The sequence below is a fragment of the Caballeronia glathei genome (genome assembly GCF_000698595.1).
Lineage (GTDB): Bacteria > Pseudomonadota > Gammaproteobacteria > Burkholderiales > Burkholderiaceae > Caballeronia > Caballeronia glathei.
Window position 1 is genome coordinate 1 of sequence record NZ_JFHC01000038.1, and the last position, 57396, is coordinate 57396.

The 57396-nt window shown below is 66.0% G+C and carries 51 protein-coding genes and 1 riboswitch (1 of these 52 only partly in view); of the genes, 18 read left to right on the forward strand and 33 right to left on the reverse strand.

What is annotated here, in order from left to right:
* On the forward strand, positions 1-1999 hold a 1999-nt coding region (locus BG61_RS39350), incomplete at its 5' end, for a YadA family autotransporter adhesin (RefSeq protein ID WP_174479738.1).
* A gap of 575 nt (positions 2000-2574) precedes the next feature.
* Here the strand turns inward: BG61_RS39350 and BG61_RS22370 are convergent.
* Positions 2575-3414, reverse strand: coding sequence for a MurR/RpiR family transcriptional regulator (locus BG61_RS22370; RefSeq protein ID WP_035927668.1), 840 nt, complete (start codon positions 3412-3414; stop codon positions 2575-2577).
* Between the two features lie 302 nt (positions 3415-3716).
* Here BG61_RS22370 and edd point away from each other — a divergent pair, with 302 nt between their 5' ends.
* From edd to BG61_RS22390, 4 genes are all read left to right on the forward strand, one after another.
* Positions 3717-5621, forward strand: a complete 1905-nt coding sequence (edd, locus tag BG61_RS22375; protein ID WP_035927671.1) for a phosphogluconate dehydratase — start codon at positions 3717-3719, stop codon at positions 5619-5621.
* An 89-nt stretch (positions 5622-5710) separates the two neighbouring features.
* Positions 5711-6343, forward strand: a complete 633-nt coding sequence (gene eda, locus BG61_RS22380) for a bifunctional 4-hydroxy-2-oxoglutarate aldolase/2-dehydro-3-deoxy-phosphogluconate aldolase (protein ID WP_035927672.1) — start codon at positions 5711-5713, stop codon at positions 6341-6343.
* A gap of 235 nt (positions 6344-6578) precedes the next feature.
* Complete coding sequence (locus BG61_RS22385) at positions 6579-7940, forward strand: GntP family permease (RefSeq protein ID WP_035927675.1); 1362 nt, start codon at positions 6579-6581, stop codon at positions 7938-7940.
* A 114-nt stretch (positions 7941-8054) separates the two neighbouring features.
* Entirely contained in the window at positions 8055-8549 is a 495-nt protein-coding gene (locus BG61_RS22390; protein WP_035927677.1) for a gluconokinase, read from the forward strand.
* 76 nt (positions 8550-8625) lie between these two features.
* Here BG61_RS22390 and purB read toward each other — a convergent pair whose 3' ends face one another.
* From purB to BG61_RS22405, 3 genes are all read right to left on the reverse strand, one after another.
* Positions 8626-10014 carry an adenylosuccinate lyase gene (purB, locus tag BG61_RS22395; protein ID WP_035927678.1) on the reverse strand — a complete coding sequence of 463 codons (1389 nt, stop codon included), beginning with the start codon at positions 10012-10014 and terminating at the stop codon, positions 8626-8628.
* Positions 10015-10252: 238 nt separating this feature from the next.
* Positions 10253-10966: an N-acetylmuramate alpha-1-phosphate uridylyltransferase MurU gene (gene murU, locus BG61_RS22400; protein ID WP_075584205.1), complete on the reverse strand. Its 714-nt coding sequence runs from the start codon at positions 10964-10966 to the stop codon at positions 10253-10255.
* A 10-nt stretch (positions 10967-10976) separates the two neighbouring features.
* The gene (locus tag BG61_RS22405; protein WP_035927682.1) at positions 10977-12002 is read right to left on the reverse strand and encodes an aminoglycoside phosphotransferase family protein; all 1026 of its coding nucleotides are present in this window, start codon (positions 12000-12002) and stop codon (positions 10977-10979) included.
* Between the two features lie 254 nt (positions 12003-12256).
* On the opposite strand from BG61_RS22405, the gene BG61_RS22410 reads away from it, so the two are divergent.
* The 4 genes from BG61_RS22410 to rsmA all read left to right on the forward strand — a co-directional run bounded on the left by BG61_RS22410 (position 12257) and on the right by rsmA (position 17988).
* Positions 12257-14650, forward strand: a complete 2394-nt coding sequence (locus BG61_RS22410) for an LPS-assembly protein LptD (protein ID WP_035927685.1) — start codon at positions 12257-12259, stop codon at positions 14648-14650.
* Between the two features lie 125 nt (positions 14651-14775).
* Positions 14776-16122 carry a peptidylprolyl isomerase gene (locus BG61_RS22415; RefSeq protein WP_129572061.1) on the forward strand — a complete coding sequence of 449 codons (1347 nt, stop codon included), beginning with the start codon at positions 14776-14778 and terminating at the stop codon, positions 16120-16122.
* A gap of 2 nt (positions 16123-16124) precedes the next feature.
* Positions 16125-17123 (forward strand): 4-hydroxythreonine-4-phosphate dehydrogenase PdxA, encoded by a 999-nt coding sequence (gene pdxA / locus BG61_RS22420; RefSeq protein ID WP_035927686.1) that lies wholly within the window; start codon positions 16125-16127, stop codon positions 17121-17123.
* A gap of 49 nt (positions 17124-17172) precedes the next feature.
* Positions 17173-17988, forward strand: coding sequence for a 16S rRNA (adenine(1518)-N(6)/adenine(1519)-N(6))-dimethyltransferase RsmA (rsmA, locus tag BG61_RS22425; RefSeq protein ID WP_035927689.1), 816 nt, complete (start codon positions 17173-17175; stop codon positions 17986-17988).
* A gap of 5 nt (positions 17989-17993) precedes the next feature.
* On the opposite strand, the gene BG61_RS22430 is transcribed toward rsmA, so the two are convergent.
* From BG61_RS22430 to BG61_RS22495, 14 genes are all read right to left on the reverse strand, one after another.
* A complete protein-coding gene (locus BG61_RS22430; RefSeq protein WP_035927693.1) occupies positions 17994-18932 on the reverse strand; it encodes a DMT family transporter in 939 nt (312 codons plus the stop codon).
* 169 nt (positions 18933-19101) lie between these two features.
* Entirely contained in the window at positions 19102-19488 is a 387-nt protein-coding gene (gloA, locus tag BG61_RS22435) for a lactoylglutathione lyase (protein ID WP_035927696.1), read from the reverse strand.
* 172 nt (positions 19489-19660) lie between these two features.
* Entirely contained in the window at positions 19661-20587 is a 927-nt protein-coding gene (locus BG61_RS22440; protein ID WP_035927997.1) for a M48 family metallopeptidase, read from the reverse strand.
* Positions 20588-20669: 82 nt separating this feature from the next.
* Positions 20670-21443, reverse strand: a complete 774-nt coding sequence (locus BG61_RS22445) for a lysophospholipid acyltransferase family protein (protein ID WP_035927698.1) — start codon at positions 21441-21443, stop codon at positions 20670-20672.
* A 36-nt stretch (positions 21444-21479) separates the two neighbouring features.
* Positions 21480-22037 carry a D-glycero-beta-D-manno-heptose 1,7-bisphosphate 7-phosphatase gene (gmhB, locus tag BG61_RS22450; RefSeq protein WP_035927699.1) on the reverse strand — a complete coding sequence of 186 codons (558 nt, stop codon included), beginning with the start codon at positions 22035-22037 and terminating at the stop codon, positions 21480-21482.
* A gap of 16 nt (positions 22038-22053) precedes the next feature.
* A complete protein-coding gene (gene glyS, locus BG61_RS22455; protein WP_035927702.1) occupies positions 22054-24153 on the reverse strand; it encodes a glycine--tRNA ligase subunit beta in 2100 nt (699 codons plus the stop codon).
* A gap of 17 nt (positions 24154-24170) precedes the next feature.
* A complete protein-coding gene (gene glyQ / locus BG61_RS22460; RefSeq protein ID WP_075584206.1) occupies positions 24171-25178 on the reverse strand; it encodes a glycine--tRNA ligase subunit alpha in 1008 nt (335 codons plus the stop codon).
* A 274-nt stretch (positions 25179-25452) separates the two neighbouring features.
* Complete coding sequence (gene lnt / locus BG61_RS22465) at positions 25453-27117, reverse strand: apolipoprotein N-acyltransferase (RefSeq protein WP_035927704.1); 1665 nt, start codon at positions 27115-27117, stop codon at positions 25453-25455.
* A gap of 120 nt (positions 27118-27237) precedes the next feature.
* Positions 27238-28137 carry an HlyC/CorC family transporter gene (locus BG61_RS22470; RefSeq protein WP_035927707.1) on the reverse strand — a complete coding sequence of 300 codons (900 nt, stop codon included), beginning with the start codon at positions 28135-28137 and terminating at the stop codon, positions 27238-27240.
* A gap of 190 nt (positions 28138-28327) precedes the next feature.
* Complete coding sequence (locus BG61_RS22475) at positions 28328-28930, reverse strand: gamma-glutamylcyclotransferase (RefSeq protein WP_051672712.1); 603 nt, start codon at positions 28928-28930, stop codon at positions 28328-28330.
* 60 nt (positions 28931-28990) lie between these two features.
* The gene (gene ybeY, locus BG61_RS22480; RefSeq protein WP_035927711.1) at positions 28991-29461 is read right to left on the reverse strand and encodes an rRNA maturation RNase YbeY; all 471 of its coding nucleotides are present in this window, start codon (positions 29459-29461) and stop codon (positions 28991-28993) included.
* A gap of 25 nt (positions 29462-29486) precedes the next feature.
* Positions 29487-30593, reverse strand: coding sequence for a PhoH family protein (locus BG61_RS22485; protein WP_035927714.1), 1107 nt, complete (start codon positions 30591-30593; stop codon positions 29487-29489).
* Between the two features lie 40 nt (positions 30594-30633).
* Positions 30634-31995, reverse strand: a complete 1362-nt coding sequence (miaB, locus tag BG61_RS22490) for a tRNA (N6-isopentenyl adenosine(37)-C2)-methylthiotransferase MiaB (RefSeq protein ID WP_035927717.1) — start codon at positions 31993-31995, stop codon at positions 30634-30636.
* Positions 31996-32145: 150 nt separating this feature from the next.
* On the reverse strand, positions 32146-33111 hold the full coding sequence (locus BG61_RS22495) for a LysR family transcriptional regulator (protein ID WP_035927720.1): 966 nt from the start codon (positions 33109-33111) through the stop codon (positions 32146-32148).
* Positions 33112-33253: 142 nt separating this feature from the next.
* Between BG61_RS22495 and BG61_RS22500 the strand changes: the two genes are divergently transcribed.
* From BG61_RS22500 to BG61_RS22510, 3 genes are all read left to right on the forward strand, one after another.
* Positions 33254-33631, forward strand: a complete 378-nt coding sequence (locus BG61_RS22500; protein WP_035927723.1) for a VOC family protein — start codon at positions 33254-33256, stop codon at positions 33629-33631.
* Positions 33632-33653: 22 nt separating this feature from the next.
* Entirely contained in the window at positions 33654-34829 is a 1176-nt protein-coding gene (locus BG61_RS22505) for an MFS transporter (protein WP_035927726.1), read from the forward strand.
* A 105-nt stretch (positions 34830-34934) separates the two neighbouring features.
* Entirely contained in the window at positions 34935-35621 is a 687-nt protein-coding gene (locus BG61_RS22510; RefSeq protein ID WP_035927728.1) for an HAD family hydrolase, read from the forward strand.
* A 15-nt stretch (positions 35622-35636) separates the two neighbouring features.
* Here BG61_RS22510 and ribB read toward each other — a convergent pair whose 3' ends face one another.
* From ribB to glpD, 4 genes are all read right to left on the reverse strand, one after another.
* On the reverse strand, positions 35637-36368 hold the full coding sequence (gene ribB / locus BG61_RS22515; protein WP_035927731.1) for a 3,4-dihydroxy-2-butanone-4-phosphate synthase: 732 nt from the start codon (positions 36366-36368) through the stop codon (positions 35637-35639).
* 147 nt (positions 36369-36515) lie between these two features.
* A riboswitch (FMN riboswitch) is annotated at positions 36516-36677 on the reverse strand.
* A 102-nt stretch (positions 36678-36779) separates the two neighbouring features.
* Positions 36780-37499, reverse strand: coding sequence for a helix-turn-helix domain-containing protein (locus BG61_RS22520; RefSeq protein ID WP_035927733.1), 720 nt, complete (start codon positions 37497-37499; stop codon positions 36780-36782).
* A 245-nt stretch (positions 37500-37744) separates the two neighbouring features.
* On the reverse strand, positions 37745-39241 hold the full coding sequence (glpK, locus tag BG61_RS22525) for a glycerol kinase GlpK (RefSeq protein ID WP_035927736.1): 1497 nt from the start codon (positions 39239-39241) through the stop codon (positions 37745-37747).
* A gap of 110 nt (positions 39242-39351) precedes the next feature.
* A complete protein-coding gene (gene glpD, locus BG61_RS22530) occupies positions 39352-40908 on the reverse strand; it encodes a glycerol-3-phosphate dehydrogenase (RefSeq protein ID WP_051672713.1) in 1557 nt (518 codons plus the stop codon).
* 215 nt (positions 40909-41123) lie between these two features.
* Here glpD and BG61_RS22535 point away from each other — a divergent pair, with 215 nt between their 5' ends.
* On the forward strand, positions 41124-41504 hold the full coding sequence (locus BG61_RS22535) for a hypothetical protein (protein ID WP_035927737.1): 381 nt from the start codon (positions 41124-41126) through the stop codon (positions 41502-41504).
* Positions 41505-41564: 60 nt separating this feature from the next.
* Here the strand turns inward: BG61_RS22535 and BG61_RS22540 are convergent, their stop codons facing one another.
* Positions 41565-41762, reverse strand: coding sequence for a hypothetical protein (locus BG61_RS22540; RefSeq protein WP_035941975.1), 198 nt, complete (start codon positions 41760-41762; stop codon positions 41565-41567).
* Between the two features lie 329 nt (positions 41763-42091).
* Positions 42092-42871: a DeoR/GlpR family DNA-binding transcription regulator gene (locus BG61_RS22545; RefSeq protein ID WP_035927740.1), complete on the reverse strand. Its 780-nt coding sequence runs from the start codon at positions 42869-42871 to the stop codon at positions 42092-42094.
* A gap of 576 nt (positions 42872-43447) precedes the next feature.
* Between BG61_RS22545 and BG61_RS22550 the strand changes: the two genes are divergently transcribed.
* Together BG61_RS22550 and BG61_RS22555 are read left to right on the forward strand one after the other, a co-directional pair.
* On the forward strand, positions 43448-44275 hold the full coding sequence (locus tag BG61_RS22550) for a ferritin-like domain-containing protein (RefSeq protein WP_035927742.1): 828 nt from the start codon (positions 43448-43450) through the stop codon (positions 44273-44275).
* A 78-nt stretch (positions 44276-44353) separates the two neighbouring features.
* Positions 44354-44866: a PNPOx family protein gene (locus BG61_RS22555; RefSeq protein ID WP_035927745.1), complete on the forward strand. Its 513-nt coding sequence runs from the start codon at positions 44354-44356 to the stop codon at positions 44864-44866.
* A gap of 106 nt (positions 44867-44972) precedes the next feature.
* On the opposite strand, the gene BG61_RS22560 is transcribed toward BG61_RS22555, so the two are convergent.
* The 4 genes from BG61_RS22560 to BG61_RS22575 form a co-directional block, all read right to left on the reverse strand.
* Complete coding sequence (locus BG61_RS22560) at positions 44973-46469, reverse strand: DEAD/DEAH box helicase (RefSeq protein WP_035927748.1); 1497 nt, start codon at positions 46467-46469, stop codon at positions 44973-44975.
* 248 nt (positions 46470-46717) lie between these two features.
* Positions 46718-47338: a PAQR family membrane homeostasis protein TrhA gene (trhA, locus tag BG61_RS22565; RefSeq protein WP_035927751.1), complete on the reverse strand. Its 621-nt coding sequence runs from the start codon at positions 47336-47338 to the stop codon at positions 46718-46720.
* A gap of 145 nt (positions 47339-47483) precedes the next feature.
* Positions 47484-48779 carry a c-type cytochrome gene (locus tag BG61_RS22570; RefSeq protein ID WP_035927754.1) on the reverse strand — a complete coding sequence of 432 codons (1296 nt, stop codon included), beginning with the start codon at positions 48777-48779 and terminating at the stop codon, positions 47484-47486.
* A gap of 21 nt (positions 48780-48800) precedes the next feature.
* Positions 48801-49544, reverse strand: coding sequence for a c-type cytochrome (locus BG61_RS22575; RefSeq protein WP_035927755.1), 744 nt, complete (start codon positions 49542-49544; stop codon positions 48801-48803).
* 453 nt (positions 49545-49997) lie between these two features.
* On the opposite strand from BG61_RS22575, the gene BG61_RS22580 reads away from it, so the two are divergent.
* On the forward strand, positions 49998-50933 hold the full coding sequence (locus BG61_RS22580; protein ID WP_035927758.1) for a CopD family protein: 936 nt from the start codon (positions 49998-50000) through the stop codon (positions 50931-50933).
* Positions 50934-50990: 57 nt separating this feature from the next.
* On the opposite strand, the gene BG61_RS22585 is transcribed toward BG61_RS22580, so the two are convergent.
* Entirely contained in the window at positions 50991-51293 is a 303-nt protein-coding gene (locus tag BG61_RS22585; protein ID WP_035927761.1) for a hypothetical protein, read from the reverse strand.
* Positions 51294-51513: 220 nt separating this feature from the next.
* Positions 51514-52662, reverse strand: coding sequence for a galactonate dehydratase (gene dgoD, locus BG61_RS22590; RefSeq protein WP_035927763.1), 1149 nt, complete (start codon positions 52660-52662; stop codon positions 51514-51516).
* A gap of 105 nt (positions 52663-52767) precedes the next feature.
* Here dgoD and BG61_RS22595 point away from each other — a divergent pair, with 105 nt between their 5' ends.
* Positions 52768-53472 carry a FadR/GntR family transcriptional regulator gene (locus BG61_RS22595; protein ID WP_035927766.1) on the forward strand — a complete coding sequence of 235 codons (705 nt, stop codon included), beginning with the start codon at positions 52768-52770 and terminating at the stop codon, positions 53470-53472.
* 43 nt (positions 53473-53515) lie between these two features.
* Here the strand turns inward: BG61_RS22595 and BG61_RS22600 are convergent, their stop codons facing one another.
* Entirely contained in the window at positions 53516-54376 is an 861-nt protein-coding gene (locus BG61_RS22600; protein ID WP_035927769.1) for an MBL fold metallo-hydrolase, read from the reverse strand.
* Positions 54377-54610: 234 nt separating this feature from the next.
* Here BG61_RS22600 and BG61_RS22605 point away from each other — a divergent pair, with 234 nt between their 5' ends.
* Positions 54611-55483, forward strand: coding sequence for an alpha/beta fold hydrolase (locus BG61_RS22605; RefSeq protein ID WP_081868154.1), 873 nt, complete (start codon positions 54611-54613; stop codon positions 55481-55483).
* A 121-nt stretch (positions 55484-55604) separates the two neighbouring features.
* On the opposite strand, the gene BG61_RS22610 is transcribed toward BG61_RS22605, so the two are convergent.
* Both BG61_RS22610 and BG61_RS22615 read right to left on the reverse strand, forming a co-directional pair.
* Positions 55605-56618, reverse strand: coding sequence for a nitrilase-related carbon-nitrogen hydrolase (locus BG61_RS22610; protein ID WP_051672715.1), 1014 nt, complete (start codon positions 56616-56618; stop codon positions 55605-55607).
* A gap of 17 nt (positions 56619-56635) precedes the next feature.
* Positions 56636-57396, reverse strand: partial view of an MFS transporter gene (locus BG61_RS22615; RefSeq protein ID WP_035927771.1) — the final stretch only. The gene runs 859 nt beyond the window's last position; 761 of the gene's 1620 nt are visible here — the last part of the coding sequence; its start codon lies off the right edge, out of view; it ends in the stop codon at positions 56636-56638.

Genomic DNA, 57396 nt, shown 5'->3' on the forward strand with positions numbered 1-57396 from the left:
GAACGTGGTGGCTGACCGCGGTCTGGCACTGGGCTATCTGGCGACCGTCAACACGAGCGGCGTGGATGCGATCGCCATCGGTTCGGAATCGCAGGCGAACAGCGACAGCTCGATCGCCATCGGCCGCCAGAGCATCGCCGACGGCAAGTTGAGCGCCGCACTCGGTAACGAGACCACGGTTTCCGGCGACGGTTCGTTCTCGCTCGGTAACAAGAACTCGGTGACGGCGGCGAACACGTTCGTTCTCGGCAACAACGTCACGAAAACGACCGGCACGAACACGGTCGTTCTCGGCTCCGGCAGCGACGGCTCGCAAAGCAACGTGATCTCGGTCGGCGCGAAGGGCTCCGAGCGCAAGATCGTGAACGTGGCATCGGGCACGGATGACACCGACGCGGTGAACGTCAAGCAGTTGAACGACAAGGTTGCGTCGATCGGAGGTGGCGGATCGGGCCTCGTTACGCAGGATGCGGGTTCGAAGAACATCCTCGTGGCCAGTGCGCTCGACGGCGCAAAGGTTGACTTCAAGGGCACGGCGGGTGAGCGTGAGCTGATCAACGTAGCGAAGGGCACGGGCACGAACTCGGCGGCGACGGTTGGTCAGTTGCAGCCGGTGGTCGCGGCTCTCGGCGGCGGCGCGAGCGTGAATCCGGATGGTTCGATCACGGGCCCGTCGTACACGGTTCAGGGCCAGACGAAGGGCGATGTCGGTTCGGCAATCACTTCGCTGGATACCGGTCTTACCGACGTGAAGAACCAGATCAACGGTGCAGGCCTGGGTCTGGTCTCGCAGGATGCGACCTCGCGTGAAATCACCATCGGTGCCAAGACGGACGGTACGGTGATCAACGCGGCGAACCAGGACGGCGTTGCTCGCACCATCAAGGGCGTGGCAGCCGGCGAACTGAGCGCTTCGAGCTTCGACGCGGTCAACGGTTCGCAGCTTCACTCGGTTGGTAGCGGCCTGGCAACGGCGATCGGTGGCGGTGCGGCACTCAACCCGGATGGCTCGATCACGCAGCCGACGTTCGTCGTCGGCGGCACGTCGGTGCACAACGTGGGTGATGCAGTATCGAACATCGATGGTCGCGTGACGTCGAACACGAACGAGATCGCGAAGATCAACCAGACGATCATCAACGGCGGCGCCGGCGGTGGTGGTGCTGCGGTCGCGAACGCAGTGAAGTACGACTCGGACGCGCACGACAAGGTCACGTTCGGCAAGGAAGGCACGACGGCCTCGCTGACCAACCTGACGGACGCGAAGCTTGCGTCGGATAGCACCGACGCAGTGACGGGCAAGCAGTTGTTTGCGACGAACGCCAAGATCGACGATCTGGGCACCGCGATCAAGAACGTCAGCACGACCGGCAGTTCGGTGATTTCCGTTGGCCCGGTCGATGGCGGCGGTGTCGGGCCGGCGGCATCGGCCACTGGCTCGGGTTCGCTCGCGCTCGGCGGCGGTTCCAGCGCCGGCGGCACGGGCTCGATCGCAATCGGCAACGGCTCCAACGCCGGCGGTAACGGCGCGGTCGCAGTCGGCAAGGATTCGGGAGCCGGCGGCACGGACTCGCTCGCACTCGGAAACGGCGCGCAAGCTCCGGCTGACAACTCGGTCGCACTCGGTGCGCACTCCGTTGCTGATCAACCGAACACGATCTCGGTCGGTTCGGAAGGCAACGAGCGTCGCGTGACGAACGTCGCCCCCGGCATCGCCGGTACGGACGCAGTCAACGTAAACCAGTTGAAGTCGGGACTGGGTGAAGTGTCGCGCAATGCCTACAGCGGCGTTGCGGCAGCCACCGCGCTGACGATGATTCCGGACGTCGACGCCAACAAGACGTTGTCGGTCGGTGTCGGCTACGGCACGTACAAGGGCTATTCGGCAGCGGCGCTCGGCGGCACGGCGCGTATCACGCAGAACATCAAGGTCCGCGTGGGTGCGGGCTGGAGTTCTTCGGGCACGACGGTCGGCGCGGGCGCTGCATACCAGTGGTAAGCCGGTAGTCACGAGCCAGTCGGCGGCGCGCTTCAGTGCGCTGCTTCTGGCGGCCGGTCCGGCCTAAAGAACGATTCGCGAGAGTCGCCCTTGACGGACGGATCGGCATCTACGGTCACGTTTCAAGACAAAAGCGGGCTCTTCTTCGGAAGAGCCCGCTTTTTTTTTGTGCACCGCGTTCCGTTATACGACGTTCATCCAGTTCGCGCTTCACGGCGCGCAGCGGCGCACTCGGACGTCCCTTGTCCGGCGTCGAATCGAGTCGCCTGCGTCACATCCCGGCTTCACATCCGCACGCCAGACGAGCCGGCCGCGGCATCACGCTCCCGGCGACGCCTCGCGGCAGTCGAAGGCACCGACCGGCGCGCCTCGTCGCTCAAGCTCCGCATCCCCACGCCAGGCGAGCCTGCCGCGGCATCACGCTCCCGGCGACGCGTCGCGGCAGTCGGAGGGCAAGGAACCGGCGCGCCACGTCGCTCAAGCTCCGCATCCCCACGCCAGACGAGCCTGCTGCGGCATTACGCCCCGGCGACGCGTCGCGGCAGTCGAAGGAACGGACCGGCGAGCCTCGTCGCTCAAGCCCCCACGCGGCGCCGCTCCAGCACGTCCTTTGCTTCCGCCAGTTTCTCCGCCAGCTGCGGCCCGCGCGCCAGCGCCACGCCGACAGCAAGAATGTCGCCGATCGCCAGATGCGATACGCGCGAGGTCATCGGCGAGAAGATGTCGGTGTCCTCGTCGACGTTCGCGAAGAGGCCCACGCTCGCCATGCGCGCGAGCGGCGAATTGCCGTGCGTGATCGCGATTACCCGCGCGCCGCCGTCGAGCGCCGATTTGCACGCGTCGAGAATGTCCTTCGTGCGCCCGGTGTTCGAGATCGCGACGACGACGTCGCCCGCGCCGAGCAGCGCCGCCGACGTCGTGTACGTGTGCGGATCGGAATAGGCCACCGACGGCACGCCGAGCCGGAAGAACTTGTGCTGCACGTCGAGCGCGGCGATGCCCGAGCCTCCGGCGCCGTAGAACTCGATGCGCCGTGCACCGGCAAGAAGCGCAATCGCCGCCGCGACGCTGTCCGACGACAGGCTATTGCGCACCTGAATCAGCGCGCCGATCGTCCGGTCGAGCACTTTCGCGGCGACGCCCGACGCCGGTTCGTCCGTGCGCACGTCGCGATACACGGTGGGCACGTCTCCTGCGACGCTCTGCGCGAGCCGAATCTTGAACTCCCGGAAACCCGAGAAGCCGAGCGCGCGGCAGAACCGGGCGATGGTCGGCTGGCTCACGCCCGCGCGCGCGGCGAAGTCGGTCATGGCGAGATCGAGGACTTCGCGCGGCGCTTCGAGAACGTAGTCCGCGAGCTTGCGCTCGGACGGCCGCAATTGTTCGCGCATCGCTTCGACTTGGGACAGCAACATCGGGAATCTCGCCTATGCTGGAAATTGCGTGGACTATAGCCGATGATCGGACATGTACAAATACTACATAATTAGGCCGAATGCAGATCAGGGATTTCCCTGATACGTATATGCCATAAGCGACTCGGACATAAGTGTCCGCTTAACGAATTGGGTAAAAATCGCGTTGCGATCGTGTAGTTTTTCTACTAACATCGGTAACTCGGCACGGAGACACATCGAACACCAACTGCCGAATCCCCGCGACATTCAACCCAAGCCCTCGACGGCGCATTCAACTGAGACGAGGCGAAGGAGTTTCGATGGTTTCCCCGCATCCGCAATTGAAGAAGGTCACCGACCGCGTGATCGAACGCAGCAAGCCGACGCGCTCGGCCTACCTGGCGCGCATCGACCAGGCGCACGGCCAGTTCCCGGCGCGTGGCGCGCTCTCGTGCGCGAATCTCGCGCACGGTTTCGCCGGTCTCGAGGGCCAGGAAAAATTTGCGATCAAGTCGGTGCGCGAGCCGAACATCGGAATCGTGTCGTCGTACAACGAGATGCTCTCCGCGCATGCGCCGTACAGGAATTTCCCCGACATCATCAAGCAGGCGGCCCGCGAAAGCGGCGGGGTCGCGCAATTCGCGGGCGGCGTGCCGGCGATGTGCGACGGCATCACGCAGGGCAATGCGGGCATGGAACTGTCGCTGTTCTCGCGCGAGGTGATCGCGATGAGCACGGCGGTCGCGCTCACGCACAACATGTTCGACGCGGCGCTGTGCCTCGGCATCTGCGACAAGATCGTGCCGGGACTTTTGATAGGTGCGTTGCAGTTCGGCCATCTGCCGACCATTTTCGTGCCGGCCGGCCCGATGACGAGCGGCCTCACCAACGACGACAAGGCGAAGGTCCGCCAGCAGTTCGCCACCGGCCAGTGCGACCGCGGCGCGCTGCTCGAGGCGGAATCGGCGGCGTATCACAGCCACGGCACCTGCACGTTCTACGGCACGGCGAACAGCAACCAGATGCTAATGGAGGTCATGGGCCTGCATCTGCCGAGCTCGGCCTTCGTCCACCCGCACACGCCGCTGCGCGACGCGCTGACCGGCGAGGCCGCGAAGCGCGTGCTGGAGCTGACCGTCGAGCGCGGCAACTACACGCCGGTCGGCCATGTGGTCGATGAAAAGGCGATCGTGAACGGCATCGTCGCGTTGCTCGCGACGGGCGGCTCGACGAATCACACGCTGCATCTGGTCGCGATCGCGCGGGCGGCGGGCATCGTGATCGACTGGAACGACTTCGACGAGCTCTCGCAGGTCGTGCCGCTTCTCGCCAAGATCTATCCGAACGGCAAGGCCGACGTGAACCATTTCCATGCGGCGGGCGGCGTGGCGTTCCTGGTGCGCAACCTGCTGGAAGCCGGGCTGTTGCACGAAGACGTGAAAACCGTCGCGGGTCCGGGGCTTTCGCACTACACGCAGGAGCCCAAGCTCATCGACGGCAAGCTGCAATGGGTGCCGGGCACCGAGGCTAGCCACGACACGAAGGTGCTGCGCGGCATCGAGGAGCCGTTCGCGCCGGACGGCGGCCTGCGCCTGATGCAGGGCAAGCTCGGACGCGGCGTGATCAAGATTTCCGCCGTGGCGCCGGAGCATCGCGTGGTGAAGGCGCCGGCCATCGTGTTCAATTCGCAGGAAGAAGTGCAGGAAGCATTCGACAAGGGCGAGCTCAAGCGCGATTTCGTCGCCGTGGTGCGGTTCCAGGGCGCGCGGGCGAACGGCATGCCGGAATTGCATCGATTGACGCCGCTTCTCGGTGTGTTGCAGGATCAGGGCTTCCATGTGGCGCTCGTCACCGACGGCCGGATGTCGGGCGCGTCGGGCAAGGTGCCCGCGGTGATCCACGTGTCGCCGGAAGCGCTGCTGCACGGACCGCTCGGCAAGGTGCGCACGGGCGACATGATCGTCATCGACGCGCAGGCGGGCGTCCTCGACATCGAGATCGATTCGAAGCAGTGGGCGGCGCGCGTCGTCGAGGCGCCGCTCAACCAGGCAGAAAACGAAGCGGGCTTCGGCCGCGAGCTGTTCGGCGTGTTCCGCAGCGCGGCATTGCCGGCGGAGCAGGGCGCGTCGGTGTTCGGCGCGATGATCGGCGAGGCGAACGGAGCGCACGCTTCGCACGCCCCTCATCACCCGCATGCGACGCACGCGTCGCATGCCACGCACTGAGCGCCAGGGCATATTCGCAACGTGCAGGACCTGAGAGACAATTCGCGGACAAAAAAACCACGCGCCGCACAAAACAGGAGTCGCATCACATGAAAACGGTAAGCGAAATCGTGCGTCTGGGCCCGGTGATTCCGGTGCTGGCCTTCGATTCGGCCGAACAGGGCGAGCACGTGTCGCGCGCATTGCACGCGGGCGGCGTCAAGGTGCTCGAAATCACGCTGCGCACGGCAGCGGGCCTCGAAGCGATCGAGCGTGCGAGCCGTCTCGCGGACGACATCGTCGTCGGCGTCGGCACGATCACGAAGCCCGAGCATTGCGCGCAGGCGAAGAAGGCGGGCGCGCAGTTCGGCGTTTCGCCGGGACTCACGCGGGACATGCACAAGGCCGCGCAGGACGCGGGGCTGCCGCTGCTGCCCGGCGTGATGACGCCGAGCGACATCATCCAGGCGCTCGAGCTCGGCTACGAGATCGTCAAGTTCTTCCCGGCGCAGCAGGCCGGCGGCATTCCGATGCTGCAGGCGTTCCACGGCCCGTTCCCGACGCTCAAGTTCTGCCCGACGGGCGGCATCACGGCCGAAACCGCGTCGACTTTCCTTGCGCAGCCGAACGTGGTGTGCGTCGGCGGATCGTGGCTGACGCCGAAGGCGGCGCTTGCCGCGCAAAACTGGGAGGAAGTCACGCGGCTCGCCCGCGCGGCGAGCGAACTGGCCGCTCACGCCTGATCGCCCCCGACCGGCGCGGCAGCGTTCGGCACATGCAAAAGCCTCTGCGACCTCGAGTCACGGAGGCTTTTTTCATATTTATGGAAGCGTGCTCTCTCGACGCTCGCTGCCAGCAAGTAAAATCCGCAATCCTCGGCGCCGCGTGTACGCTTGCCGGACGCCGCTGTAGGCAGTAACGCAGCGACGGCAAACGCACCCGTAGCGATAAACGTCAACAAAACAAAGGAGGCGCTTCATGGAGCCCGTCCACGGCAGCATGCTGCTCGTCTACGCGGTCATTGCGATCGCAGTGCTGATCCTGATGATCACGCGCTACAAGGTCTACCCGTTCCTCGTTCTGCTCATCGTGTCGCTGCTGCTGGGTCTTGCCGTCGGCATGCCGATGGACAAGATCGTCAAGGCGTTCGAAACCGGCAACGGCAATACGCTCGGCCACATTGCGGTGGTGGTCGGCCTCGGCACGATGCTCGGCAAGATGATGGCCGAATCGGGCGGTGCGGAGCGGATTGCGAATACGCTCATCCACCTCTTCGGCGAAAAGAACATTCACTGGGCGATGATGTTCGTCGCGATCATCGTCGGCCTGCCGGTGTTCTTCGAAGTCGGCTTCGTGCTGCTGATTCCGATCGCGTTCAACGTCGCGAAGCGCACCGGCAAGTCGCTGCTCCTGATCGGCCTGCCAATGGTTGCGGGTCTGTCGGTCGTGCACGGCCTGATTCCGCCGCACCCTGCCGCGCTCCTCGCCGTGCAGGCGTATCACGCGGATATCGGCAAGACGATCGCCTATGGTCTGATCGTCGGTGTGCCGACGGCCGTCGTCGCCGGCCCGCTGTTCGCGCTGCTGATTCACAAGTACATCAAGCTGCCGGAGAACAATCCGCTCGCCGAACAGTTCGTGGAGTCCCACACGGAAGGCCAGCGCCGCGACCTGCCGGGCTTCGGCGTGACGCTCTTCACGATCCTGCTGCCCGTGATCCTGATGCTCGTCGGCAGCTGGGCGGATCTCGTGTTCACGCCGAAGACGTTGCCGAACGACCTGCTGCGCTTCATCGGCTCGTCGGATATCGCGCTCCTGATCGCCGTGCTCGTCAGCTTCTGGACGTTCGGCGCGGCGCGCGGCTTCAATCGCGAGCAGATCCAGAAGTTCTGCGGCGAATGTCTCGCGCCGATCGCGGGGATCACGCTGATCGTGGGCGCGGGCGGCGGTTTCGGGAACATTCTGCGCGAAAGCGGCATTTCGCAGCAGATCGTGGCGTCGGCGTCGCAGGCGCATCTGTCGCCGCTCCTGCTCGGCTGGTTCGTGGCCGCGCTGATCCGTCTGGCAACGGGCTCCGCGACGGTCGCGATGACCACCGCGTGCGGCATCGTCGCGCCGATCGCGGCTGCCGCGGGCGGCAACGTGAGCCCCGAATTGCTGGTGCTCGCAACGGGTTCCGGCTCGCTCATCTTCTCGCACGTGAACGATGGCGGCTTCTGGCTGATCAAAGAGTATTTCGGGATGACGGTGGGCCAGACGTTCAAGACCTGGTCGCTGTGCGAGACGATCATCTCGGTATTGGGTTTGGGACTGACTTTCGCGCTCGCGACGGTCGTGTAGGCAACAAGCTTGCGTGGGACGAGAGTAAGCGCTAAAGCGCTAACTCGGGCCGACAGCTTTGCATGGGACGAGAGTAGGCGCTAAAGCGCCAACTCTCGTCGACAGGAGACTTCGATGATACTGATCGCGATGGGTGTTTCGGGCTGCGGCAAGTCGCTGATTGGCGAAATGCTGGCAGAGCGCCTGAAATGCGCCTTCACCGACGGCGACGCGTTTCACAGCGCCGCCAACAAGGAAAAGATGCACAAGGGCATCCCGCTGACGGACGACGACCGATGGCCGTGGCTGCGCACGATCCGCGCGGCGATCGAGGAAAAGCAGGGCGCGAAGGAGACGGCGGTGTTCACGTGCTCGTCGCTCAAGCGCTCGTACCGCGACATCCTGCGGGCCGGCGACCGCGACGTGACGTTCGTGTTTCTGCACGGCACGCAGGAATTGCTGCAGAAGCGCCTGAGCGAGCGCAAGGGCCATTTCTTCGATCCGTCGCTGCTGCAGAGCCAGCTCGACACGCTCGAGCCGCCCGGTGCGGACGAGGCGATCGAGGCGGATATCGCGATGACGCCCGATCAGATCGTCGAGAAAGTGCTGAAAGAGGTAAAGGAGCGCTGATCCGCACAGCGCGGCCAGCCAGACAAAATGGGCGTCCCGCGGGACGCCCATTTTCTTGCTCCATGCCGCAAGCGCGTTACCTGATCCGCTTCGCCAGTTCGACCGCCTTGCCCACGTACGACGCCGGCGTCATGTCGAGCAGCAGCTTTTTCGCGTCGGCGGGAATGGCGAGGCCGTTGATGAACGCCTGCAGGCCCTCGCGCGTGATGCCCTTGCCGCGCGTCAGTTCCTTCAGCTGTTCATACGGATTCTCGATGCCGTAGCGGCGCATCACCGTCTGCACCGGCTCGGCCAGCACTTCCCACGTGTTGTCGAGGTCTTCGTTCAGCCGCGCCGCGTTCACTTCGAGCTTGTCGAGCCCGCGAATCAGCGAATCGTAGGACAGCAGCGAATACCCGAGCGCCACGCCGATATTGCGCAGCACCGTCGAATCGGTCAGGTCGCGCTGCCAGCGCGAGACGGGCAGCTTGTCGGAGAGGTGGCGCAGGGTCGCGTTCGCGAGGCCCAGATTGCCTTCAGAATTTTCGAAGTCGATCGGATTGACCTTGTGCGGCATGGTCGACGAACCGATTTCCCCCGCTTTCGTCTTCTGCTTGAAATAGCCGACGGAGATGTAGCCCCACACGTCGCGGTCGAGGTCGAGCAGGATCGTGTTGGCCCGCGCGATGGCGTCGAAAAGCTCGGCCATGTAGTCGTGCGGCTCGATCTGGATCGTGTACGGATTGAACGTGAGCTTGAGCCGCTGTTCGACGACTTCCTTCGAAAACGCTTCCCAGTCGAACTCCGGATACGCCGACAGGTGCGCGTTGTAGTTGCCGACCGCACCGTTCATCTTGCCGAGGAGCGGCACGGCGGCGATGCGCTCGATCGCGCGCGAAAGGCGCGCCGCGACGTTCGCGATTTCCTTGCCGAGCGTCGTCGGGCTGGCGGGCTGGCCGTGGGTGCGCGAGAGCATCGGCTGCGCGGCGTGTTCGTGCGCGAGCCTGACGAGCCGTTCGTGCACCGAGCGCAGCGCGGGCAGGATCACATGCTCGCGGGCGCCGGCGAGCATCAGCCCGTGCGACGTGTTGTTGATGTCCTCCGACGTGCACGCGAAATGGATGAATTCGCTCGCGCGCTCCAGTTCCGGCTGGCCCTTCACCGATTCCTTCAGCCAGTATTCGACCGCCTTCACGTCGTGATTCGTCACGCGCTCGATATCCTTGATGCGCGCGGCATCGTGCGCCGTGAAGCGCTCGACGAGCTGCAGCAGGAATTGCTCGGAGGCGTCGGAGAAACGCGGGACTTCGGCGAAACCGGCGCGCGAGAGCGCGATCAGCCAGTGGATTTCGACCATCACGCGATGTCGCATGAAGGCGGCTTCGGAGAGCCAGTCGCGCAGGGCTTCGGTCTTGGCGGCGTAACGGCCGTCGAGCGGCGACAGCGCGGTGAGCGCGAAGAGGGTATCGGGACGGGTATCGGACATGGTGGCAGCCGCGGCTTCGAGACGGGGAGAACCGGGGATTTTACCATCGGACGGAGCCGAAACCGGCGCGGGGCTGCTCCGGTGTGCCGACATTCTCCCGGCAGCCTTGGTGACGCCCGCCGCCAGCGCGCCCAGGTGCGGGCGGCCCTTCCCTGTGCGCCGCTGTGCCGCCCGCGGCATGCGCGTCCGCAATCGGGCGGTATCCGGCGTTGCTTTCCTTGCTGGTGAGCGGTCCCGCTCAGCCCGTGCGCAGCGCCAGATCGAGCGCCTGAAGCTGCGCCGGCGTGCCGACGTTCTCCCAGCGGCCTTCGTACAGCTCGCCGCTCGCGCGCCCCGCCGCGATCGTCTCGCGGTAATAGGGCGTGAGCGCGCGCCGCGTGCCGGGCGCGAGATCGCGGAACATGCGCGTGTCGTAGAGCCCGATGTTGCCGAACGTGTAGCGCGGCATGCCGTCGAGCGACAGGCGGCCGTCGTTCAGCGCGAAGTCGCCGGCGGGGTGAAAGCGCGGGTTCGGCACCATCACGAGGTGCATGCCGGGCCGGTCTGCCGCGGCGAGGGCGGCGGCATGCGCGGCGAGCGCGGCGTAGTCGAAGTCGCAGAACACGTCGCCGCTCACCGCTGCGAACACCTGCGGTTCGCCGCGTTCTTCCAGCAGCGGCAGCGCCTGCGCGATGCCGCCCGCGGTTTCCAGCGCCTCGGCTTCCGCCGAGAAGCGCAATTGCACGCCCCAGCGCGAGCCGTCGCCGAGCGCCGCTTCGATCCGGTCGCCGAGCCAGGCGTGATTGATCACGATGATCTCGACGCCCGCCGCGGCCAGCCGCTCGATCTGCCAGACGATCAGCGGCTTGCCTCCGGCTTCGAGAAGCGGTTTCGGGCAGGTATCGGTGAGCGGACGCATGCGCTCGCCGCGTCCGGCGGCGAAGATCATCGCCTTTCTGAGAGATGCGCTCATTCAGGCGCGCTCAGAACGTGTAGCCGACGTCGGCCGCGCGGCCTTCGAGCGTATCGAGCAGGCGGGCGAAGGGCCGCAGCGGCCTGTAGCGTTCCGCCACCTTGCGCGCATAGCCGATGAAGCGCGGCAGGTCGGCGAGATATTGCGGCTTGCCGTCGCGGTAATAAATGCGCGAGAAGAGCCCCAGCACCTTGATGTGGCGCTGCAGGCCGATCCATTCGAGCTGCCGGTAGAACTCGCCGAAGTCCGCGTCGGCGGGCAGCCCCGCCTTGCGGGCGCGCTCCCAGTAATACGCGATGCAGTCGAGCTGGAACTCCTCGTCCCAGCTCATGAACGCGTCGCGCAAAAGCGACGCCAGGTCGTACGTGATCGGGCCGTATACCGCGTCCTGGAAGTCGAGCACGCCGGGATTGGGCTCGCACACCATCAGGTTGCGCGGCATGAAATCGCGCAGCATGAAGGTTTGCGGCTGGGCGAGCGCGCTTTGCACGAGGACGGCGAAGGTATCGTCGAGCACCTTGCGCTCGGCGCCGGTCAGCGTATGCGACAGATGCCGCCCGACGAACCACTCCGGCATCAGTTCCATTTCGCGGCGCAGGAACGCTTCGTCGAAGGGCGGCAGCACGCCCTCGCGCGAGGCGAGCTGGAAGCGGATCAGCGCGTCGATCGCGGCGCGCATCAGCTCCCGCGCGTTCTTCTCGTCGAGCACGGAAAGATACGACGTCGTGCCGAGATCGGTCACGAGCATGAAGCCGGCGTCGAAATCGGTTTCGAGAACCGTCGGCACGTGCACGCCCGCCTCGGCGAGCAGGCCCGCGACCTGCACGAACTCGCGGCACTTCTCGGGCGGCGGCGCATCGACCGCGATCAGGGTCTTGCCGAACGCAGCGGCGCTTCCCAGCCGGAAATAGCGGCGGAAACTGGCGTCGGTCGAAGCGGGGGCGAGTGTCGGAAGGTCCAGCCGATAGCGCGCGGTGTGCGCTTCGAGCCAGGCGTAAAGCTGTGTAAGGCGGGCGTCGGAGGGAATGTGCGTCATAAATTCGAGAGGCAAAACATCTTGCCATATAATACCCCACGACTTTTTTACGCGATCCATTTTCACCCGGCGCGAAGCCCCGACGACCGCCCGCCTCAATATTCGATCGAGTGTCATCTTTCGTTCGCAGCCGGAGTGTCAGATTCGACTGCGCAGCACGGGCGCGCACCCGGGCGCGATTTGCATGCAACTCAGCGTCCGTGACGCGTAACGGGAGCGAACGGGATCGAACGGGATCGAACCGCCACCCATACATGCCGCCACGACAGTTTCCAATACCGATTACCAAGCGTCATGCTCTGCCACGTAGACGGCGGCTCGTCGCGGCGCTCCTGGCGGCGCCGGGCATCTTGCCCGCGCTCTCGCACGCCCAGCTCGTCGGCGCGGCCGCGGAGCCGCAGCCGCTGGACGGCCCCGGCAACCTGCGGCTTGCGCCCCAGCTCGAGGAGCGGCCGCTGCGTTCCGGCGAACAGCCTGCCACCTTCCTGCTGGGCGACAAGGCGACCGGCACCACCGACGAGGACATGGCCGCGAAGGGCGCGGCGGAAGTGCGGCGCAACGTGTCGGTGATCAAGTCGGATGCACTGCACTACGACCAGGACACTGACATGGCCGACGCGTACGGCAATGTCAGGATCATCGGCAACGGCAACACGTTCGCCGGCCCGGAAGCGCACCTGAAGATCGAAGCCAACGAAGGCTTCATGACGAACCCGAAGTACCGCTTCAATCTGACGGGCGGATCGGGAAGCGCCGAGCGCGTCGACCTCATCGACAACGAGCAGGCGCGCGTCGACCACGGCACCTACACGGCGTGCCAGTGCGAGACCGATCCGGCGTGGTACATCAAGGGCACGTCGTTCGACTTCGACACCGGCGCGCAGGAGGGCATCGCGCACAACGGCGTGCTGTTCTTCCAGGGCGTGCCGGTGTTCGCGAGCCCGTGGCTGTCGTTTCCGCTCACGAGCGACCGGCGCAGCGGCCTGTTGCCGCCGACGTTCTCGCTCAGCTCGACGACGGGTTTCGAAGCGACGATCCCGTATTACTTCAACATCGCGCCGAACCGCGACCTGACCCTGACGCCGCGCCTCATGACGCGCCGCGGCGTGCAGATGGCGGGGACATACCGTTATCTGTCGCCCACGTATTCGGGCACGATCACGGGTGAATTCCTGCCGAACGACCGGCAGACGCACACGAACCGGTACGCGATCTATCTGCAGCACCAGCAGAACCTCGGCAACGGGTTCGGTGCATACGTCAATTACAACAAGGTTTCCGACGATCAGTATCCGGAAGACCTGGGGAGCGCGTCGAACCAGTTCGTGAACGGCACGCAGCTCCTGTACCAGCAGGAAGCGGGGCTGACGTACAACAACGGGCCGTGGACCGTGCTCGCGCGCGAGCAGCGCTGGCAGACGCTGCAGCCGTCCGTTCCGCCGTACGCGCGAGAGCCGCAGTTGAACGTGCAGTACAACAAGTACAACGTCGGCGGCTTCGACTACGGCGCGGAAGCGGACTACACGCGCTTCACGATCACCCAGACAGGCGCGACCGACGGCCAGCGCGCCGTCTTCAATCCGTACCTGAGCTACGGGGTCAACGGGCCGGGCTACTTCGTCACGCCGAAGGTGCAGTGGCACTTCGCGTCGTACGACCTGTCGCATATCCAGACAGGGCTGGCGCCGGGCCAGCCGGGCTTCCTGCCGGCGAACGAGCCGAAGAACTTCACCGAATCGATCCCGACGATCTCGTTCGACACCGGTCTCGTGTTCGACCGCTCGGTGCGGCTCTTCGGGCGCGACTACATCCAGACGCTGGAGCCGCGCCTCTATTACGTCTACACGCCGTATCACAATCAGGACTTCGCGCCGATCTTCGATACCGCCGAAGCCGACTTCGGCCTCGCGGAGATCTATACGCCGAACACGTTCGTCGGCAATGACCGCATCGCGGATGCGAACCGCCTGACAGCCGGCCTCACGACGCGTTTCATCAACCCGGCGACGGGCGACGAGCGCGCGCGCTTCGTGATCGCGCAGCAGTATTACTTCCAGAGCCAGCGCGTCACGATCACGCCGGGCACGTCGCCCGACCAGGCCAAGCACTCGGACCTGATCGCGGGCGCGGCAATCAAGCTGGGCGCGGGTTTCGCCTCGGAAACCGCGTTCCAATATAATGCCGACAACAACCAGCTCGTGCGATCGAGCATCGGTTTCTCGTTCAGCCCCGCCGACCGCAAGGTGATCAACGTCGGCTACCGCTACACGCGTTCCAACCAGACCACGCTGTCGGACGAGCCGATCAACCAGATCCTGTTCTCGGCGCAGTGGCCGCTCACGCGTCGCCTGTACGGGGTGGGCCGCGTGAACTACGATCTCGCGAGCCATCGTCTCGTCGACGGTCTGCTCGGGTTCCAGTACGATGCCGACTGCTGGCAGCTCGGGTTAGGCATGCAGCGCTATGCGAACGGCGTCACGAGCACCGGCCAGTCGTCCGCGGGCACGCGCGTGCTCGCGCAATTGACGTTCAAGGGCCTGTCGAACGTCGACAACGGCCTCGTGGCCGCGTTCCGCTCGAGCGTTCAGGGCTACCAGACGCCGCCGCCTCCGGCGCCGCCGCTCTCCCGTTTCAGCAACTACGAATGAGGGCGGCCGACGGCGATGCGAACGGGCGGCAGCAGGTGAAAAGCGGGTCGCACCAATCGCAGGACAGGCAGCACACGCGCGGGTTTTTGCCCGCATTTGATGGAGTATCTGTGGCAGACATGAACATGTTTCGATCGATAACGCTGGCAGCGGGCGCATTCGCCGCAGCGCTTTTTCTCAGTTCGCCGGCCGGTGCCCAGGCCTTGTCGAAGGGCAATGTGCAACTTGCCGACTCGGTCGTGGCGGTCGTCAATAACGACGTGATTACGCAGCGCGAACTCGAGGACCGCACGGGCCTCATCACGCGCCGGCTGCAGCAGCAGAACGCGCCGGTGCCGCCTGCCGCGCAGTTGCAGCGGCAGGTGCTCGACCAGATGGTGCTCGAACGCATTCAGTTGCAGAAGGCGAAGGAAGACAACATCACCGTCGACGACGCCACGGTCAAGCGCACGCTCGAGCGCCTCGCGCAGCAGAACCAGATGACGCTCGACGTTTACCGCGCGCGCATCGAGGCGCAGGGCGTGCCCTGGTCGACGTTCACCCGCGACGCGCGCACGGAACTCACGCTCTCGAAGCTGCGCGAGAAGGAAGTGGACAGCAAGGTCCTGGTATCGGATGCGGAAGTGGCGAACTATGTCGCGAGCCAGCGCGGGCCGAACGCCAGCCAGACGAGCGACCTGCGCCTGCAGCACATCATGTTCAAGGTGCCGCCGGACGCGCCGCAGGCCGACATCGACGCGAATCAGGCCAAGGCCGAAGCCGTGCTGAAGCAGGCCCAGGCGGGCGACGACTTTACGAAGCTCGCCCAGGCGAACTCGCAGGATACCGACGCCGCGAAAGGCGGCGATCTCGGCTTTCGCACGCAAAGCTCGCTGCCTGCCGGCATCGTGACCTCGGTGTCGACGCTGCGCCCGGGCCAGGTCGTGCCGCAACTGATCCGCACCACGGGCGGCTTCGAGGTCATCAAGCTGGTCGAGCGGCGCTCGGGGCAGGGCACCGCGGCCGACGCGCCGAAGCTCGTGCAGACTCATGTGCGGCACATCCTGCTGCGCGTGTCGGACGGCATGTCGGAGTCGGCGGCGCGGCAGAAGCTTCTCGACATCAAGCGCGAAGTGCTCGCCGGCGGTGATTTCGCGAACTTCGCGCGCACCTATTCGCAAGACGGCTCGGCGTCGCAGGGCGGCGATCTCGGCTGGATCAGCCCGGGCGAGACGGTGCCCGAGTTCGAGCGCACGATGAACAACCTGAAGGACGGCGACGTCAGCGATCCGGTGCGAAGCGAGTACGGCTATCACCTGATCCAGGTGCTCGGACGCCGCGAAGCCGAAGGCTCGGCCACGGAGCAGCTCAACATCGCGCGTCAGGCGATCGGCCAGCGCAAGGCGGAGCAGGCATATTCCGACTGGCTGCGCGAACTGCGCGACACCGCCTACGTGCAATACAAGGGCGTCGCCGGCCAGCAGGAGCAGTAACGATGAACGCGGCCTCCGACGCCCCCGCACTCTCGATCGCGATCACCACCGGCGAGCCCGCCGGCGTGGGTCCCGAATTGACGGCGGCGGCGCTTCGCGAGGCGGCGGCCCGCTGGCCGTCGGCGCGTTTCACCGTGCTCGGCGACCGCGATCTGTTGCAGGAACGCGCGGGTTCGGCCGGCGCGCTTTCAGCCACGTTCCCCGCCGCGCAGGTCGAGATCGAGCATCACGCGCTCGCCGTGCCCTCGCGGCCGGGCAAGCTCGACGCCGCCAACGGCCGCTACGTCCTCGGACTGCTCGACGCGGCGATCGACGGCGCGCTCGCGGGCCGTTTCGACGCCATCGTCACGGCGCCGCTGCAAAAAAGCACGATCAACGACGCCGGCGTGCCGTTCACCGGCCATACCGAATATCTCGCCGAGCGCACGAACACGCCGCGCGTCGTGATGATGCTGGCGGGCACGGGTCCCCGGCCGCTGCGTGTCGCGCTCGCGACCACGCATCTGCCGCTCAAGTGCGTGTCGGCGGCGCTGACGGTCGAGGGCATCGTCGAGACGCTGCAGATCATCGACCACGACCTGCGCGCGCATTTCGGCCTGCCGGCGCCGCGCATCCTCGTGACGGGGCTCAATCCGCATGCGGGCGAGAACGGCTATCTGGGGCGCGAGGAAATCGACGTGATCGCGCCCGCGCTCGAACGCGCCCGCTCGCTCGGCATCGACGCGCCCGGCCCCTATCCCGCCGACACGCTGTTCCAGCCGCGCTATCTGAAAGACGCCGATTGCGTGCTCGCGATGTTCCACGACCAGGGCCTGCCGGTGCTCAAGTTCGCGACCTTCGGCGAAGGCATCAACGTGACGCTCGGCCTGCCGATCATCCGCACGTCGGTCGATCACGGTACGGCGCTGGATCTCGCGGGCACGGGCCGCGCCGACGCTGGCAGCCTGATCGCGGCCATCGATACCGCCGTTTCGATGGCCCGCCACCGGCGCGCCGGATGACGGCCGCGCGCGCCTATCTTCATTCACGCAGTCCGGAGCGGTCTTTTCGATGTCCACCAAGCACCAGGGCCATTTCGCGCGCAAGCGCTTCGGGCAGAACTTCCTCGTCGATCAGGGCGTGATCGATTCGATCGTCGATACGATCGCGCCCCGGCGCGGCGAGCGCATGGTCGAGATCGGGCCGGGTCTCGCCGCGCTCACCGAGCCGCTGATCGAACGGCTCGCGACGCCTGAGTCGCCCCTGCACGCGGTCGAACTCGACCGCGACCTGATCGCGCGGCTCGAAAAGCGCTTCGGCGACCTGCTCGTGCTGCATTCCGGCGATGCGCTCGCCTTCGACTTCGGCTCGCTCGCGCTGGAAGGCGAGAAGCCGTCGCTTCGGATCGTCGGGAATCTGCCCTACAACATATCGAGTCCGCTGCTGTTTCACCTGACGGCATTCGCGTCGAAGGTCGTCGATCAGCATTTCATGCTGCAGGACGAAGTGGTCGAGCGGATGATCGCCGAGCCGGGCGGCAAGGATTTCGGGCGGCTCACCGTGATGCTTCAGTACCGGTATGTGATCGATAAGCTGATCGACGTGCCGCCGGAGTCGTTTCAGCCGCCGCCCAAGGTGAACTCGGCCATCGTGCGGATGATTCCGTACGCGCCGCACGAGTTGCCGGAAGTCGATGAACGGGTGCTCGGCGAAGTCGTGCAGGCGGCGTTCTCGCAGCGGCGCAAGATGATGCGCAACACCCTCGCGGGCTATCGGGACAGGGTCGACTTCGATGCGCTCGGCTTCGACCTTGCGCGGCGTGCCGAGGAAGTACCGGTTTCCGAATACGTGAAGCTCGCGCAGGTGGTCAGCGCGAATGCCGGCTAAGCGCTCTAGCGGCGCGCCGGCTTGTTCACGAGCATGATGCCCGCCAGCACCATCGCGGCGGCCGTCATGAAGCGCAGCGTGAAATGCTCGCCCAGCAGCAGCACGCCGAAGGTCACGCCGAAGATCGGCGTCAGGAAGGAAAACACGGACAGTCGCGACGCCATGTAGCGCGTCAGCAGCCAGAACCACGTCAGATAGCTGATGAACGCGATGACCACCGCCTGATACGCGAGGCTCGCGAGCGCAAGCGGCGTCACGGTGCTGACATGCGCCTCGCCGAGTCCGAACGAGAGCGCGAGCAGCAGCACCGCCGATACCGCCAGCTGATAGAAAAGCGTCTTGCTCGCGCTCGCCTGCGCGAGCGAGGTCGCGCGCACGAGGACGGTCGTCGCGGCCCACAGCAGGCCGCCCAGGACGCCGAGCGCATCGCCCGCGAGGCCGTGCAGCGTCGACGCGCTGTTCGGATTGCCGTGCAGGAAGCCGTCTGCGAACGCGAGCGCGATGCCGCAGAACGCGAGGCCGATGCCGAGCCATTGCACGCGGCGCATCTTCTCGCCCGCGACGAACCAGTGCAGCCCGAGCGCCGTGAAGCACGGCGCGGTGTAGAGGAAGACGGCCATGCGCGAGGCCGTCGTGAGTGTGAGGCCGAAGAAGATGCAGACGAACTCGCCGCCGAACAGAATCCCGGCGAGCACGCCCGCGCCGAGCGTGCCGTCGCTGCGGAAAAGCGCCGTGCCGCGCGAGCGCGACCAGAGCCAGACGAGGAACGTCGCGATCAGCGAACGGATGCCCGCCTGGAGCATCGGCGGGAACGAGGCGTTGGCTTCCTTGATTGCGACCTGCTGGAAGCCCCAGGCCGCGCACAGCACGACCATGACGATGACCGCGGTTGCGTCGGGGGCGCGGCGCAGGGACAGGGGCGAGGCGGGGGCGGAGGTGCTCATCGGCGGGTCTGGGCGGCTCGGGCGGAAGATTGCGTTCGCGACGAGCCGCCCGGCTCATGCACTATTTTGGAGCGTCGATTTTGCCACCGATTCGCCCGCTGTGCGCATGCCAGGGTCAGGCGCAGGGTCGTGCGCCGAATCACGACCCCGACCGGCGAGCCGGTGCCCTTCAGGCGTGTCGTTCGATCAGCTCGACCTTGTAGCCGTCCGGATCTTCGACGAACGCGATCACCGTCGTGCCGCCTTTCACCGGGCCTGCTTCGCGCGTGACCTTGCCGCCCGCATTGCGAATGCGGTCGCAGGCGTCGGCGGCGCTGTCGACTTCGAGCGCGATGTGGCCGTAAGCGGTGCCGAGGTCGTACTTGTCGACGCCCCAGTTATAGGTCAGTTCGAGCACGCTGTTCGAGGTCTCGTCGCCGTAACCGACGAATGCCAGCGTGTACTTGTACTCGGTGTTCTCGCTCTGGCGCAGCACTTTCATGCCGAGAATGCGCGTGTAGAAATCGATGGAACGCTGCAAGTCGCCGACGCGCAGCATCGTATGAAGAAGTCGCATGATGGGGATCCTGTGGGGTGGACTCGATGGCTCGATGAGACTTGAATGAGCGCGGCCGCCGCGAAGTGTCTTCTGCACTCGCGCGCGATCCGCGTTGCGAGCGAAATTGTACCGCCCTGCGCAAATGCCCGCAGGCGCGGCCCGCGGCAGCTGTACGCGCTGTAAGGCGCGGCTACAGCGCGGGCAGCATTTCGGGCGGATGGTGCTTGAGCGTATGCCGCGCTTCCCGGAACTCGGGAAAGATCGATTCGACCGTTTCCCAGAAGCGTGGGCTGTGGTTCATCTCGCGCAGATGCGCAAGCTCATGCGCGACGACGTAGTCGATGATCGAAAGCGGGAAGTGAATCAGCCGCCAGTTCAGGCGGATCTTGCCGTCGCTCGAGCAGCTGCCCCAGCGAGTCGCCGCCGACGAGAGCGCATACGCGCGAAATTCCACGCCAAGCCTTTCCGCATACACGACGAGCCGGTCGCCGAAAATCCGCTTCGCCTCGGTTTGCAGCCAGCCCTGCACGCGGTCCTTGATCTGCTGAGGGTCCGCGAGCGCGGGCAGCGCGAGCGAGAGGACGCTGCTCTCGGCATCGAAGTAGAGCGCGCTGCGGGTCGAGCCGAGCGACACGCTGATCGTCTTGCCGAGATACGGAAACTGCGCGCCGTCCTTCCAGTCGATTCGCGGCAGAGCGCGCTGCTCGACGCGGGTCTGCCATTCGGTGAGCTTCCTGAAGATCCACTTCTGCTTTTCCGCGATCGCGCTTTCGATGTCGGTCAGCGTGACCCAGCGCGGCGCGGTGATCGCGAGCCCGGTACCGTCGATCGTGAAACCGATCGTGCGGCGCGACGAGCGCTTGAGACGATATTCGAGCGTCTGCTGTCCGAGCACGAACCGGCGCAGGCGCGTGCCGTCCGGTGCATGCAGCGGCGGCGCGGCGGGGTCGGCGGAAGTGATGTCGCCGAGCAGCGGCGCGGGTGTGGCGGAAGGATTCATGGACGACGGCGCGAGAGACGCGGGCGCGGCGAAAGCCGGCGCGTCCGCGAACGGCAGATCGAGTTGCAGGTTGTCGAGCGCGACAGCGGGACGCTGCCGCGATGGGGGCTTCTGCATCGGCTCAGCTTTGCGCTCGCGGCGCAGGAATGACGAGAAGAACGAAAAAGGCAATGCGCGGCTCGGGTTCTTTGCGGTCGATTCAGCGGCCGGCGGACACGTGTTGCGCGCCCGGCGATGCCGCATTGGTCGAACTGTAAGCCCCCGGATCGATACGACGCATTTCCGTCTCGATCCAGTCCTCTACGCGCTGGTTGACTTCTTCCGGCGTGAGGCCCGCTGTGTCGATCGGCTTGCCGATCGACACCGTGACTATACCCGCATATTTGAGAAAGGAATTGCGCGGCCAGACGTGCCCCGCGTTGTGCGCGATCGGCACGACGGGCGCACCGGTCGCGACCGCGAAACGCGCGCCGCCAGTCTTGTACTTGCCGTGGCTGCCCACGCGCGTGCGCGTGCCCTCGGGAAACATGATGACCCACGCGCCTTCGTCCATGCGGGCGCGTCCCTGCCGCGTCACCGAGGCGAATGCGTCCTTGCCCTGCTTGCGGTCGATGTGAACCATCTTGAGCAGCCCGAGCGCCCAGCCGAAGAACGGCACATAGAGCAGCTCGCGCTTGAATACATAGCAGAGCGGGCGCGGCATCAGCGCGGGAAACGCGAGCGTCTCCCAGGCGGACTGGTGCTTCGACAGCAGCACGGCGGGGCCGTCGGGCAGATTCTCGTAGCCCTCGATCCTGTAGCGGATGCCGGTCAAGAGGCGCAGCGCGACGATCGCCGACTTGCACCAGCCCGCCGCCATCCAGTAGCGCCTGTCGGCGCGCAGGAACGGAAACGCGATGAAACAGGCGGTCGCGTACGGCACCGTGTACACGATGAAGAACAGCATCAGCAGCAGCGAGCGAATGAAGCGCATTGGCGTGACGAAACGTGGTGGGGGCCGGCGAGCGCGTCAGTCGTGTGCTTCGGCGAGGAAGTCGAGCGCGAAGGTGCGCAGGTCCTTGTGAACCTTCGTGCCCGGCGGCAGGTCGCCTGCTGCGAGCGTCTTCTCGCCCTTGCCGGTGAGCACGAGATGCACCGGGAAGCCGAGCGTGGCGCCTGCCTGCAGGTCGCGCAGCGAATCGCCGACGACCGGCGTGTCTTCCGGATCGATCTCGAAGCGGTCGATGATCTGCTGCAGCATGCCCGGCTTCGGCTTCCTGCAGTCGCACTGGTCCTCGGCGGTATGCGGGCAGAAGAAGATCGCGTCGATCCGGCCGCCGACCGTCGCCGCCGCGCGGTTCATCTTCTGATGCATCGCGTTGAGCGCCGCCATGTCGAAGAGGCCGCGCCCGATGCCCGACTGGTTCGACGCGATCGCCACGTGCCAGCCCGCCTGATTCAGCCGCGCGATGGCTTCCAGGCTGCCGGGAATCGCGACCCATTCGTCGGGTGACTTGATGAACGCGTCGGAGTCGACGTTGATCACGCCGTCGCGATCGAGGATGACCAGTTTTCGGTTGATGTTCATGTGCGTGCGCCGCGCGTCAGGCCGCGAGTTTCGAGATGTCGGCGACGCAATTCATCTGCTGATGCAGCGCGCCGAGAAGCGCGAGGCGGTTGCGTCGCAGCGCCGGGTCTTCCGCGTTCACCATCACGTCGTTGAAGAAGGTATCGACCGCGTCGCGCAGCGCCGCGAGCGCCGACAGCGCTTCCGTGTAATTGCGCTCGGCAAGCTGGCTCTGCACGCGCGGCGCGACCTGTTCGAGCTGCGCGTAGAGCGCCTGTTCGGCCGCTTCGCCGAGCAGCGCGGGCTGCACCGCCGCCGCGAGCTCCTCGGACGACTTCTTCAGGATATTCGAGATGCGCTTGTTGGCCGCCGCGAGCGATGCCGCTTCCGGCAGCGCCGCGAATTCGCGCACGGCGTCGAGACGCGCGACGATGTCGTCGAGGCGCGTGGGGTTCAGGCTCAGCACGGCCTCGATTTCGCTCGCGTTGAAGCCGCGCTCGCGCAGCACGCCGCGCAGGCGATCGATGAAGAACGCATAGATCGCATCCGTGGATTCCGCTACTTGCGGCATGCCCGCGAACTGCTTTTGCGCCGCGCGCAGCAGGTCGAGCAGATCGATCGCGAGACGCTTTTCCAGCAGAATGCGCAGCACGCCGAGCGCATGGCGGCGCAGCGCGAACGGGTCCTTCTCACCGGTCGGCTGCAAGCCGATGCCCCAGATGCCGACGATCGTCTCCAGCTTGTCCGCGAGCGCGACCGCGCAGCCGACACCCGTCGACGGCGTCTCGTCGCCCGAGAAGCGCGGCTGGTAATGCTCCGAGCAGGCGAGGGCGACTTCTTCCGGCTCGCCGTCGTGGCGCGCGTAGTACGTGCCCATCGTGCCCTGCAATTCGGGGAACTCGCCGACCATGTCGGTGAGCAGGTCCGCCTTCGCGAGCAGCGCGGCGCGGCGGGTCAGCGCGACGTCGACGCCGACCATCGGCGCGATCTCGCCCGCGAGCGCCTCGACGCGCTTGACGCGCTCGAGCTGCGAGCCGAGCTTGTTGTGATAGACGACGTTCGCGAGCAGCGGCACACGATCCGCAAGCCGCTTCTTCTTGTCCTGCTCGAAGAAGAACTTCGCGTCGGCAAGACGCGGGCGCACCACGCGCTCATTGCCTTCGACAATCTCGCTCGGTGTCTTCGTATCGATGTTCGACACGATCAGAAAGCGCGAGCGCAGCTTGCCGTGCTCGTCGGTGAGCGCGAAATACTTCTGGTTGGTCTGCATCGTGAGGATCAGGCACTCCTGCGGCACCTGCAGGAACTCCTCGCCGAAATGGCACTGATACACGACCGGCCATTCGACGAGCGCGTTCACTTCGTCGAGCAGCGCTTCGGGCATCACGACGCGATCGTCACGCGCGAACGCCTGCAGTTGCGTGCGGATCGACTCCTTGCGGTCCTCGAAGCTCGCGACCACGTGCGCCTTCGACATCAGCGTGTCAGCGTAGCTGTCGGCATTCGCGATCTGCACGAAACCGTGCGACATGAAGCGGTGGCCGATGGTCGTGTCGCCGGAATCGATGCCGAGCGCCGTGACCGGCACGACCTCGCGGCCATGCATCGCGACGAGGCGCTGCACCGGACGCACGAACTGCACGTTGGTGCCGTCCGGGCGCTGATACGTCATGACCTTCGGGATCGGCAGCCTGGCGAGGGTTTCGTCGAGCGCCGACTGCAAGCCGTCGGCGAGCGTCGCGCCCGGCGCGGCATAGCGCAGGAAGAAGGCTTCGGCCTTGCCGTCCTGCGCGCGTTCGAGCTCGGCGAGCGGGAAGTCGGGAAAGCCGAGCGCGGCGAGTTTTTTTGCGAGCGGGGCGGTGGGCTGGCCGTCCTTGTCGAGCGCGACGGAAACCGGCAGCACTTTTTCGCGCACCTGCTTTTCCGGCGCGACCGCGCGCACGTTCCTGACGAGCACGGCCAGGCGGCGCGGCGTCGCGTATTTTTCGAAGCTCGGAGCGCCTTCGATCAGATCGCGTGCGGCGAGGCGCTCGACGATGCCTTCGGCGAACGACGTGCCGAGGCGCGCGAGCGCTTTCGGCGGCAGTTCTTCGGTCAGCAGTTCGACGAGAAGGGAGGCTTGGTTGGATTGCGTCATTGTTCTGTCGTGTCTCGTCAAACCTGGTCGATGTTGCGCTCGACCTTCAGCGGCGGCGCCCAGGCGGGCATCGCGGCGTCGTGTTCGTCGGTGGTGAGGCCGGGGGCCGGATGCACGGGATTGCCAAGCATCGGGAAGCCGAGCGCTTCGCGCGAGTCGTAGTACGCCTGTGCGACGAGGCGCGAGAGCGCGCGAATCCGGCCGATATAGGCCGCGCGTTCCGTCACCGAGATGGCGCCGCGCGCGTCGAGCAGGTTAAACGTGTGGCCGGCCTTCAGCACGAGTTCGTAGGCGGGCAGCGCGAGCTTCGCGTCGATCATCTTCTTCGCTTCCGTCTCGTAGCTGTTGAAGAAGTTGAACAGCAGATCGACGTTCGCGAACTCGAAGTTATAGGTGGACTGCTCGACTTCGTTCTGGTGGTACACGTCGCCGTAGGTGAGGCGGCGCGTTTCCTTGCCGTTCGGGCCGTCTTCTTCCCATTCCGTCCAGACGAGGTCGTAGACATTCTCGACCTTCTGCAGGTACATCGCGAGGCGTTCCAGCCCGTAGGTGATTTCGCCGAGCACCGGCCGGCAGTCGATGCCGCCCACCTGCTGAAAGTAGGTGAACTGCGTCACTTCCATGCCGTTCAGCCACACTTCCCAGCCGAGGCCCCACGCGCCGAGCGTCGGATTCTCCCAGTCGTCCTCGACGAAACGCACGTCGTTCTGCTTCAGATCGAAGCCGAGCGCTTCGAGCGAGCCGAGATAGAGATCGAGGATGTTTTCCGGCGCCGGCTTCAGCACGACCTGATACTGGTAATAGTGCTGGAGGCGGTTGGGGTTCTCGCCGTAGCGGCCGTCCTTGGGGCGGCGCGACGGCTGCACGTAGGCGGCCCGCCACGGCTCCGGGCCGATCGCGCGCAGGAACGTGTGAACGTGCGAGGTGCCCGCGCCGACTTCCATGTCGATCGGCTGGAGAAGCGCGCAACCCTTGTTGTCCCAATAGGATTGCAGCGTCAGGATGATTTGCTGAAAAGTGAGCATGATTGCCTTTGAGGCGGACCGGTTGCGGTTCCCGCCGCGATGACGCGGCGCCGCGGTTCGGTCAAAGTGCTAAAACCTTGAATTTTAGCGGGAATGAGGGTCTTGTGCGACTTTCCGGGGTTTCTCGCGCCGGGCTGCGGAAAAACGGCCAGGGCTCGCCGGTGAATGCGCCGGGTACGCGGTGCGCCCTTCGCGGGCGTCGAAGGAGTCTGCAGACTGCAACAATCGAACGCGCGACATCAGGAAACGACGCCGCGCGCGGCAAGTGCCGATCTCACTTCCTGCGCCCGGGCGCGAACGCGAAGCCGAAGGCAAGCAGCACCAACGAAATGACGATCACGGTCAGATTGCCGCTGCTGACATACGGCGTGCGGCCCGAGGTGCCCTGCACGGTGGCTTCGAGCACGCCGGTCGTGTAGGTCGGCAGCTTCGCGACGACATGTCCGTCCGCGCCAATCACGGCGGTCATGCCGGTGTTGGTCGCGCGCAGCATCGGCCGGCCGGTTTCGATCGAGCGCATCCGCGCGATCTGCAGATGCTGGTCCAGCGCGATGGTGTTGCCGAACCACGCGAGATTGGTCGAATTCACGAGGATTCCCGCCGGCGCTTCCTGCTCGCGGATCGTCCTTGCGATCTCTTCGCCGAAGATGTCCTCGTAGCAGATGTCGACGGCAACGGGCTGATTGCGCACGAAGAACGACTTCTGCACGGCCGGGCCGCCCGCGAGATCGCCGAGCGGAATACCCATCAGGTTCACGAACCAGTGAAAGCCGAGCGGCACGAACTCGCCGAACGGCACGAGATGGTGCTTGTCGTAGCGAAAGACGTCGAACGAGCCGGGCGTGATGCCGAACAGGCTGTTCGTGTAATCGGTCGGCTTGCCTTCGGGCGTGAGCGAGACGCCCACGGCGCCGAACAGGATCGAGGAGCGCGTGGTGTCGGCGAAGTGGCGGATCGCGGTCGCGAAGTCCTGCGGCACCTGCGAGGCGAGAACCGGCAGCGCGGTTTCGGGCGTCACGATGAGATCGGCGGGCTTCTCGGTGATGAGCCGCCGGTAGAGCGCAAGCGATTCGTCCACGCCTTCCTGGCGGAACTTCATTTCCTGCTTCACGTTGCCTTGCAGCAGCCGCACGGTGAGCGGCGAATTGGCGGGCGTCGTGAACTGAACGAACGAGAGGAGCATGCCCGCGACGATCAGCCCGGCCGCCACGTAAGCGGGCGCGAAGCGCGCGCCGGCGGTCATCGCCTGTCCGTGCCGTGCGTGGTAGTACGCCTGCACGAGGAGCGCGGCGACGAGCGCCAGCACGAAGCCCACGCCATATACGCCCGCGATCGCGCCGAAACCGGCGAGCGGTCCGTCGACCTGCGCGTAGCCGCTCGAAAGCCACGGAAAACCGGTGAAGACGAGCCCGCGCAGCCACTCGCCGAGCGCCCACGCGCTCGCGAACGCGAATGCGCCGTGCCAGGTCGGGCAGAAGCGCGGTTCCGAATCGGCGCTTTCGCGTGCGTAGCCTTCCTCGTCGTCGAAATGGGCGCGCCCCGCGACGAGCGACCATACGACGCTCGACAACGCAGGATAAATCGCGAGGTAGAGCGAAAAGAGCGCGACGGCAGCGGCCGCGAGCGGCGCGGCCATGCCGCCGTAGAAGTGCATGCTGACGTAGAGCCACCACACGCCCGTCACGAAGTTGCCGAAGCCGAACGCCCAGCCGGTCAGCGCGGCGCCGCGCCAGCCGCGCGTGCGCGACAGCCACGCGAAGAACAGCGTGAAGATGACGAGTTCGAGCCAGCCGCCGTGCGGCGTCGGAGCGAACGACAGCGTGTTGGCTGCGCCGAGAACGGCGGCGACGAGGTAATGCCAGAAGGGGAGCGCCTGCGCACTGTCGGCGTCGGCGCTCTTGCGTTGCCGGGGCAGGATGCGAAACGGGGAATCGGCCATTGATTACACGGTCGGGTCGGCGTAAAGGGATGGCGGCGCGGCGCGCAGGAGACGCGTGCGCCGGTTCAGGGAAAGAGGCGTCGCGGGTTGCAATCCGGGTGTCCGAACGGCCCGCGGCGACTAGCGGCGATCGTCTTCGTCTTCGCGCGAACGGCGTTCCTGCGCGAAACTCGGCGCTCGCCTCACGAGCAGCACGTGGATCTGCCGGGCGTCGCCGCGCAGGATTTCGAACACGAAGTCGTCGATGCGCACCTTCTCGCCGCGGTGCGGCACGCGCCCGAACCGGTGCGTGACAAGCCCGCCGATGGTATCGACCTCCTCGTCGGAGTAGTCGGTGCCGAATTCCTCGTTGAACTGCTCGATGCCGGTGAGCGCGCGCACGCGATACTTTCCGTCCGGCGACGGGATGATGTTGCCGGCTTCCTCGTCGAAGTCGTACTCGTCCTCGATGTCGCCGACGATCTGCTCCAGCACGTCTTCGATGGTAATCAGGCCGGCGACGCCGCCGTATTCGTCGACGACGATCGCAATGTGATTGCGGTTCACCCGAAAGTCGTGCAGCAGCACGTTCAGGCGCTTCGACTCCGGAATGAACACGGCGGGGCGCAGCATGCCGCGCACATCGAATTCCTCTTCGGCGTAGTAGCGCAGCAGGTCCTTCGCGAGCAGCACGCCGATCACGTTGTCGCGGTTGCTTTCGAACACCGGATAGCGCGAGTGCGCCTTGTCGAGCACGAAGGGAATGAATTCGTCGGGGGTTTCAGCGATGTTGATCGCGTCCATCTGGGCGCGCGGGACCATGATGTCGCGGGCGCAGAGATCGGAGACCTGGAAGACGCCTTCGATCATCGAAAGCGAATCGGCGTCGAGAAGATTGCGTTCGTGGGCGTCCTGGAGCACTTCCAGCAGTTCGTCGCGCGATTCGGGTTCGTGCGAGATGAAATCGGTCAGACGCTCGAGAAGCGAGCGTTTTTCCTGCGGTTTGTCGGTGTGTCGTCGACTGGGATAGGCGTCGTTCATATCGGGGCGCCCGGATGCTTCAGGGCGCGAAATAGCGGAAAGTTAAGCATACACCATGGGAAAAGCGCGCCCGGAGGACCGGGCGCACGGAATTTGCGACCATGCTAACTGATAAATACGCAGGAAGTATGTCGGGAAAAATACACCGGCCAGACGGCGGATTGCCGCGCCTAAGTTCATATCAAAGGTGCTATTCCCGCGCCGTGCAGCGCCTGAGCAGCGCTTCGAGCGCGCGGTCCGGCATGCCGCATTCGCGCAGCGCCTCGACGGTGCGGCTCACGTAATCGAAGGTCGTGCCGTAGCGCCCGCTCGCGCAGCCGAGCACGGTGCGCACGACCGGTTCGGCGAGCTTGCCCGTGTAGGACGCCGCCTCGCGGCGCATGACGAACGCGAGCGCCTCGACGCGCCGGCCGTCGGCGAGCGTGCAGGGCAGCCACGCGGGACGGTAGGAGGCCATCGCCATTTCGCGCCGCCACAGCACCTGGAGATGCTCGACGGCGCCTTCGCCCGCGAGCCGGAACGCCATGCCGGTGCACGAGCCGCCGCGATCGAGCGCGAGCACGAGGCCCGGCTGCTCCGGCGTGCCGCGGTTCACCCGCGACCACAAATAGAGCCCGCGATGATAGCCGTGCACTTTGCCGCGCACGGCCTCGACGGTCGGCAGCCCCGGATTCCAGATGAGCGACCCATAGCCGAAGAGCCACAGATCCGACTTCCGGTCCCAGTTCCCCAGCGCCTTTTCACGCGACGCCGCGAGTTCGTCGTCGGTGAGCAGGGGCGTGTCGCCGAGCATCGGCGGGTAGGCCGGATCGGGCGGGGGCACAAGGCGGGGCGTCTCGTCTTTCACGGCGTGTCAGGAGATGGGCACGTAAGGATCGGAAAAGCCGAGCGCCTGCATGATTTCCGTCTCGACGGCTTCCATTTCCTCGGCTTCGCGTTCGTCTTCGTGATCATAGCCCTGGGCGTGCAGCGTGCCGTGGACGATCAGGTGCGCGTAGTGCGCATCGAGCGGCTTGTCCTGCTGCGCCGCCTCCTTCTCCACGACAGGGCAGCAGAGAATCAGGTCGCCCGCGACCGGGTCCTCCTCCGACTCCGCGTAGGCGAAGGTCAGGACGTTCGTCGCGTAGTCTTTCTGGCGGTACGTGCGGTTGAGCGCGCGGCCTTCTTCCTCGTCGACGAAGCGCAGCGTCAGCTCGGCGTCGGCGAGGAGCGCCGCCCTGACCCAGCGCGCGACCGTCGCACGCGGCAGGATCGCCTTGTGCGCGGGGAACGCCTTCGCGGCGGGAAATTGCATCGTCAGCGTGAGTTTGTGCGTGCGTGTCATGGGCAAAACGCCTGGCGGGCGGAGCTTATTCCTGGCGCTGGGCCGCCTTGGCGGCCTCGGCGAGCGCGGCGTCCTTCTGCGCCTGGGCATCGTACGCCTCCACGATGCGCGCGACGAGCGGATGCCGCACCACGTCGGCCGACGTGAAATGCGTGAGCGCGATGCCGCGCACTTCCGAGAGCACGTGCTGCGCCTCGATCAGACCGCTCTTGTGGCCGCGCGGCAGGTCGACCTGCGTGGTGTCGCCCGTCACGACCGCCTTCGAGCCGAAGCCGATGCGCGTGAGGAACATCTTCATCTGCTCGGGCGTGGTGTTCTGCGCCTCGTCGAGGATGATGAACGCGTGGTTCAGCGTGCGGCCGCGCATGTACGCGAGCGGCGCGATCTCGATCATCTGGCGCTCGAACATCTTCGCGGTCTTGTCGAAGCCGAGGAGGTCGTAGAGCGCGTCGTAGAGCGGGCGCAGATACGGATCGACCTTCTGCGCGAGATCGCCCGGCAGGAAGCCGAGCCGCTCGCCCGCCTCGACCGCCGGGCGCGTGAGCACGATGCGCTTGACCTGGTCGCGCTCGAGCGCGTCGACGGCGCACGCCACGGCGAGATACGTCTTGCCCGTGCCGGCCGGCCCGATGCCGAAGGTGAGGTCATGCGCCACGATCTGCCGCAGATATTCGCGCTGCGCCGGCGTGCGGCCGCGCAGGTCGGCGCGACGCGTGTAGAGCTTCGGGCCGTGGTCCTCGGTTTCGTCGAGATCGATCGTGGCGCTCGGCTCGTCGAACGGATGGTCCGGGTCGCCGCGAAAACGCGGGTCGATCTGCTGCTCGTTCTGGCCGTTGCCGTTCGACTCCCTGCTTCTGCGCGTCGCGTGCCGCGCCTCGACGAGCGCGAGCTGGATGTCGTCGACGGAAATCGGGTCGCGCGCGCGGTTGTAGAAGTTTTCGAGCGCCGCGAGCGCCACTTTTGCGCCGCGTCCGCGAATCGAGATCTTGTGGCCGCGGCGCGAGAGCGTCACGTCGAGCGCCTGTTCGATCTGCCGCAGGTTTTCATCGAGCGGGCCGCAGAGGTTGGCGAGCCGCGCGTTGTCGTCGCGCGGAGCGGTGAATTCCAGGTGCTGCTGAGGAGCGGTCTTCAAGGCGAAAGTGTCTGTCCGGTCGGGGGTGCTTTCTGGTGGGTCAGTGGGTCGTGGCCGGCGCCAGGATCAGCGCGCCGCGCAGCGAGTGCGGATACGCGTGGTCGATCTCCACGTCGATCATCTGGCCGATGAGCCGCGCATGCGATTCGACCGGCGCCGGAAAATTCACCACGCGATTGTTCTGCGTGCGTCCGGCGAGTTCGTTCGGATCCTTGCGCGACGGGCCTTCCACAAGAATACGCTGCACCGAGCCGAGCATCGAGTTGCTGATTTTCGCCACGTTCGCCTCGATGGTCGCCTGAAGGTGCTGAAGCCGCTTCAGCTTGACTTCGCGCGGCGTGTCGTCGTGCAGGTTGGCCGCGGGCGTGCCCGGACGCGGGCTGTAGATGAACGAAAAACTCGTGTCGTAGCTCATTTCGTCCACGAGGGCCATCATCTTGGCAAAATCTTCCTCGGTTTCGCCCGGAAAGCCGACGATCATGTCGGTAGACAGCGACAGATCGGTGCGAATCGCCCGCAGCCTGCGAATCACCGACTTGTATTCGAGCACCGTGTAGCCGCGCTTCATCGCCATCAGGATGCGGTCCGAGCCGTGCTGGACGGGCAGATGCAGATGGCTCACGAGCTTCGGCACCTTCGCGTAGGTGTCGATCAGGCGTTGCGTGAATTCCTTCGGATGCGACGTGGTGTAGCGAATGCGCTCGATGCCCGGAACGTCGGCGACATATTCGATGAGCGTGGCGAAGTCCGCGATTTCGTGCGAACCCTGCGTGAGCGGACCGCGGTACGCATTCACGTTCTGACCGAGCAGCGTGACTTCGCGCACGCCCTGGTCGGCAAGGCCGGCGATTTCGGTCAGCACGTCGTCGAGCGGCCGCGACACTTCCTCGCCGCGCGTGTACGGCACGACGCAATAGCTGCAGTACTTGCTGCAGCCTTCCATGATGGACACGAACGCGCTCGGGCCTTCGACGCGCGCGGGCGGCAGATGGTCGAACTTCTCGATTTCCGGAAACGAGATGTCGACCTGCGCGCGGCCGGTCGCGCGGCGCTTGTCGATCATCTCGGGCAGGCGGTGCAGCGTCTGCGGCCCGAAGACGAGATCGACATACGGCGCGCGCGACACGATCGCCGCGCCTTCCTGGCTCGCCACGCAGCCGCCCACGCCGATCAGCAGGTCGGGGTTCGCTTCCTTGAGTTCGCGCACGCGGCCCAGGTCGGAGAAGACCTTTTCCTGCGCCTTTTCGCGCACCGAGCACGTATTGAAGAGAATGACGTCCGCATCTTCCGGCGTGTCCGTCTTGACGAGGCCTTCCGCCGCGCCGAGTACGTCGACCATCTTGTCGGAGTCGTACTCGTTCATCTGGCAGCCAAAGGTCTTTACGTAAACTTTCTTGGTCATGAATTTCGCCGGTCGCAGTGGTTTATCTGGGGGCGCGGTAATTAAGGGGTTTCCAGGGGGCTCAGGGCTGAAAAGAAAGCGCTTCGCAGCCGGCTTTTCATGAAATCCGGCCGCTTTTTGCTGTTCTTTTTGCGCTAATTCAGCCCGTTATTATAGCGCCCGCGCCGAATCCTTATGCCGCCCCTCGGGCGGGTAGGCGAGTTCGCCGAGAAGCTCGCCCGTCGCGCCCGCGAAGCGCTCCACGAGGTAGTCGAGCAGCACCCGCACGCGCGGCGCCATGTAGCGGTTGGCGTGGAACAGCGCGTGTACGGGCGCCTCGTTCGTGCACCAGTCGGCCAGGAGCATCCTGAGCGTGCCGGCGCGCACGTCGGCGGCGATGTCCCAGATCGACTTGTGCGCGATGCCGTGTCCCGCCAGCGCCCAGGCGCGCGCGAGCGCGCCGTCGTTGGTTTCCCACGACCGCTCGACGGGCATCGTGTAGGCGAAGCGCTCGTCGCCGCGCACGAAATTCAGTTCGCTCAACGGTCCCGCGGAGGTCACCAGCACGACGAAGTCGTGGCCGTCGAGGTGACCGGGCCCGGTGGGCTCGCCCTTGCGCGCCAGATAGCCGGGCGAGGCGCACAGCACGCGCCGGTTCGGCGCGAGCGAGCGGGCGGCGAGGCCGCTTTCCGGCGGCATGCCGAAGCGGATCGCGAGATCGATTTCCTCCTGCAGCAGGTTCGACACGGAATCCGACAGCGTCACCGCGAAACTCACCTCCGGATAGCGCGCGTTGAACTCGTCGAGCCAGCCGCGCAGCAGGTAGCGGCCGAAATCCGATGTCGCGGAAATGCGCACCTTGCCGCGCACGAGATTCTGGCCGGCCTGAAGCGCGGCTTCGGCGTCGTCGATGGCCTGCAGCGCGATGCGGCAGTGATGGAGATAGAGGCGGCCTTCGTCGGTGACGCGCAACTGGCGCGTCGTGCGCTCGAAAAGGCGCGCGTGCAGCGCTTTTTCCAGCTTCAGGAGCCGCGCGCTTGCGGCAGCAGGCGACAGCCCGAGCCTGCGCCCCGCCGCCGACAGGCTGCCGAGCGCCGCCGCTTCCACGAACAACCGCATGTCGCCGAGCCGGTCCATCGCTGATATTCAATCCAAATTTGATAATGATTCAAATGCTACGCCAATTATCAAAAGGTAGCTTTGCGCTCAGAATTGCGCAATGCAACATGAGACGCCGCGCCTTCTGGCGACGACGGCTCGCAGACAGGAATGACCAGCCATGCAACTCGATCACGTGACGATCGTGGCGCCCGATTGCGAAGCGATGAAGCAGTTTTTCGTCGATATCGCCGGGATGACCGTGGGCCCGCGGCCGCCGTTCGGCGTCGGCGGCTACTGGCTCTATCTCGGCGGCAGGCCGGTCGTGCACCTGATCGCCGCGGGCGGCGCCTTGCCGGACGAAGGGCGGCCGGGCGCGCGGATCGACCATCTGGCGCTGCGAGTGGATGACGAGGCGCAGTGGACAGCGCTTATCGGGCGGCTTCGGCAGAGCGGCACGCGCTGGCAGCTCGCCGATGTCCCGCTCACCGGCGAGCAGCAACTCTTTGTCCGGCTTGCGCCGGGAGTCGTCGTCGAATTCGTGACGGCGCGTAACTAACCTTCTTGCAGCGGGATTTTCGATGCCCATTCCACTCATTGCGCTCGCCATCAGCGCGTTCGCCATCGGCACGACCGAGTTCGTGATCATGGGCCTTTTGCCCAACGTCGCCCGCGACCTGGCGGTGTCGATTCCTTCCGCGGGCCTGCTCGTGACGGGCTACGCGCTCGGCGTGGCGGTCGGCGCGCCGCTGCTCGCCGTGCTCACGAGCCGCATGCCGCGCAAGCTCGCGCTGCAACTGCTGATGGCGGTGTTCATCGTCGGCAACGTACTGTGCGCGATTGCGCCGAACTACGGGCTTCTGATGTTCGCGCGCGTCGTGACGTCGTTTGCGCACGGCTCGTTCTTCGGCATCGGCGCGGTGGTGGTGGCCTCGCTCGTGCCAGCCGAAAAACGTGCGAGCGCGATTGCGCTGATGTTCACCGGCCTCACGCTTGCCAACGTGCTCGGCGTGCCGTTCGGCACGTTCATCGGCCAGCAGTTCGGCTGGCGCGCGACGTTCTGGATCGTCGCCGCGCTCGGCGTTCTGTCGGCGCTCGGCGTGACGGCGCTGGTTCCGAACCGGCACGACGCCGGCCCGAGCGGACTCGGCCGCGAAGTGCGCGTGCTGAAGGACCCGCAAGTCTGGCTCGCGCTTTCGATGACCGTGCTTGGCTTCGGCGGCGTGTTCGTCGTGTTCACCTACATCGCGCCGATTCTCGAGCAGGTCGGCGGCTTCTCGCCGCATGGCGTGACGCTCGTGCTGGTGCTCTTCGGCGTGGGGCTCACGATCGGCAACATGATCGGCGGAAGGCTCGCGGACCGGGCGCTGATGCCTTCGCTCATGGGCATCCTGATCGCGCTCGCGCTCGTCATGGCCGTGTTCGCGACGACGAGCCACAGCCAGATCGGCACCGTGGTCACGATCTTCTTTTGGGGCATCGCGGCCTTCGCGACCGTGCCGCCGCTGCAGACGCGCGTTGTCGAGAAGGCGAAGGACGCGCCCAATCTCGCCTCGACGCTCAACATCGGCGCGTTCAACGTGGGCAACGCGCTCGGCGCGTGGCTCGGCGGCGCGGTGCTCGCGCATGGCCGTCCGCTCGATACGCTCCCGTGGGTCGCGGCGGCGGTCACGATCGGCGCGCTCGCGGTGACGTGGTACGCGGGACGGCTGGATGCGCGGCAACCGGCGGGCGGCGTGAAACCGGCCGATGCCTGACGTAAGTCGCCGGCCGCGGCGCCGACGCGCCGGGAGGGCTGGCGATTTGTATGATCAGCGGCCGCTGAGCGCTTATCATGTTGGCTTAACGTAATCCGAGCCATCATGATCGACCATCTCATCTGCGACTGCGACGGCGTGCTCGTCGACAGCGAAATCATCGCCGACAGGGTTTTACTGCAAGTGCTCGCGGAGCATTTCCCCGGCATCGATTTCAGGCCGGCCGTGAAGACCGCATTCGGCCAGCAGACCTCGCGCTTTCTCTCCCATCTCGAAACGAAGTTCGACATCACGATGCCCGCGGGCTTCGTCGACGTGATCGAGGCGCGCGTGAGTGCCGAGCTGGCGAAGTCGGTCGGCCCGATCGCGGGCGTGCGCCGCGCGCTGCAGTGCGTGAGCCTGCCTGTCGCGGTGGTGTCGAACAGCCGGATGGAGCGCGTGCGCTCGTCGGTACGGCGCGCCGGGCTCGACGAGATCTGCGGCGCGCGGGTGTTCAGCGCGGAGCAGGTCGCGCGGCCGAAGCCTTTTCCGGACGTCTATCTGTTCGCCGCGAAGAGCCTGGGCGTCGCGCCCGAGCGGTGCCTCGTGGTCGAGGACAGCGTCGCCGGGCTGACGGCCGCCCGCGCCGCCGGGATGATGACCATTGCGTTCGTCGGCGCGAGCCATATCCCGTCGGGCTACGCGCAGGTGCTGCGCGACACGGGCATCACGCGCATCATCGAAACCATGGAGGAGCTGCCCGCGCTCGTCGAGGCGGGCACGCGCGGCGATTTCGGCGACGTGCGTTCTTAGTCGGCCGCCCGTTCCTCAGGCGGCTTCTTCCACCGTCTCGCGCGCGGCTGCCAGCGCCGCGCGGAATTCGGCCAGTTCCGCGATGGTGAGCATCGGCAGGCCGTGCTCCTTCGCGAAACGCTCGACCTGCGCGCCGCGCGTCATCGTGCCGTCGGCGTTCATCAGCTCGCACAGCACGCCGGCCGGCTTCAGCCCAGCCAGAATCGCCAGATCCACCGTGCCTTCGGTGTGTCCGCGCCGCGCGAGCACGCCGCCCGGCATCGCGCGCAACGGGAACACGTGGCCGGGGCGCACGATATCCGACGGCTTCGCGTTGTCCGCGATGGCGGCGCGGATCGTCGTCACGCGGTCCGCGGCGGACACGCCGGTCGTCACGCCCTCGCTCGCCTCGATCGACACGGTGAACGCCGTGCCGTAGCGGCTGCCGTTGGCGGCGGCCATCGGCGGCAGTTCCAGCGCGCGCACTTTGTCGTCCGGCAGGCACAGGCACACGATGCCGCTGCATTCGCGGATCAGGAGCGCCATGGTGGCGTCGGTGAGCTTTTCGGCGGAGACGACCAGATCGGCTTCGTTCTCGCGGTCGTGATCGTCCTGCAGCACGACGGCGCGGCCCGCGCGCATGGCTTCGAGCGCGGCGGCGATGCGCGGCGGAATATCGACGGAGGGGAGCAGGGGGAGATCGGCGAAGGCATCCGCGGCCACGACCGACGGCGCCGGAAAAGACAACTGCTGAAGAGACAGGGACATGTGAAACGCTCTCGCTAGGAAATGGGCGAAAAACGTTTCAGGGCATTGCAAACAGGCAGAACGGCACCCGCGCGGCGTCGCTTTCGGCGGCGTCGTCTGGTCCGGCGCGCGAGGCGCCCATACCGGCGGGATCGGACATGACTATCTGCACATCTTCTTCCATCCGGACTATGACCGTCGGCTCTGGCTTCGCACCAGATCTGCTGACCCCGTGAATACTGCCGCACGGGCGCTCGCGGGCTCGTGAGCGGCCTTTCGGTCCGCACGCACACCGCCGGTGGGGAATTTCGCCCCGCCCTGAAGACGCACTGATTGTCCGCGAATTAAGCGAATAGCGGACTTTTTCAGGATACAACAGCCGCGCAAATCGTGCAGCCCCGCGCGGCCGGTGACTTGTTCAAAAACGACATTTCAACCGGCAGCGTCCGTGCGCCGCGCGTCGCCCGGAACGTGCCAGCGCGGCGGCGTTTCGGCGCTCACCGTCACGCTGAACGCGCGCGCCTCCGTGTTGCCGGGATTGCGCAGCGCGTGCGGCTGGTCGGCGTCGAAGACGATGGCGTCGCCGGTGGCGAGCAACTGCCGCTGGTCGTGCACGTGCACTTCGAGCGTCCCTTCGCTCACGACGAGGTTCACCGTCGTGCCGGGCGCGCGCGTGACGCCCGCTTCGACGTGCAGCGGCGCGATGCGCAGTTCGTGGAACTCGGCGGAGGCGGGCGGCGTGTCCGGATGCAGGGCGCGCGCGGAAAACCGTCCGCCGGAGCGCACGACGCGCGGCGCCTTCTCGGCGGGCAGGTATTCGATGCCGCTCGTCGCGTGGCGCCGCAAGAACGCGGCGACGGACACTTTCAGCGCGCCCGCGATCTTGCACAGCACCTTGATCGACGGCACGCTGCGCGCCGATTCTATCTGCGCGAGCATCGCGCGGGAGACGCCGGACGCGCGCGCGAGCGCATCGAGCGACAGTTGCCGCTCGGCGCGCAGCCGCGCGAGATTCACGCCGACGAGCTGTTCCAGCCCATCGAAGGAATCGGCTCGAGGCGCAGGCTCGCGGCCTTCGGCGACGCCGCCCGGCGCGCGCGCCTCGTACGGCTCGCGCACGAGTTCGAGCGACGAATGTGCCGTTGAATACATGGTGGCCTCCTCGGTACACGGCCCGGCGGGCAGGGCGCCGGATTGCGGAGAGGCAAGACTAGCATCGGCTCCGGGGGGCTCAAACCAAGTTATCGTCACACCGTTATGAGGCGCCGTTTTCTGAGTAAAGCGCCGCAAGAGGACGCGTTGACGGCGGTTCGGGTGTTGTTGCCCGGACCTGGGATGATGTCAGGCCGGCAACCGTTCAGGCGGCGACGTGCCGGCTCGCCATCAAGCGTAAGGCGTCAGGCGTCGGCCCACGCTTTCGCCGCGTTGATCGCCCGCTTCCAGCCGGCGAGGCATGCATCGACCTCGGCCACCGGCATCGACGGCGTGAAGCGGTGCTCCAGCTTCCACTGCTCTTTCAGTTCGCCGATGTCCTTCCAGTAGCCCACCGCGAGCCCCGCCAGATAGGCCGCGCCGAGCGCGGTCGTTTCGGCGACCTGCGGCCGCACGACGTCGACGCCGAGGATGTCGGCCTGGAACTGCATCAGCAGATTGTTCGCGCATGCGCCGCCGTCGACGCGCAGTTCCGCGATCCGGATGCCCGAATCGGCTTCCATCGCCTTCAGCACGTCGAGCGACTGGTAGGCGATCGAGTCGAGCGCCGCCCGCGCGATATGGCTCGATGTCGTGCCGCGCGTCACGCCGAACATCGTGCCGCGCGCCCGCGCGTTCCAGTGCGGTGCGCCGAGCCCGGCGAACGCGGGCACCAGATAGACGCCGTCGCAATGCGGGACGCCGCGCGCGAGCGTCTCGATCTCGCTCGCGCTCCTGATGACGCCGAGACCGTCGCGCAGCCACTGGACCACGGCGCCCGCGATGAAAATGCTGCCTTCGAGCGCGTAGTTGATCTCGCCGCCGATCTGCCAGGCGATGGTCGTGACGAGGTTGTTGCGCGATTCGATCGGCTTCGTGCCGGTATTCATCACGAGGAAGCAGCCGGTGCCGTAGGTGTTCTTCACCATGCCCGACCCGGTGCACATCTGGCCGAAGAGCGCGGCGTGCTGGTCCCCGGCGATGCCGGCGAGCGGAATCTTCGATGCGAACACGGTGGTCTTGGTCGGTCCATAGACCTCCGACGACGCGCGCACTTCCGGCAGCATGCTGCGCGGGATGTCGAGCGCGTCGAGCAGTTCGTCGTCCCATTGCAGCGTGTGGATGTTGAAGATCATCGTGCGTGACGCGTTGGTCACGTCGGTGATGTGCATTTCGTGCCGGGTGAAGTTCCACACGAGCCAGCTGTCCACCGTGCCGAACGCGAGGCGCCCCTGCCGCGCCTTTTCGCGCGCGCCTTCTACGTTGTCGAGGATCCAGCGAATTTTGGTGGCCGAGAAATACGAATCGATCGGCAGACCGGTTTTCGCGCGCACCTTGTCTTCGAGGCCCTGCGCTTTCAGCTGGTCGCAGAATTCGGCGGTGCGGCGGTCCTGCCAGACGATCGCGTTATAGACCGGCTGCCCGGTGTCGCGGTCCCACACGATGGTCGTCTCGCGCTGGTTCGTGATGCCGATCGCGGCAATCGACGTGCCGTTCATCCCCGCGCGCGTGACGGCTTCGGCGGCGACGCCGGCCTGCGTCGACCAGATCTCCTGCGGATCGTGCTCGACCCAGCCGGGGTGCGGATAGATCTGCGGAAACTCCTTTTGCGCCACCGACACCACGTTGCCGTTGCGATCGAACAGCATCGCGCGCGAACTCGTCGTGCCCTGGTCGAGCGCGAGGACGTACTGATCCTGCATTGTCTTCTCCACTGATGTTCTTGTTTCGGGCAGGCGCCTCGTTCGTGCCGTGCTGCCTTCTTCTTTGCTGCCGCTTGCGGTGAGTGTAATCGCGCGCGGGACTGGCGGGCTCAGGCGACCGTGCGCGGCGACGGCGGTGATGGCGGCGATGCCGCCGCGCTGGCGAGCCAGCGATCGATGCGGCGGCTCACGTCGGCGAGCGACGCGGGATCGATGTGCAGACCGAGCTTCGAGCGGCGCCACAGGACGTCTTCGGCGCGCATCGCCCATTCGTGGTCGCGCAGATAGCGCAGTTCGGCCTCATGCAGCCCCGGTGCGAACTCCTCGCCGAGATCCGCGAGCGACCGAGCCGCGCCGACGAGCCGCCCGGCGCGCGTGCCGTACGCCCGGGCGTAGCGAAGGGCGAGCGGAGCGGGAAGCCACGGGTACTGCTGGCCGAAGCGGGCGAGAAAGCGCTCGAAGTTCGCATCCGCGATGTCGCCGCCCGGAAGCGGCTCGCCTTCGGTCCAGGTCCGGGCGTCCGAGCCGAGCGCTTCGGCGAGCTTGTCGACGGCTTCTTCCGCGAGCTTGCGAAAGGTCGTGATCTTGCCGCCGAACACCGACAGCAAAGGCGCTTCGTTTTCGGGGGCGTCGAGTTCGAGCAGGTAGTCGCGCGTCACGGCGGACGCGTTCTCGGCCGTCTCGTCCTCCAGAAGCGGCCGCACGCCCGAATAGGTCCAGCGGACGTCCTGCGGCGCGATGTGCTGCTTGAAGTAGCGATTGATCGAATCGCAGAGGTAGCGGATTTCGTCGGCGCTGCTTTCCACCTTCGACGCATCGCCGCCGTACTCGATGTCGGTCGTGCCGATCAGCGTGTAATCGTGCTCGTACGGAATCGCGAAGATGATCCGCTTGTCGGGATTCTGGAAGATGTAGGCGTGATCGTGCTCGAAGAGGCGCCTCGTCACGATGTGGCTGCCCTTCACGAGCCGCACGCTGCGGCGCGTGCGCGTGCTGCCGAGCGAGCCCTTCAGCAGCTCGCCGACCCACGGTCCGGCGGCGTTCGCAATCGAACAGGCGCGCACGTTGATGGTCGCGCCGCCGGTGTCGGCAAGCGTTGCGTGCCACTCGCCGCCCGCGCGCACGGCGTTCACGAGCCGCGTGCGCGTCTTGATGGTGGCGCCGCGCTCCTGCGCGTCGAGCGCGTTCAGCACGACGAGCCGCGCGTCGTCGACCCAGCCGTCGGAATAGACGAAGCCCCGCCTGATCGAATCGACGAGCGGTGCACCCGCGGGATGGCGGCGCATGTCGATGCCGTGCGAGCCGGGCAGCAGTTCGCGGCGCGCGAGGTGATCATAGAGAAAGAGGCCGGCGCGGATCATCCACGCGGGACGCAGGTTCGGCATGTGCGGCATCACGAAACGCAGCGGCCACATGATGTGCGGCGCCGCGCGCAGCAACACCTCGCGCTCCTGCAACGCCTTGCGCACGAGCTTGAATTCGCCGTATTCGAGATAGCGCAGGCCGCCGTGAATCAGCTTCGTGCTCGACGACGACGTGTGCGCGGCGAGATCGTCCTTCTCGCACAGCAATACAGTGAAGCCACGCCCGGCGGCATCGCGCGCGATTCCCGCTCCGTTGACCCCGCCGCCTACCACGAGCACGTCGTACAGTCTGCCCTGCGTCACGTTGATCGTCTCCTGAACGCCGAAAAAGAAAGTCGACGAACCTAGAATGTTCGAATTCGAAATCTAACGAACATAAACGAAAAAGTAAAGTCGGCCGGACGGGATAGGCGATTTGCACGGAATTTTGGTCGTCTTGCCTATGCCAACCGGCCGAGTGGCACTCTTGGGCGCGCCGGCCGATACTGGCGGAAGTGCAATTCGAACAGGTGGATGCGATGCGAAAGCTGCTTTGTACCGGCGCGCTCGGCGCGATCATGCTCGCGGGCTGCGTGGCGACACCGAGCCTGAGTGGCTCGATGGGCGCGCCGTCGTTCAGCGCGCTACAGGAAATGTGCGGAACGAAGCCCGTCGATTACGGGGCGGACGCGCAGTCCGTGTATTCGACGTTCTTCGACGCGTATGTTGCCTACAAGCGCCACGGGCTGTCGCAGGAGCGCTTCTGCGCGTTCCAGGCGGCGATCGCCGAGCGGCACGGTGCCTACGCGGCCAACCCGAGCCCGCAGACACAAAGCGCGTGGGCAACCTTCTTCCTCGACCAGCGTGCGCAGGCGCTCAGCTGGCGCGCAGCCGTCGACCCGACACTGAGAGCCGGTTGAACTTGACAGGCAGGTGACGAGAAGCGCGGGCGCGGCGGCAGACCGCGCCCGGCGCAGGAGCTACGAGAACCGCTTGAACGCCTTGATCGTAGAGTCACCCGACGGGGTGAGGCGCCATTGTTGACGTCCAGAAGCGAGGTTTTCGAGTTGGACCAGTTGACGTTCGAGCAGGGCGTCGAGTTCTTCTCGCTCCATGTCGACCTGGTTGGGAGCTTCCTGAACCAATAGCAGCGTGGCAAATTCGTGCGGACTCAGCATCTCGTGTTCTCCATGACGATCGAACGGCATAAGTAGCCGGTTTGTGGCCGGCGCTCTGCGCTTCGTAACGTTGCGTGGGGGAACTGCAATAGCCGGGCAGACGCGTTGTTCTTTAGGCTGCGGGTGCCGGGAATCTGGATTGTAGGCAAGTGTCAGACGAGTGCCAAACGTGTACGAAAAATATTGCGTTTGACTTTTTGAGACATCGAAAGCGGTTCGGGCGGCGCGCGAGTTCGTAGAATTTACTTGAGCTTTGTGCGGCAGTGCACACAAGGACGCGGCTCCTGGCGGTGCCGTTGCTCGACCCTTGCGCGTCCCCTACTCGTCCCCTACTCGGCGATGTAGACCTGCGTATTGGCAGCGGTAAGCGCTTCAGCCATTTCTGGCGGCGTGGGGGCGTCGGTGAAGAGTGCGTGGATCTGGTTCAGGTGGCCGAGCCTCACGAGCGCGGGGCGGCCGAACTTCGAGTGGTCGGCCGCAAGAAACACCGTGCGCGCGTGCTGGATGATCGCTTCGGCCACGCGTACTTCACGCGTGTCGAAGTCGCGCAGGGTTCCGTCCGGCTCGATGCTCGACGTGCCGATGATCGCGAAATCGACCTTGAACTGGCGGATGAAGTCGATTGCCAGTTCGCCGACAATGCCCTTGTCCCACGGCCTGACGATGCCGCCCGTCACGAGCACTTCGCAGTCGGGATAGCCGCCCATCATGCTCGCGACGTTCAGATTGTTCGTGATCACGCGCAAGCCGCGGTGCCGGTTCAGCGCGCGCGCCACTTCCTCGGTGGTCGTGCCGAGGTTGATGAAGAGCGATGCCTGGTCGGGGATATGCGAGGCGACGAGGGCGGCGATGCGGCGCTTCTCGTCGTGGAACATGCGCTGCCGCGCCGTGTACGACACGTTCTCCGAGCTCGTCGGCAGGCTCGCGCCGCCGTGGTAGCGGCGAAGCAGGTTCATGTCGGAGAGCCAGTTCACGTCGCGCCGGATGGTTTGCGGGGTGACGTCGAAATGGGCGGCCAGGTCGTCGACTGTCACGAAGCCGTCGCGCTGCACCCATTCGAGCAGTTCCTGCTGTCGTGCGTTCAGCGTGAGGCGGGGGTCTCGTGTCATGGCGATGATTGTGCGAGGGGCGCGCGTCGTTATGGTCGCCCGTATTGTAAGTGTTCGGGCGAGGGGCGCCGCAAGCCGCGACAAGTACCAGTGTGGGAGCTGAAAGGCGTCATGGAGCCGTACAGGTCCATTCGTCCGATCTGGACGGCCGCCGGGGATACGGGAACGTCGACCCGACCGCAGGCCATCTACACAGGCCCATCCGTCTGACCGCAAAGCCGGCCCCCGGCGTTTTACGCACTGCTGACGGCGGCCTGCGTTTGGACAAGCAGGGAACCACCTTCGGCCCCACTTTTTTTGTTTCCGATACGCTGTGATCGTGCCGCCCCGGTCGACACCCGGTCGACAGAAGCCCGCCGCGGTATGAATCGTGCTGCCCCGACGACCGGCCTCAGGAACTGAGGCCGTATTTCTGGAGTCTCTGAGTAGTCTGCAAACTTGTTGCAGGACGGCTAAGATCAAAATCAAGCCATCAACACCTTGAAGACGCTGTGGCTGAACCGTCCACGGCTTCACCTGAACCTCGGCCGGGGGTTGGGCCGATGGCGCGTCCAGTACAGCTTGGGAGCGCGATTAATGCACACCGACAGTACCCATGTGATGCCCTGGCGGATCGAGGACGTGGACCTGAGCCGCATCGACCGGCGCAAGGCGGCATCGAATGAGCACCTTCTCCTGCTGTTGTGCGCCTGCTCGTTCATCGAGAGCGGCACGGACCTCTACACGAGCAACCTGAGCAGTTATTTCAACGACGATCCCGAAGTGTCCGCGTGGCTCAACAACGAGTGGGAGCCCGAGGAAATGCAGCACGGCCGCGCGTTGAAGACCTACATCCATCACGTGTGGCCCGAGTTCGACTGGGACACCGCGTTCAGGAATTTCTTCGCCGAATATTCGCTCACCTGTTCGGTGGAGGACTTCGAGAAGAAGCGGGCGCTCGAGATGGTGGCGCGCTGCGTCGTCGAGACGGGCACGGCCACGCTGTACCGGGCGATCAACGAATGTTCCGACGAGCCGGTGCTCAAGCAGATCACCGACAACATCCGGACCGACGAAGTGCGCCACTACAAGCACTTCTTCCGCTATTTCAAGAAGTACAACAGGATCGAGGGCAACGGACGCATGGCGGTGCTGGGCGCGCTGATGCGCCGCGTGCTGGAGCTGAAGAACGAGGATTCGGAGATCGCGCTGCGGCACGTATTCGCGATCCGCTACCCGGAGCGCGTGAAGGACGACGCGTACAACCGCGAGCTGTCGGCGCGCATCAACGCGCTGGTGCGCCGCAACCTGTCCGCCGACATGTGCGTGAAGATGCTGCTCAAGCCGCTCGATTTGCCCGCGCGCATTCAGCCGGGCGTGCTCTATCCGCTCGCGAAGATCACGCAGCACGTCTTCTTCCGCTAAGCTCCTGTCGAATGAACCAATGCTGAAGGCTCGCTGACGCGGGCCTTTCGCTCTTCACGCATCCGAGCGGGAACCGAAATGACCAGTACTCCATCACCCGGCACGCGCGCGCTCGAGCAGATCAGCTTCGACGAATGGCCGCCGGCATTGCGCACGCTCTTCGACGGCACGCTGATCGAGACGAAGGGCGGCTTCACCGCGTCGCTCCTGGCCGTTGACGATGGCGGCCGCGTGCGCACATCGCTTTTGAGCCTGGGCGAACTCTTCGCGCCCGACCCGCGCACGCTGTGCTTCGCTTTGTGGCCGGCGTCGCGGGCGGTGCGGGCGATTTCGTCGACGGGCCGCGCGACGCTCACCTTCGTCTTCGACGAAGCCTTCTTTCAGGTGCAGCTCGAGGCCCGGCGTGTTCCGCTCGACCACGCGCCGCTCGCGTGCTTCGTCGCGACGATCGAGACGGGCGAGCTGCAGCGCGTCGGCTATGCGCGGCTGACGGGCGGGATCGGTTTCGAACTGGAGGATGGCGAGACCGTCATGGCGCGCTGGCGCGCGCAGGTCGAAATGCTGAAGCGGGCGGCGAGCGCCGCCGCCTGAGAAGACTGCCTTCACGTTCGCGCGCATCGATACGCGCGAGCGTGTGAAGGTGAGCGGCCGGACGCTCCGTCAGAAAGACGTCGCGTGACCGTTCATGCGAGCGCGCTTATCGCCCGCGCTGCCCCGAGCGCGGCGTATCGCGGCGGCCCGAACCGCCATCGCCCCGCGGCTTGCCGCCAAGCAGCGCACCCGGGCCCGGCGCGTTGCGCTGCCCGCCCGCGTGCGGGGGACGCGGTGCATCGGGCTTGCGAGCGGCCGTCGTCGAATTGCCGTTCGGTTTCGCCGACGCGGGCTTTTGCGCGCGCGAATCGCGCGAGCCGTTGCTCTGGCCGCCGCCCGCAGGCTTGCCGCCGTTCGGCGTACCGCCATCGCGCCGCGGCGCGCCCTGGCCCTGACGCGGCGAGCGCTGGCCGCCGCCGCCGCCCTGGCTGCGTCGCTGGATCGGCTCGGGCTTCGCGTTCGGGTCCGGCTCGAAGCCCGCGATGATTTCCTGCGGAATCGGCCGCTTGATGAGGCGCTCGATGTCCTTCAGCAACTGATGCTCGTCCACGCACACGAGCGACACCGCTTCGCCCGTCGCGCCCGCGCGGCCCGTGCGGCCGATGCGGTGCACGTAATCTTCCGGCACGTTGGGCAGATCGAAGTTGACGACGTGCGGCAACTGGTCGATATCGATACCGCGCGCAGCGATATCGGTGGCGACGAGCACCTGCAGCGTCTGATCCTTGAACTCGGCGAGCGCCCGCGTGCGCGCGGACTGGCTCTTGTTGCCGTGAATCGCGAGCGCGCTGATGCCGTCCTTGCCGAGCTGCTCGGCAAGACGGTTCGCGCCGTGCTTCGTGCGCGTGAAGACGAGCACCTGAAACCAGTTGTTCTGCTTGATCAGATGCGTGAGCAGCTCGCGTTTCTTGTCGCGGTCGACGGGATAGATCTTTTGTTCGATGCGCTCGGCCGTCGTGTTGCGCCGCGCGACTTCGATCAGCGCCGGCGAGTCGAGCAGGCCGTCGGCTAGCGTCTTGATCTCGTCGGAGAAGGTGGCCGAGAAGAGCAGGTTCTGGCGCTTCGGCGGCAGCTTCGCGAGCACGCGCTTGATGTCGTGGATGAAGCCCATGTCGAGCATGCGGTCCGCTTCGTCGAGCACGAGGATTTCGAGACGCGAGACGTCGATGGTCTTCTGCTGCATGTGATCGAGCAGGCGCCCGGGCGTCGCCACGACGATGTCGACGCCGCGCTTTAGCGCATCGATCTGCGGATTGATGCCGACGCCGCCGAACATCACGGTCGACTTGAGCTTCATGTACTTGCCGTACGCCCGCACGCTTTCCTCGACCTGGGCGGCCAGTTCGCGCGTGGGCGTGAGGATCAGCGCGCGCACGTGGCGCTTCGCGCCCGCGGCGGGCGGCGACATCTGCGAGAGGCGCTGCAGGATCGGCAGCGTGAAGCCGGCGGTCTTGCCCGTGCCGGTCTGCGCGCCGGCGAGCAGGTCGCCGCCGTTCAGGACGGCAGGAATAGCCTGGAGCTGGATCGGCGTGGGGCTGGTGTAACCGAGTTCGTTGACTGCGCGCAGCAGGGGTTCGGAAAGTCCGAGGGAATCAAAAGACATAGATTGTTTGCACATTCGGTATGACGACCGGCGCTGTCGCTTCGGGCCAGGAACGCGGTAAGGCGGTCCGCCGCTGAGCGCGCGTACGACGATCGAAGAAATCGGGCGGCACGGCGTTCGATGCATTCATCGAGCGCCCGAACGATGCCGCGAAGATCGACGCGCTATCAAGACACGTCGACTGGCGTTAAGTTGCATCTGAAACGCCGTGATGCGTTTCGTGTCAGGCCTCAGGCGTCGCTCACGCCTTACGCGACGTATCGCGCCACGCTGACAAACTGACACAGGCTGCCTGCCAGCACGAACAGGTGCCAGATGCCATGGCCGTGCCGGATGCGCTCGTCGTTGATGAAAAAATAGATACCGGCGCTGTAGATCACGCCGCCCGCCACCAGCCACGCAGTGCCTGCGGGCGGCAGCGCCGAAACGAGCGGATGGACGGCTACGAGCGCGAGCCAGCCCATCAACACGTAAAGCACCATCGAAACGCTGCGGGTTCGGCGCCCGAGCGTGAGTTCCTGCACGATGCCGAGAGCGGCGAGCCCCCAGCTTACGCCAAACAGCGACCAGCCCCACGGACCGCGCAACGTCACGAGCGTGAACGGGGTGTAGCTGCCTGCGATCAGCAGGTAGATTGCCGAATGATCGCATTTTTGCAGTATCGCCTTGACGCGAGGGTTGCGCGTCCAGTGATACAGGGTGGAGATGGCATACAGCACGAACAGCATCGCACCGTAGACGGCGAAGCTCACGACCTTGTAGGGATCGCCTTCGAGCGCGGCCATCGTGACGAGCGCCGCCAGTCCCGCCACCGACAGCACCGTGCCGATCAGGTGACTGATGCTGTTGAAACGCTCACCAAAATGCATCCGCTTCCTCGCTGGGGCATCCGCGAAACGTCTGCGCATAGGCCGCCCGTTCTGCCGCATACAAAAAACAAGGGGCGCGGCCCCCACTTCGAAGGCTGCGCCCCAGTGCCTATTGTACGCTGTCGCACGCGATCAGCGACGGAACTCAGTCAAGCGGTGCCGAACGCAGGTTGCTGACCTGCTGCGGCGACACCGGCGTGCCGTGGTTGCCCCAGGACATACGGATGTATGTCACGACCGCGGCCACTTCCGTATCCGACAGTGACTGCGCGAATGGCGGCATGCCGTGCGGCATCGGATTGCCGCCTGTGCTCGGCGGGTAGCCGCCATTCAGCGTCATGCGGATTGGATTGACGGCCGACTGCATCTGGATCGACTGGTTGTTGGCGAGCGGCGGGTAGGCGGGCGGCTTGCCCAGACCATTTTCCGCGTGGCACTTCGCGCAATTTTCCGTGTAGACCTTCTTGCCCATCGTCAGCAGTTCGGAACCGAATTTCTCCGACGTCTCCAGCTGGATCGTTTCCGGCGCTTCCTTCTTCTGCGGAATCGACTTGAGATACGTCGACATCGCGTTGATGTCCTCGTCGGTCATGTACTGCAGGCTGTTGTGGACCACTTCCGCCATCGGACCGAACACCGCGCCGCGCTGCGACACGCCGGTCTTCAGCAGGTCGTTGATGTCCTTGATGTCCCAGTCGCCGAGGCCGGCTTCCTTGTTCGACGTGAGCGACGGCGCATACCAGTTCTGCAGCGGAATCAGGCCGCCGGCGAACGCCGCCGAGCTGACCGGGCCGCCCATCAGGTTGATCGACGTGTGGCACATCGCGCAGTGGCCGAGCCCTTCGACCAGATACGCGCCGCGGTTCCACTCGACCGACTTGGTCGGGTCAGCCTTGTATTCGCCTTCGGTGAAGAAGAGCGTACGCCAGCCGATCAGCAGGTTGCGGTTGTTGAACGGGAAGCGCAGTTCATGCGGACGGCTCGGCACGGCAACCGGCGGCACCGAGCGCAGGTAGGCGTAGATCGCGTCCGAGTCGGCGCGCGTGACCTTCGTGTAGCTCGTGAACGGGAAGCCCGGATAGAGCAGGCTGCCGTCCTTCGAACGGCCGGTATGCATCGCGCGGTAGAAGTCGTCCGACGTCCACTTGCCGATGCCGTACTGGTCATCGGGCGTGATGTTCGGCGTGAACATCGTGCCGAAGGGCGTTGCCATCGGCAGGCCGCCCGCGAATTCCTTGCCGCCGCGCACCGTGTGGCACGCGATACAGTCGCCGGCGCGGGCGAGATATTCGCCTTGCTTCACGAGCGCGGCCTTGTCGGCTGGCGTAGCGGCGATCGCGCCGCCCGAATGGAGGTTGTCGCCGCCCGACCAGAGGACGGCGCCGGCTGCGACGGCTGCCACGACGACAGCCGAAAGTGCGAACAGGGACTTGCGTTTCATTTTGTTGTCGCTCCTCGCGCCTTATTGCGGTTCGCTGCCGCACTTGAGCGGCATCTTCAACGAGCCAGCGGGCGCGGGCACCGGGTTGGCAGGTGCGGTTTGCGTCGAGAGCCATGCGGCGACGGCGGTGACGTCGTCGTCGGTCAGGCGCGTGGCGATCTGCTGCATGCAGTCAGGCGCTTTGGCGTGACGCGTGCCCGAGCGCCATGCGCCAACCTGCGCGCTGATGTAGTCCGAGTGCAGGCCGACGAGACCCGGGATGGCCGGCTGCATGCCGGTCAGCGCCTTGCCGTGACAGGCGGCGCAGGCCGGAACGTTCTTCGACGGATCACCGTTCAGCACGATCTGCTGGCCGCGGGCGAGGGTGGCCGGCGACACGTTGCTCTTCGCGGGCGGCGGATACGGCGGACGCTGCTGCGAAAAGTACTCGGCGATCTTGTGCAGATAGTCGTCCGAGAGATACGTGACGAGGTAATTCATCGGGGGGTACTTGCGGCGGCCTTCGCGGAAATTCTCGAGCTGGTTGTACAAGTACTCGACAGGCTTGCCGGCAAGACGCGGGAAATAGTCGTTGTCCGTGCCTTCGCCGTGAACGCCGTGGCACGCGGTACAACCCTGCACGCGTGCTGCCATGGTGTCCGGGGCGATCGGCTGGGTTTGCGCCTGCGCGGCGCTGAAAACGCCGGCGCTGCCAATCAGTGCCAGGCCGAGCAGCGGGGCGAGCAGCGGACGGAAAATGCGTCTTGAAGACACGCGAGACTCCATGAAATTCGGGGACCTGCCGAGCTTCGTTCGGCTCGGTGCGAAGGTGGCGAACCACAGCCACAGCGGCTCGATGAGCCTCTGATGCGACGCGGCATTCTATCATCGTTGCCTGATGATGACTATTTGGGCTTGGCCTTTCTGGCCGGGCGTTGCGGCGAATCCGCGACAATTTGCCACGCGACTTGGTGTCTCTTCGGAAAAGCGTCGGTGAACTTCTCGTCCGTTGAGCATTCCCGTTGCCCGGGCTGCAAAAGTATCAAGGCGTTTCAATACGTGCGCGCCACGCGCTCATTCGACTAGACTGCGCGGACTGCGCCTTGTCGCCGAACGTTTCCCTTAACTGCTCCCTATCGATCTTTCGTCCCTTCATAGCCTCGTCCCCGTGCCTTTCTCGATCATGCCTGTCCTGTCTTCGCTTTTCGTTCGCGCACGCCCTGTGTCCGGAGCGTGTTCATGAACACCGATCCCCTCTGGATCGCTCAAGTCGCGCTCGCCGCGTTCGCCGACATCGCGTTCGCCTGCACGCTCGGTGCCGTGCTGATGAGCGGCTGGCTGTCGAAGGAAAAGGCGTACGCCACCATCTCGCCGGCGCGCATGGGCTGGACGCGCGCGCGGCGCACCGCGCTCGGCGGCGCACTTGCGCTCGCGCTCGCCAATCTCGTGCTGCTTTGGCTCCAGGCGGCGTCGATGAGCGGTGCGCCGCTCGTGGACGCCGGCGCATCGGTGTGGGCCGTCGCCACGACGACGCACGCGGGCATCGGCTGGACGATCGCTCTTGCTGGCAGCGTGCTGCTCGTGCTCGCGACGGCATCGGGCGGCCCCATGAGCACCGCACGGCTCGCCGCGGCCGCGCTCGCCGCGATCGTTGCGGCGGCGGGCAAGGCGTCGGTCGGCCATGCGGCCGACGCCGGCGCGTTCTCCGCCGCCGAGGTCGTGCAGACCGTGCATCTGCTCGCGACGGCCGTCTGGGGCGGCGTCGTGATCGCGGGTGCGTTCGCGGTGCTGCCGGCGCTCGGGACGTCGCTTGCGCGCGCGTTCCTGATTCGCATCGCGCAACGGATGTCGGCGGTGGCGGTCGTCGCGGTGATCCTCGTGCTCGCGACGGGCATCTTCAACGCGCTGCGCGGGCTCGGCGGCGCGGCCGGCGTGCTGGAAGAAAGCGCGTGGGGGCAGGTGCTGATCGTGAAGGCCGTGCTCGTCGTGACCGCGCTGATCTTCGGCGCGCTGAACCGCTGGTCGGCGCTGCCGCGCCTCAAGCGCACGGCGGCGACCGTCGATGCCCACACGGTGACGGGCGTGATGCGTGTCGAGGCGCTGGTGATGATGGCCGTGTTCGTTGCCGCGGCAGTGCTGTCGCACAGCGTGCCGGGGTTCGCGCTGGCTGGATAAGGGAACAGGCGGTCGCGCGATCGATGCGGGCCGTTGCCTCCCGGCTTGCCGCGCGTCCTACTCGTAGCCCAGCCGGTGACTGACGATCGGCGCGCAGAACAGCGCGAGCGCGCAACCGGCCGCCTTGCCTTCCAGTACGACGAGCGCCTGGTGCGAGACCGGAAACGAGCCGAACAGGCCAACCAGTTCGGGCACGCAGAACACGACGGCCGCGCCGATGAACGAGCGCGTCACGATGGAGATGCGCCAGCCCCGCTGCACGGCCACCGCCGCGCCGATCACGCGCAGCACGCCAAACAGGACAAGCGCGCCGGCGGCGATCTGCGCGCGGACATATTCGTCTGGAAGTGAGTGAAACATGCAGGTCTCGCAGGCGGTTTGCAAAGTCATGCAAGCGTATTCGCAAGAGCCGGGCCGGTATGTTCGCGAAGGCCCAAAGCCTGCCCGCAGGGCCGCCGCGCGGCTCGCCGGGCGCAGGCAATGTACCATGGCCGCGCGTCCGGCGGGCGTCACCGGCGGGCGCTCACCCGCCGTACACCGCGCCGCTCACTCGCCGTTCACTGGCCGTACACCGCGCGGATCACCATTCCGCGACGCTGCCGTCCGCATGACGCCACACCGGATTGCGCCACCGGTGGCCGACCTTCGCCATCTCGCGCACCTTCTCCTCGTTCACTTCGATGCCGAGTCCCGGTCCTTGCGGAATCGCGACCATGCCGTCGTCGTACTTGAAGACTTCCGGATTGCGGATGTAGTCGAGCAGGTCGTTGCCCTTGTTGTAGTGGATGCCGAGGCTCTGCTCCTGGATGAACGCGTTGTAGCTGACCGCATCGATCTGCAGGCAGGTCGCGAGCGCGATCGGGCCGAGCGGGCAATGCAGCGCGAGCGCGACGTCGTAGGCTTCCGCCATCGACGCGATCTTGCGGCACTCCGTGATCCCGCCAGCGTGCGACGCGTCCGGCTGGATGATGTCCACGTAGCCGCCCGCGAGGATGTGCTTGAAGTCCCAGCGCGAGTAGAGGCGCTCGCCGAGCGCGATCGGCGTGCTCGTCTGGTTCACGATGTCGCGCAGCGCCTCGACGTTTTCCGACAGCACCGGCTCTTCGATGAACATCAGCTTGAACGGGTCGAGTTCCTTCGCCAGCACCTTCGCCATCGGCTTGTGCACGCGGCCGTGGAAGTCCACGCCGATGCCCACGTTCGGGCCGACCGCCTCGCGCACGGCGCGCACGTTGTCGATCACGGCCTGGACCCGGTCGAAGGTATCGATGATCTGAAGCTCTTCCGAGCCGTTCATCTTCACGGCCTTGAAGCCGCGCTCGACGACCGCGCACGCGTTGTTCGCCACATCGCTCGGCCGGTCGCCGCCGATCCACGAATACACCTTGATCCGCTCGCGCACCTGGCCGCCGAGCAGCGCGTGAACCGGCGCGCCGTGATGCTTGCCCTTGATATCCCACAGCGCCTGATCGACGCCGGCGATCGCGCTCATGCCGATCGGCCCGCCGCGGTAGAAGCCCGCGCGATACATGACCTGCCAGTGATCCTCGATCAGGAGCGGATCCTTTCCGATCAGATAGTCCGACAGTTCCTCGACCGCGGCCGCCACCGTATGCGCGCGTCCTTCCACGACCGGCTCACCCCAGCCGACGATGCCTTCGTCGGTCTCGATCTTGAGGAAGCACCAGCGCGGCGGGACGATGAAGGTTTCCAGTTTGGTGATTTTCATGTGATGCGTCTCCTGAGAGGGATTCACATGCTATCAAAAAAACGCGCTGTAGTCGTATTAATAGTATTATTCGACGAAAACCCGCGCCGGACATGACGGCGCCGCATACCCTATAGAGCGAAGGAGGGCGTCATCCAGCACGATCTGCATGGACGCGTCGCGTTTGAACTCGGCACGGCGATCCTGCGCGGCGACTTCGCGCCCGACTCGACGCTGCCTCGCGAAGCCGAATTGATCGAGCGCTTCGGCGTGAGCCGCACGGTGCTGCGCGAGGCGATGCGCACGCTGACATCGAAAGGGCTGATCGAATCGCGGCCGAAGGTCGGCACGCGCGTGCGTACGCGCAGCGCGTGGAATCTGCTCGACGTCGACGTGCTCGAATGGTATTCGCGCGTCGCGTCGCCGCTTCAGTTCGCGCTCAAGCTTCAGGAGATGCGCGAGATGATCGAGCCGTACGCCGCCGCGCTGGCCGCGGCGAATCACGACGAAGCCGCGCTTGCACCGCTCGCAGCGGCGCACCGGGCGATGGTCGAGGCGCGCAACGTCGACGAATGGGTGCGCGCCGACCTGCGGTTTCATCTGAGCGTGCTCGCCGCTTGCAGCAATGAGCTGCTGATTCCGCTCGGCACGCTGATCGAGCGCACGCTGGAGGCGCAGTTGCGGCTGAATGCGAAGCGTGCCGATGTGTTCAATGCAGCGCTTGCCGAGCACACGGCCGTGTTCGATGCGATCGTCGCGCGCGATCGCGACAGCGCCCGCCGCGCAATGGCGGGTCTTCTGGGCGTGACGCGCGAACGAATCGAAGGATGAGCTACGGCGCATTCATGCGCATTCACGCGCATTCAAGGCTCGCTCATAGCGCGTTGAGCGGAATCTTCAGATAAGTGGTGCCGTTGACGGCCGCGTCAGGGAACTTGCCCGCGCGAATGTTCACCTGGATCGCGGGCAGGATCAGCGTGGGCATGCCGAGCGTCGCATCGCGCGCCTCGCGCATTGCCACGAATTCGTCTTCCGATTTGCCCGCGCCCACGTGGATGTTGTAGAGGCGCTGCGCTTCGACGCTCGTTTCCCACTGCGGGTCGCGCGTGGCGGGCGGATAGTCGTGACAGACGAAAAGGCGCGTGTCGCCGGGAAGCGCGAGCAGGCGCTGGATCGACCGATACAGCGTGCGCGCGTCGCCGCCGGGGAAATCGCAGCGCGCCGTGCCGACGTCCGGCAAAAAGAGCGTATCGCCGACGAACACCGCATTGCCGATGCAATACGCCATGTCGGCGGGCGTGTGGCCCGGCACGTACATCGCCGACGCTTCCAGCGCGCCGATCCGGAATTGCTCGCCGTCGCGGAACAGGTGGTCGAACTGCGAGCCGTCGAGCTGGAACTCCGGCTCGAGGTCGAAGATCTTCTTGAACACACCCTGCACGGTACGGATCGATTCGCCGATCGCGATCCTGCCACCCAGTTCGCGCTTCAGGTAAGGCGCCGCCGACAGATGGTCGGCATGCGCATGCGTCTCGAGAATCCACTCGACGGATAGCCGCTGCTCGCGGATGAACGCGATCACGGCGCCGGCGGAACGTGTGGAAGTGCGCGCGGCGTTCGGATCGTAGTCGAGCACGGAGTCGACGATCGCGCAGGGCGCGCCGGGCTCGTCGTACGCGACGTAGGTCATCGTGCCGGTGTTGATGTCGAAGAAGGGCTGAACGATGGGGTGCACGAGTGGTCTCCCGCGAAGCCGCTTCGGCTTCTCAGGTAACAGTATGCCTGCCGCCGCGGCGTTTGCGCAGGTACGCGGCGCGGCGCTTCGAGGCGTTCGCGGGCGGCGTCGGCGCGATCGCGATAGAGTGCGAGCTTGCGCCGCCTTCGTTCGCAATCTGCCGGGGGCGCCTTCGAACTGGCCATGATGTCTTCATTTCAGCCGCCCTGCGCCTTGCAGGTCGCGAATTGCCGCATGAGCGATCTTCCAGCCGTCCCCACCTTCGCCGCCGATCAGCTGTTCGGCCTGCCGCCGCCGCGCTTTCTCGCGATCGCCGACGGCACCCGCGTGCCGTATGCAAGTACCGGCGAAGGCGAGCCGGTCGTTTTCATCCACGGCTCGCTCTGCGACTTTCGCTACTGGAAGCCGCAGCTCGGGTCCCTGTCGGCGGGCTTCTGCTGCATCGCGCCGAGCCTTTCGCACTATTGGCCGGCGGTGTCGGCGAAGGCGTTCGGCTGGCGCGAGCATGTCGAAGAAATGGCGGCCTTCATCGGCGCGCTCGGGCTCGGGCCCGTGCATGTCGTCGGGCATTCGCGCGGCGGATGCATCGCGTTTCAGCTCGCGGTGCGCCATCCGGGGCAGGTGAAATCGCTGGTGCTCGCCGACCCGGGCGGACCCGTCGAGCGCGATGCCTCTCGCAAACGCGCGCCGCCCACGCTGCCCGCCCACGTGAACGCATTGCGCGCCCGCGCGGCCGAGCTGATCGAGCGGGGCGAGGTGGACGCCGGACTCGAGCTTTTCGTCGATTCGGTCAGCCGGCCGGGTTACTGGGCGCGAAGCCCGCGCGAGATACGCATGATGTCGACCGATAACGCGCAGACGCTCGCGCTGCAGGTTCGCGATCCGCTGCCCGCGTACGACGCGCAAAGCGCCGCGCGGGTGAGATGCCCGACGCTTCTCATCGACGGCGAGAAAAGTCCCGGCATGTTCCGCGACGCGGCGACGGCGCTCGAACGGTGGATCGACGGCGCGCGCAGGATGACGATCGAAGGCGCGTCGCATGGCATGAACGTGACGCATGCGGCGCGGTTCAACCGGGCGGTGGCGGCAGCCGTTGCGGCCGGCTGAATTTGCGTGGCATCGGCTTTCGAGACTCGCGCTTCGCTGCAACGGGCGCGGGCGTGTCATGCGGCAGCGCGGCGCGAATCTCTTCGTGGCCGCACGCGCCCCCGCACATGAATGACGACGCCTAGCTCTCGTCCGGCGGGGAGGCGTCGCGCTCGGGCGCGTCGACACGCTTGGCCGGGCGTTCCTCTCCGTGCCACGTCACCGGCTGCTTCGCGCGTTCATCGACGCTCATGCGCAGCACATCCGGCCGTGCATAGTGCCCGACCGGGTCGAAGTCGAACTTCGCGCGCACGATGTCGTTCATGTCGAGATCGGCGACGAGCACCGCTTCGCCATCGAAAGAGGGTGCCGCGAGAAATTCCCCCATCGGACTCACGATGCAACTGCCGCCCCGGCAGACCACTTCCGTCTCCGGCATGTCCCGAAACGCCGGATAGTCGGCCGGATAGTCGCTGCGACGTGCGAACTGGTTGCAGGACAGCACGAAGCAGCGGCCTTCCAGCGCGATGTGCTGCATGCTCGCGAGCCAGCCGTCGCGTGGATCGGCGGTCGGCGCGCAGTAGATCTCCACGCCCTTGCCGTACAGCGCCGTGCGATAGAGCGGCATGTAGTTTTCCCAGCAGATCGCGGTGCCGAGCCGGCCGAGCGGGGTCGGGACGACGGGGATCGTCGAGCCGTCGCCGAATCCCCACACGAGCCGCTCCGCGCCCGTCGGCATCAGCTTGCGGTGCTTGCCGAGGAGCGCGCCGTCGGGCGAGAACATCAGCGCCGTGCAGTACAGCGTGCCGCCTTCGCGCTCGATCACGCCGATCACGAGATGAAGCGCCGTCTCGCGGGCGATGTCGCCGAGCGTGTGCACGGCCGGCCCCGGCACGTCGATCGACGATGCCCAGTAGCGCCGGTACCACTCGCGCCCTTCCTTGCCGCGCGATCCTATGACCGTGAAAAAGTCCATGCCGCGCGGATACGCCGACACGAACGCCTCCGGAAAGAGCGCCAGTTGCGCACCGGACCCGGCCGCCTCGCGCGCGAAGCGGCGCACCTTCGCGAGCGTGCGTTCCAGATCGAACGCGACGGGCGCGGCCTGCACGACCGCGACGCGCACGCGCCCGGCGGGGTCTGTCGTCTGATTCATGGGTTTCTCCTCGAAAGTCATGCGTCGTTGATGTCGCAGCCGTTCGTCTCGCGCACGAAGATCAGTCCGACCACGAAGCCGGCGGCCGCGATCACGACCGGATACCACAGCCCGAAATACATGTCGCCCGTGGCGGTGACGAGGCTGAACGAGATGGTCGGCAGCAACCCGCCGATCCAGCCGACCCCCACGTGGTACGGCACCGACAGCGCGGTGTAGCGGATGCGCGTCGGGAACATCTCGACGAGCGCGGCCGCGAGCGGGCTGTAGACCATCGTCACGAGGCCGATCAGCAGCGTGAGCAGCAGGAACGCCACGGGATAGTCGATCCGCGCGGGGTCAGCGTGCGCCGGGTAGCGGGCGGCGTCGAGCGCGGCCTTCATGCGCGCAGCGTCGAAACCTTCGATACGCGTCGCGCCGATCGTTACCGACGCCGGTTCGCCCGCGGCAAGCGGCACATTCGTGTACGACACGCCCGCCTTCGCGAGGAGCGCCTTCGCCCTGTCGCAATCGCTCACGTTCTTGCGCTGGCCGAGCGGGTCGAACTGGAGGCTGCAGGTGCCGGGATCGGCGGCCACGGTGACAGGGTACGCCCGCGCCGCGGTTTCGATGCCGGGGTTGATCGCATGCGTGAGGCCCTTGAAGAGCGGGATGATCGAAAGCGCGGCGACGAGCATGCCCGCCAGCATCACGGGCTTGCGTCCGATCCGGTCGGACAGCGCGCCGAACACGATGAAGAGCGGGCTGCCGGCGAGGAGCGCCGCCCCGAGCAGGAGGT

Bases quoted from the DNA above. Each gene is read 5' to 3' on its own strand.
- BG61_RS22540 (WP_035941975.1), bottom strand. From the start codon at position 41,762: ATGCTGAGTCCGCACGAATTTGCCACGCTGCTATTGGTTCAGGAAGCT.
- BG61_RS22370 (WP_035927668.1), bottom strand. From the start codon at position 3,414: ATGTTGCTGTCCCAAGTCGAAGCGATGCGCGAACAATTGCGGCCGTCC.
- edd (WP_035927671.1), top strand. From the start codon at position 3,717: ATGGTTTCCCCGCATCCGCAATTGAAGAAGGTCACCGACCGCGTGATC.
- BG61_RS22475 (WP_051672712.1), bottom strand. From the start codon at position 28,930: ATGCTCGGCGACACGCCCCTGCTCACCGACGACGAACTCGCGGCGTCG.
- pdxA (WP_035927686.1), top strand. From the start codon at position 16,125: ATGAACGCGGCCTCCGACGCCCCCGCACTCTCGATCGCGATCACCACC.
- BG61_RS22580 (WP_035927758.1), top strand. From the start codon at position 49,998: ATGAACACCGATCCCCTCTGGATCGCTCAAGTCGCGCTCGCCGCGTTC.
- gmhB (WP_035927699.1), bottom strand. From the start codon at position 22,037: ATGAACATCAACCGAAAACTGGTCATCCTCGATCGCGACGGCGTGATC.
- glyQ (WP_075584206.1), bottom strand. From the start codon at position 25,178: ATGCTCACTTTTCAGCAAATCATCCTGACGCTGCAATCCTATTGGGAC.
- BG61_RS22545 (WP_035927740.1), bottom strand. From the start codon at position 42,871: ATGACACGAGACCCCCGCCTCACGCTGAACGCACGACAGCAGGAACTG.
- murU (WP_075584205.1), bottom strand. From the start codon at position 10,966: ATGAGCGCATCTCTCAGAAAGGCGATGATCTTCGCCGCCGGACGCGGC.
- glyS (WP_035927702.1), bottom strand. From the start codon at position 24,153: ATGACGCAATCCAACCAAGCCTCCCTTCTCGTCGAACTGCTGACCGAA.
- BG61_RS22505 (WP_035927726.1), top strand. From the start codon at position 33,654: ATGCCCATTCCACTCATTGCGCTCGCCATCAGCGCGTTCGCCATCGGC.
- gloA (WP_035927696.1), bottom strand. From the start codon at position 19,488: ATGCGACTTCTTCATACGATGCTGCGCGTCGGCGACTTGCAGCGTTCC.
- BG61_RS22520 (WP_035927733.1), bottom strand. From the start codon at position 37,499: ATGTATTCAACGGCACATTCGTCGCTCGAACTCGTGCGCGAGCCGTAC.
- BG61_RS22535 (WP_035927737.1), top strand. From the start codon at position 41,124: ATGCGAAAGCTGCTTTGTACCGGCGCGCTCGGCGCGATCATGCTCGCG.
- BG61_RS22555 (WP_035927745.1), top strand. From the start codon at position 44,354: ATGACCAGTACTCCATCACCCGGCACGCGCGCGCTCGAGCAGATCAGC.
- BG61_RS22445 (WP_035927698.1), bottom strand. From the start codon at position 21,443: ATGCGCTTCATTCGCTCGCTGCTGCTGATGCTGTTCTTCATCGTGTAC.
- BG61_RS22605 (WP_081868154.1), top strand. From the start codon at position 54,611: ATGAGCGATCTTCCAGCCGTCCCCACCTTCGCCGCCGATCAGCTGTTC.
- ribB (WP_035927731.1), bottom strand. From the start codon at position 36,368: ATGTCCCTGTCTCTTCAGCAGTTGTCTTTTCCGGCGCCGTCGGTCGTG.
- BG61_RS22470 (WP_035927707.1), bottom strand. From the start codon at position 28,137: ATGAACGACGCCTATCCCAGTCGACGACACACCGACAAACCGCAGGAA.
- BG61_RS22410 (WP_035927685.1), top strand. From the start codon at position 12,257: ATGCCGCCACGACAGTTTCCAATACCGATTACCAAGCGTCATGCTCTG.
- eda (WP_035927672.1), top strand. From the start codon at position 5,711: ATGAAAACGGTAAGCGAAATCGTGCGTCTGGGCCCGGTGATTCCGGTG.
- BG61_RS22500 (WP_035927723.1), top strand. From the start codon at position 33,254: ATGCAACTCGATCACGTGACGATCGTGGCGCCCGATTGCGAAGCGATG.
- BG61_RS22510 (WP_035927728.1), top strand. From the start codon at position 34,935: ATGATCGACCATCTCATCTGCGACTGCGACGGCGTGCTCGTCGACAGC.
- BG61_RS22430 (WP_035927693.1), bottom strand. From the start codon at position 18,932: ATGAGCACCTCCGCCCCCGCCTCGCCCCTGTCCCTGCGCCGCGCCCCC.
- purB (WP_035927678.1), bottom strand. From the start codon at position 10,014: ATGTCCGATACCCGTCCCGATACCCTCTTCGCGCTCACCGCGCTGTCG.
- BG61_RS22440 (WP_035927997.1), bottom strand. From the start codon at position 20,587: ATGCAGAAGCCCCCATCGCGGCAGCGTCCCGCTGTCGCGCTCGACAAC.
- BG61_RS22415 (WP_129572061.1), top strand. From the start codon at position 14,776: ATGTTTCGATCGATAACGCTGGCAGCGGGCGCATTCGCCGCAGCGCTT.
- BG61_RS22495 (WP_035927720.1), bottom strand. From the start codon at position 33,111: ATGGACCGGCTCGGCGACATGCGGTTGTTCGTGGAAGCGGCGGCGCTC.
- trhA (WP_035927751.1), bottom strand. From the start codon at position 47,338: ATGCATTTTGGTGAGCGTTTCAACAGCATCAGTCACCTGATCGGCACG.
- BG61_RS22560 (WP_035927748.1), bottom strand. From the start codon at position 46,469: ATGTCTTTTGATTCCCTCGGACTTTCCGAACCCCTGCTGCGCGCAGTC.
- glpK (WP_035927736.1), bottom strand. From the start codon at position 39,241: ATGCAGGATCAGTACGTCCTCGCGCTCGACCAGGGCACGACGAGTTCG.
- BG61_RS22570 (WP_035927754.1), bottom strand. From the start codon at position 48,779: ATGAAACGCAAGTCCCTGTTCGCACTTTCGGCTGTCGTCGTGGCAGCC.
- BG61_RS22405 (WP_035927682.1), bottom strand. From the start codon at position 12,002: ATGACGCACATTCCCTCCGACGCCCGCCTTACACAGCTTTACGCCTGG.
- dgoD (WP_035927763.1), bottom strand. From the start codon at position 52,662: ATGAAAATCACCAAACTGGAAACCTTCATCGTCCCGCCGCGCTGGTGC.
- miaB (WP_035927717.1), bottom strand. From the start codon at position 31,995: ATGACCAAGAAAGTTTACGTAAAGACCTTTGGCTGCCAGATGAACGAG.
- BG61_RS22575 (WP_035927755.1), bottom strand. From the start codon at position 49,544: ATGGAGTCTCGCGTGTCTTCAAGACGCATTTTCCGTCCGCTGCTCGCC.
- ybeY (WP_035927711.1), bottom strand. From the start codon at position 29,461: ATGACACGCACGCACAAACTCACGCTGACGATGCAATTTCCCGCCGCG.
- BG61_RS22585 (WP_035927761.1), bottom strand. From the start codon at position 51,293: ATGTTTCACTCACTTCCAGACGAATATGTCCGCGCGCAGATCGCCGCC.
- BG61_RS22390 (WP_035927677.1), top strand. From the start codon at position 8,055: ATGATACTGATCGCGATGGGTGTTTCGGGCTGCGGCAAGTCGCTGATT.
- BG61_RS22550 (WP_035927742.1), top strand. From the start codon at position 43,448: ATGCACACCGACAGTACCCATGTGATGCCCTGGCGGATCGAGGACGTG.
- lnt (WP_035927704.1), bottom strand. From the start codon at position 27,117: ATGGCCGATTCCCCGTTTCGCATCCTGCCCCGGCAACGCAAGAGCGCC.
- rsmA (WP_035927689.1), top strand. From the start codon at position 17,173: ATGTCCACCAAGCACCAGGGCCATTTCGCGCGCAAGCGCTTCGGGCAG.
- BG61_RS22385 (WP_035927675.1), top strand. From the start codon at position 6,579: ATGGAGCCCGTCCACGGCAGCATGCTGCTCGTCTACGCGGTCATTGCG.
- BG61_RS22610 (WP_051672715.1), bottom strand. From the start codon at position 56,618: ATGAATCAGACGACAGACCCCGCCGGGCGCGTGCGCGTCGCGGTCGTG.